Origin of the sequence: Pleomorphomonas carboxyditropha, assembly GCF_002770725.1 — a bacterium.
In the GTDB taxonomy this organism is placed as follows: Bacteria; Pseudomonadota; Alphaproteobacteria; order Rhizobiales; family Pleomorphomonadaceae; genus Pleomorphomonas; species Pleomorphomonas carboxyditropha.
The window spans coordinates 1-56808 of record NZ_NQVN01000028.1; the positions used below are offsets into that span (position 1 = coordinate 1).

Below are 56808 nucleotides of genomic sequence, written 5' to 3' on the forward strand. Positions count from 1 at the left end.
ACGACGATCTAACCGTTGCCTGGACGGTTCTCTCCGGCCACAATGGCCGCTGCCGACCGGTTGCCTCGACGGCCGCCCAAGGGAGACGCCAGGATGGACACGCCGACGCCGGCCGCCCCGGCTGTGAACAGGGAGCACGCGCCGGCGGAATTCGGCCCTGTCTGGCGGAATGGTCTCGTCAGCTTCCGCCTGTGGGCGCCCGACCAGGCGACTGTCATTCTGGCGATCGACGGACGCGAGTCGCTGCCGATGGCGCGCGAGGCCGGCGGCTGGTTCACGGCGGCCACCGCGGTGCCGGCCGGCGTCCGCTACCGCTTCCTGCTGCCGGACGGCAGCGCCGTGCCCGATCCGGCCAGCCGCTTCCAGCCGGAGGACGTGCACGGGCCGAGCGAGCTCGTGGCGCCCGGCGCCTTTCGCTGGACCGATGCCGGCTGGCGCGGCCTGCCGTGGCACGAAGCGGTGATCTACGAGCTGCACATCGGCACGTTCACGCCGGAAGGCACCTTCGCCGCCGCCGCCGCGCGGCTTCCCTACCTGAAGTCGCTCGGCGTCACGGTGATCGAGGTGATGCCGGTCGGCGACTTTCCCGGCCGCTGGAGCTGGGGCTACGACGGGGTTCTGCTGTTTGCCCCGGACAGCCGCTACGGCCGGCCCGACGATCTCAAGGCTTTCGTCGACCGGGCGCACGCGCTCGGCATGGCGGTGCTGCTCGACGTCGTCTACAACCATTTCGGTCCGGAGGGGAACTATCTGCCGCTATTGGCGCCGGCCCACACCGATCTTCACGTGACGCCGTGGGGCGACGCCGTCGACTACGGTCGCCGCGAGGCGACGTCGATGCGCGACCTGGTGATCGCCAATGTCCGCATGTGGATCGGCGAATTCCACCTCGACGGCCTGCGCATCGATGCCGCCCACGAGATCCGCGACAGGGAGCCGGATCACATCCTCGCCGCCATGGCCGAGGCGGCGCGCGGCGCCGGCGGTAGCCGGAAGATCCATCTCGTTCTCGAAAGCGCCCGGCTGGAAGCCGGCCGGGTGTCGGCGGCCGGCGGGTTCGACGGTCAGTGGAACGACGATCTCCACCACGCCCTCCATGCCGCCATCACCGGCGAGGCCGACAAGGACTATGTCGATTACGCGGGACGGCCGGATGTTCTGGCGCAGGCGCTGGCCGAGGGCTTCCGGGGCGGCGGCGACGCGGATCGGGCGACCGTCACCCTGCCGCCGACGGCCTTCGTGTCGTTCCTGCAGAACCACGATCAGGTCGGAAACCGGGCGCGCGGCGAGCGCATCGGCATGCTGGCGACGCCGGCTGCCTGCCGGACGGCGGCCGCCGCCTATTTGCTGGCGCCGCAGATACCGATGCTGTTCCAGGGCGAGGAATGGGCGGCTCGATCGCCCTTTCCCTTTTTCTCCGATCTGGCGCCGACCTTCGCGACGGCGGTGCGCGACGGGCGGATCGCCACCTTTGCGACCGATCCGGACGACCTGCTCGATCCGTTCGATCCCGCTACCTTCGCCGCCGCCCGGCTCGACTGGAGCGAACATCGCCAGTCGCGCCATGCCCGCATGCTCGACTGGTATCGCGCCATCCTGCGCGTCCGCCGGCGGGAGGTGGCGCCGCTGTGCGCCGGCATCCGGACGGGCGGCGACTGGCGCGTCGACGACGGCGTGATCCGCATCACCTGGGCGGGAGCCAAGAAGGACCTGATGCTGACGCTCAACCTGTCGCCGCGCCCGGCGCCGCTGCCGGCGCCTTTGAAGGGCAGGGCGATCTGGCGGGAGGGGCGGATTGCCGACGGGCGCTGCCCGCCGTGGTTCGTCGCCTGGTCGGTGCGGCGGCGGGAGCGCTGACTCCCGCCGCCGGAACGTCAGCGAGCGAGACGCAGGATGTCGGCGATGGCGCGGCTGTCCAGCCTGACGAACTGGCCGAGCGTGCGGCTGTCGTCGTTGGTGCCCTTCTGCGCCATCTCGTCGATGCGGTCGTCGTGGATGCCGAGCGAGGCGAGTGTCGTGCCGAGGCCGATCCTGTGGAAGAAGGCTTCGAGGCGGGCGATGCCCTCGCGGGCCGTCGCCTCCTTGTCGAACACGTCGAGATCGACGTTCCAGACGCGCACCGCCCACTGCACGAAGCGGTCGATGTCGTGGTGGAGGACGTATTTCATCCAGGCCGGGAAGACGACGGCGAGGCCGGCGCCGTGGGCGACGTCGTAGATGCCCGACACCTCGTGCTCGATATCGTGCGAGGCCCAGTCGCCGATGCGGCCGGTGTTGAGGAGGTTGTTGTGGGCGATGGTGCCGGCCCACATCAATTCCGACCAGGCATCGTAGTCGTCCGGGTTGGTCAGCACCTTGGGCGCCTGAGCGGCGACGGTCTTCATGGTCGCCTCGATCAGCCGGTCGGTGAAGGCGACGTTCGTCACGTTGGTGAAATAGCGCTCCATCAGGTGCGCCATGATGTCGGCGGCGCCGCAGGCCACCTGGAAGGGCGGCAGGGTGACGCAGAGGGCGGGGTTGAGGATCGAGAAGCGCGGGTAGAGGAACGGACCGCCGACGGCGCGTTTCAGCCAGCCGTCCTCGTTGGTGATCACCGAACCGTCGCTCGATTCCGAGCCGGCGGCCGGAATGGTCAGCACGGTGCCGATCGGCAGCGCGTCGGCGGGGGCGCCGCGGCCAACGTAGAAATCCCAGACGTCGCCGTCGATGACGGCGCCCATGGCGATCGCCTTCGCCGAGTCGATGGCGCTGCCGCCGCCCACCGCCAGGATGAAGCCGAGCCCGTGCTGCTTGCAGAGGCGGACGCCCTCCTGGACGAGGGAGAGGCGCGGGTTGGGCTTGACGCCGCCGAGTTCGACCCACTCGACGCCGGCCGCCTTCAGCGAGGCGCAGACGCGATCGTAGAGGCCGGAGGCCTTGATGGAGCCGCCACCGTAGTGGAGCAGGATTTTCTTGCTGTAGCGCGCGGTTTCGGCACCGGCCGACGCTTCGGTATCCCGGCCGAAGATGATCTTCGTCGGGTTGAGGAAGGTGAAGTTTTCCATGGCGTTTCTCCCCGGATCCGGTTTCTGGAGCATCGGACCGAAAAGTGGAATTCGGTTTTCGGAAAATCCGATGCGGTAACAAAGAGCTGGATCGCCGTGCGTCATAGCGGACGCACGGCGATCCAGCGGGCGACCGGAATCGGGCGGAGCCTATGTCGGCCGGCGGCGGCGCACAACCTTCATTCATCCGGCCCGGGGCGGCAGCCGGCCGTCAGCGCGTGCGCGCCGGGTCCAGCCTGTCGACGATCTGGCCGTAGACCCGGATCGGCGCCGGCCGGCCGACGATATAGCCCTGAATTTCCGGACAGTGCTCCTGCGCCAGGAAGCTCCGCTGCTCCTCGGTCTCGACGCCCTCGGCGATGACGGGGATGCCCAGCCCCCGGCAGAGGCCGATGACGGCGCGGATGATGGTCATCGCCTGTTCGGTGCGGCCGATCGACTGGATGAAGCTCTTGTCGATCTTGATCTTGTCGAAGGGGAAGGCCTGCAAATAGGACAGCGAGGAATAGCCGGTGCCGAAATCGTCCATGGCAATGCGGACGCCCATCGCCTTGATCCGCCTCAGCATGCTGACGATATGCGCGAAGTCGCCGAGCAGGACGCTCTCGGTGATCTCCAGTTCGAGGCGCGATGGCCGAAGGCCGGTGTCGACGAGCGTCTGCCGGATGAGCCGCGGCAACTCGCTATGCTGGAACTGGATCGGCGACAGGTTGACGGCGACGGTGAGCGGCTGCGTCCAGCTCGCGGCGGTGCGGCAGGCCTCGGTCAATATCCAGGCCGACATGTCGAGGATGAGGTTGGATTCCTCGGCCAGCGGAATGAAGTCGTCCGGCGAGATGGGGCCGCGTGTCGGATGCGTCCAGCGCATCAGGGCCTCGAAGCCGAATATACGGCCGTTTATCTCCGCCTGCGGCTGGAAGTGCAGGGAGAGTTCCCCGTTGCGCAATGCGTGGCCGAGGTCGGCCTGCAATGCCCAGCGGTCATGGATGAGCTGATCGGTTTTCGATTCGTAGACCCGTACATGACCGCGCGCCTCGGACTTGACGTGGTAGAGCGCGGCGCCCGCGTTGGCGAGCAGCAGGGAACCGCTGTCGCCGTCGGCCGGATAGGTGGCGATGCCGATGCTGATCCCGACCCGGATGGCTTTGCCATCGACCACGATGTCGTCGGAAAAAGCGTCCTGGGCCAGCGCCGCCAGCCGCCTCGAGGCGTCCGGCTGGTCGGGATCGTTGGAAATGACGACAAACTCGTCGCCGCCCGGCCGGAACACCAGTCCGTCGCCGGCGATATCGACAAGGCGTCTGGCCGCTTCCTTCAGCACCCGGTCGGCGACCGCGTGACCGTAGAGGTCGTTGAGCGTCTTGAACCGGTCGATGTCGATGCTGAGAAGGCCGAAGCGCGCCTGCGTCGCCGTGGCGGCAAAGATGCCGTCGGCAAGGCGGACCATCATCGCCTCCCGATTGGGCAGGCCGGTCAGCGCGTCGTGCTGCGAAAGATAGGCGATCCGCTCCTCGGCCCGCCGCTTTTCGGTGACGTCCATCGTGACGCCGACGATGAAGCGGGGCGAGCCGTCGGCCTTGCGGACCACCATGCGGGTCACCGTGACGAGCCGGGCGCCATTGGGGGTCGAGATCGTCTCGGAGGTGGTCAACTGCGGCGCGCCCTCCGAGAGAAGCTCGTCCTCGCTCGCCTCGGCGGCCGCGGCGACGCGTTCGCCGAAGATCTGCCGGGCGTTCCTGCCGACAAAGGCGTCGCGCGGATGGCCGAAGAGCAATTCGCCCGCCTGGTTCAGCAGGATGTATTTGCGGCTGACCGGATCCTTGGCGAATACCGCCGCCGGCACATTCTCGACGATGGTGTCGAGGAATTCGCGCGTCGCCTCCAGCTCGTCGGCGGCGCGCTTGCGCTCGGTGACGTCGATGGCCGTCACCAGAACCGCCTGCCTGCCGTTGTGGATCTGCTGCCGGATGAAGACCTCGACGTCGATCTCGGCGCCGTCGGCCTTCAGGTGCCGAAAGAGGCGATCGCCGCTCTGGGTATCGATCCAGTTTCGAATGGCCTTCAGTGCCTCCTTGCGACACCGCTCCGGGCGGATCTCCAGGACGCTCATGGTCATGAACTGATGGACGGTGTAGCCGTAATGCGCGACGGCGGCGCGGTTGACCGCCAGGAACCTCAGGGTTTCGAAGTCGAACAGGTACATGGGAACCGGGCTGTCCTCGAACAGCAGCCGCGAGGCGGCCTCCCGCCGCTTGAACTCGCTGATGTCGACGCGGATGCCGACCCAACCGCCGTCCGCCAGGCGGCTCTCTTCCACCCGGATCCAGCGTCCGTCGGCCCGGCGCTGCTCTTCGCTGTTGCTCGGCAGGGCGTGCCGCTCGATGCGGGCCTTGAGCCATGCCTCCTCCCGGCCGAGGGCATCGACATAAGCGCCGCGATCGAGCCCGCGACGCAGTATCGTCTCGAAGTCACGGCCCTCGGCAAGGAAACCGTCGAGCTCGGGATAGAGCTCGACATAACGGCGGTTCCACAGGACGATCCTGTTGTCGGCGTCAAAAACGGCAATGCCTTCCGACGCGGCGTCGAGCGCGGCGCTCATGCGGGCGCCGTTGCCGGTAAGGCCGGCGCGCAAGGGACCGGTCGCGGCGGCAGCCTCATCGAGCGCCGTTTCCAGGTTTTCGTAGGTCGATCCGACGGCTTTCAGCAGGGCCGTGACGTCGATCCCGCCATCGGGGCGCGTCGCCGCGGCAAGCTGGCGGGCCAACAGGTCCCGCGTTCGGTCGGCTCCACCCAATGAGATGTTTCCGGCATCCGAGCCTCGGCGGGCGTCAATCTCCCGATCAAATGTCAAGATCGAATGCTCCGTCAGGGACAACGGGCTATCCGCCGATTTTGTCCGAAGCGTAGTAAAGCTATTTCGATTTCCGGAATACAATCAGTCCATCATTCATTGTGGAAATGCAAGCTCTCAAGTCGGATGACTTGTGTAGACTCGCAAAATATGTTGCGGTCTGCATATATTAACGCTTGAAAAACTTTCGACATTTGGTCTCTACGGAATTCTTTTCAAGGAAAACGACCGTGGCCTGGAGCATTCGCCCGGAAAGAGGGCTTGCGTGGAACGGACGGTGATCGCGCCGGCCAATGCGGGCACGGACATTTGCCCGGGAGATGGGGAGGACGCCGAAGCGTTCCCATTCCGGCTCTCCTGGAATGTCGCCGGCCACTCCCGGAGGCTCTTTGAAAAGACACTCCGGCAATCGGCCCGGCCGGAGATGGAAATTGCCCTTCTGGCCGGCGCAAAGAAATTCCAGAACTGTCATCACCACCCGGCGCGTGCTGGAATGGGTTTCGGCAGCAGGGCAGGGGACGAAAAATCGTTCTCGGCGCTGTCCTGGGCGCCATGGCGAGCGCCGGATGATCAAGCTGGGAGTCCTTTTATGAGCAAGTCGCTGCATCCCGAGACCCTTGCGCTTCACGGCGGCAGTTTCCGCGCCGATCCGAGCACCGGCTCCGTCGCGGTGCCGATCCATCAGACCACCTCCTATCAGTTCCAGGATGCCGGCCATGCCGCCCGCCTGTTCGGCCTCGAGGAGCTCGGTTTCATCTACACGCGCATCGGCAATCCGACGCAGGATGCGCTTGAGACGCGCATCGCCGAGATCGAGGGCGGCGCCGCGGCCGTCGCCGTGTCGTCCGGCCAGGCGGCTTCGACCTTTGCCATCCTGAACGTCGCTTCGGCCGGCGACAACGTCGTCTCGTCGACCGACCTCTATGGCGGTACCTGGGCGCTGTTCGCCGATACGCTGAGCCAGTTCGGCGTCGAGGTCCGCTTCGTCGATCCGGCCGACCCTGAGAATTTCCGCAAGGCCACCGACGAGCGCACCCGCGCCTACTATGCCGAGCTGCTGCCCAATCCGAAGCTCAACGTCTTCCCGGTGAAGGAAGTCGCCGACATCGGCCGGCCGCTCGGCATTCCGCTGATCATCGACAACACGGCGGCGCCGATCCTGTCCAAGCCGTTCAAGCACGGCGCGGCGGTGGTGGTCTATTCGGCCACCAAGTATATCGGCGGCCACGGCACGACGATCGGCGGCCTGATCGTCGACGGCGGCAATTTCGACTGGGAGAGTTTCCCGGAGCGCCAGCCGCTGTTCAACACGCCCGACCCGGCCTATCATGGCGCCGTCTGGTCGCAGGCGGCCAAGCCGCTCGGCCCGATCGCCTATGCGTTGCGCGCCCGCGTCAAGCTGTTGCGCGACGTCGGCGCGGCGCTGTCGCCGTTCAACGCCTTCCAGCTCATCCAGGGCATCGAAACGCTGCCGCTCAGGATCCGCCAGCATGTGGCGAATGCCGAGAAGGTGGCCGATTACCTGACCAAGCACAAGGACGTGACGCGCGTCATCTATCCGAAGCTGCAGGAGGGCGAGTTCCGCCGCCGCGCCGACACCTACCTCGAAGGCGGCTACGGCGCGCTGCTCGGCTTCGAGCTGAAGGGCGGCGTCGAGGCCGGCAAGAAGTTCATCGACGCGCTGAAGCTGTTCTATCACGTCGCCAATATCGGCGATGCGCGGTCGCTGGCCATCCATCCGGCCTCGACGACGCATTCGCAGCTGACGCCCGAGGAGCAGCTCAAGACCGGCGTCACGCCCGGCTACGTGCGCCTTTCCATCGGCATCGAGCACCCCGACGACATCATCGCCGATCTCGACCAGGCGCTTGCCGCCGCGTCGGCGCCGGTTGCCGTCGCCGCCGAGTGATGCTGATCGCGTAAGCGATGGGGCCGGCGCCGTTCGCTGAATGGCGCCGGCCGCTTTTTGCACTACACGAAATAGTGGCTTTTCATTCCGATCGGCTCATTCGAGAATGCCTCCAAAGTGCGGCGCGGAAATGCGCTGCCGGGAGGACCGCCGATATGCCCGCCTATCGCCCGCCCGTCATTGCCGCGTCCGAGATCACGCCGCGCTCGGTCTACCTGCGGCGGCGCGAGTTCATGGGGCTGATGGCCGGGGCAGGGCTGGCGCTCGGCGCCGGCCGTGCGCGCGCCGCGGCGCCGGCGACCATGCCGCTCAAGACGGTGCCGAGCCGCTACAAGGTGGACGAGCCGCTGACATCGCGCGAGGACGTCACCACCTACAACAACTTCTACGAGTTCGGCGCCGACAAGGCCGATCCGTCGCAGAATTCCGGGAAATTCAAGCCGCGGCCCTGGACGATCACCGTCGACGGGCTGGTCGGCAAGCCGCAGACCTTCGACGTCGACAAGCTGATCGCCGACATCCCGATCGAGGAGCGCATCTATCGCATGCGCTGCGTCGAGGCCTGGTCGATGGTGATCCCGTGGAACGGCTTCCCGCTGAAGGCGCTGCTCGACAAGGTGGAGCCGCTCGGCTCGGCGAAATACGTCGCCTTCGAAACGGTGGTGCGGCCCGAGGAAATGCCGGGCCAGTCGGGCTATTTCCAGCCGATGCCGTGGCCCTATGTGGAGGGGCTGCGCCTCGACGAGGCGATGCACCCGCTGACCATCCTGGCCGTCGGCCTTTATGGCGAGACGCTGCCCAACCAGAACGGCGCGCCGATCCGCCTCGTCGTGCCCTGGAAATACGGCTTCAAGGGCATCAAGTCGATCGTCCGCGTCTCGCTCGTCGAGACCCAGCCTCCCAATTCGTGGAACTCGCTGCAGGGCAGCGAATACGGCTTCTACGCCAACGTCAACCCGGAGGTCGATCATCCGCGCTGGAGCCAGGCGACCGAGCGGCGCATCGGCGAGAGCGGCTTCTTCGGCTCCGGCCGCCGGCCGACGCTGATGTTCAACGGCTATGCCGACGAGGTGGCGAGCCTCTACGCCGGCATGGATCTCAGGGCCAACTACTGATGGCCGCCGCCCGGTCGGCTCTCGTCGACGGCCTGACCGGCTGGGGCATCTATGTCGTCGGCTTTGTTCCGGCGGTCGCGAGCTTCTGGCTCGGCGCGACCGGCGGCCTCGGCGCCGATCCGGTGCGCGCCTTCGAGCAGACGCTCGGCCTGTGGGCGCTGCGCTTCCTGATCTTGACGCTGGCCATCACGCCGCTCCGCCAGTTGGCCGGCATCAATCTCTTGCGCTTCCGCCGGGCGCTCGGCCTCCTCGCCTTCTGGTACGCGGCGATGCATTTCACCGTCTACCTGACGCTGGATCGCGGTCTCCTCTGGGACACCATCCTTCCCGACATCGCACGGCGGCCGTTCATCACGCTGGGCTTCTCGGCCTTCGTGCTGCTCATACCGCTGGCGGTCACCTCCAACCGGCTGTCGATCCGCCGCCTGGGGAAGAACTGGCGGCGGCTGCACTGGTTGATCTACGTCGCCGTCGCGCTGGCCGCCGTTCACTACCTCCTGGCGACCAAGGTGGTCGATCCGGGGCAGGCGGCGCATGTCGGCCTGATCGTCCTGCTCCTCGGCTACAGGCTGATGCGGCCGCTCTTGCCGCGTCGCCGCCCGGCCTGATCCGCCGCGCCGATCGCCAAAGGATTTTTCCCGACGATTTGACCCAGATCAAAGGCACGATCCGGTTGCTGATTAGATTGATTCTAACCGGATACATTCGCCGGTGATGGGAGAGATCGGAAGAAAATGAAATTCGTGCTGCCTGCCGCCATCGCCGCCGCCCTGGCGTTCACCCTCACGGCCGCCAATGCCGCCGACGTCGAAGTCAAGATGCTGAACAAGGGCGCCAAGGGCGTCATGGTGTTCGAGCCCGACCTCATCAAGATCCAGCCGGGCGACAGCGTCACTTTCGTTTCGACGGATCCCGGTCACGACGCCATGAGCATTCCCAGCATGCTGCCCGAAGATGCCCAACCCTTCGAAGGCAAGCTCGGCAAGGACGTTACGGTGACCTTCACCCAGCCGGGCGTCTACGGCGTCAAGTGCAAGCCGCACTATGTCATGGGCATGGTGGCCGTCGTCGTGGTCGGCGATGCCGCCCCCAACCTCGAAGCGGCCAAGACGGCGAAAAATCCCGGCAAGGCCGGCAAGGTGTTCGCCGAACTGCTGGGCGGCCTCTGAATTTGGAAACAAGAAGGGCGTCCGGATGGGAGATCCGGACGCCCTTATCTCCTCCCGGCCGGCCGCCTATCGGGAGAACGGCGGCCACGCCCTTTCAGCAGACCGAATGGCCTGCCTCAAGCTCGGAAATCATGCCGACGCGGCGCGCATGCCGGCCGCCCTCGAACTCGGCGTCGAGGAATTCGTCGACGATCATCAGCGCCAGATCCTGGCCGACCACGCGGGCGCCGAAGGCCAGCATGTTGGCGTTGTTGTGCTGGCGCGACAGCTTGGCGGTATAGGGCTCCGAACAGACGACGCAGCGGATGCCCTTCAGCTTGTTGGCGGCGAGCGAGATGCCGAAGCCGGTGCCGCAGATGGCGATGCCGAGCTGCGCCCCGCCGGCCAATACCACCCGCGCCGCCTTCTCGCCCCACTTGGGATAGTCGGTGCTCTCGGGGGATGTCGGGCCGACATCCTCGACCGCGTAGCCGCGCGCCTCGAGGTGAGCCACGACAGCCTTCCTGAGGTCGATGCCGGTGTGGTCGGAGGTGATGACGATCTTGGTCTTGTCGCTCATGGCTTGGCGCCCATGCTGTTGTCGAACTGTCCGGCGCCGCGAAACGCCGGAGAAAGCCAGTTTCCCCTAACACTTATGTATGACAAATTCCAGCATCCAGGCCGCGAGCGGCGTCTTCGTGCCAATACGCATGACGGGAAAACGCTCGATCGGGCGCCCGCGTCACAGGAGCGCTTCACCGTCGCTTGCTAGGATGCGGACGGCGAGGGCGGTCCCCGCCTCGTCGACCTCAAGCCGCACTTCGCTCTCCTGCCGGCACTCGATCAGTTCGCCCGTCCCGGCGCGGACCGTCGCGCCGCCGGTGGTGGCCACGACGCCGCCGCGCGCCGCGAAGACATAGGCGAGCGGGGCGGCCATGACGCCATTCCGGGCCGTCTCGACCTCGGCCGCGATCCTGCCGCGCGCCGTCATGACGTTGAAGTCGCGCGACGCACCGTGGACGGCGACGGCGGCCGTCGGCCAGTCGCCGGAAAAGGCCAGCGGCTCGAACGGCCGGAGCGGCACCGGCGGCCGCGCCCCGCCGAAATCGAGGTCGAATCCGGCGCCGTCGATCAGCGTGATCACCCGGTCGATGCCGGGCAGCGGCGAGAAGGGGCCGGGCTCGACGACGTCGGCGACCGACAGGCGCCAGAGCAGGGCGCCGGCCGCGTCGTCGCGCCGGACGAGCTCCAGCGTCGTGCCGCGACCGTTCTGCCAGGGCAGGCGGCGGAAATCGGCGGCCGTGAGAAGCCGCAGGCTCATTTCCCCAGCATCGGCAGGTCGAGTTCCTTGTCGCGGGCGCACTCGACGGCGATGTCGTAGCCGGCGTCGGCGTGGCGCATGACGCCGGTCGCCGGATCGTTGTGCAGGACGCGGGCGATGCGGCGGTCGGCGTCCTCGCTGCCGTCGCAGACGATCACCATGCCGGCGTGCTGCGAGAAGCCCATGCCGACGCCGCCGCCGTGGTGGATCGACACCCAGGTGGCGCCGGAGGCGGTGTTGAGCAGGGCGTTGAGCAGCGGCCAGTCGGAGACGGCGTCCGAGCCGTCGCGCATCGCCTCCGTCTCGCGGTTGGGCGAGGCGACCGAGCCCGAGTCGAGGTGGTCGCGGCCGATGACGATCGGCGCCTTGACGATGCCCTGCCGGACCAGCTCGTTGAAGGCGAGGCCGAGCCGGGCGCGGGCGCCGAGACCGACCCAGCAGATGCGGGCCGGCAGGCCCTGGAAGGCGATGCGCTCGGCGGCCATGTCCAGCCAGTTGTGGAGATGGGGATTGTCGGGCAGCAGCTCCTTCACCTTGGCGTCGGTCGCCGCGATATCGGCCGGATCGCCCGACAGCGCCGCCCAGCGGAACGGGCCGATGCCGCGGCAGAACAGCGGCCGGATATAGGCCGGGACGAAGCCGGGGAAGGCGAAGGCATTCTGCTCGCCGGCGTCGAAGGCGCGCTGGCGGATGTTGTTGCCGTAGTCGAACACCGGCACGCCCAGCGTCTGGAAGTCGAGCATGGCGCGGACGTGCTGCCGCATCGACGCGGTGGCGGCGGCGATCACCACCTCGGGCTCCACCTTGGCGCGGGCGCGATACTCCTCCCAGGTCCAGCCGGACGGCAGATAGCCGTTGAGCGGATCGTGGGCGGAGGTCTGGTCGGTGACGAGATCGGGCCGCACGCCGCGCCGCACCAGCTCCGGCAACACGTCGGCGGCATTGCCGAGCAGGGCGATGGAGACGGCCTCGCCCCTGCCGGTGTGGTCGGCGATGAGCCGCAGCGCGTCGTCGAGATCCCGGGCCTGCGTATCGACGTAGCGGGTGCGCAGGCGGAAATCGATGCGCGACTGCTGGCACTCGACGACCAGCGCGCAGGCGCCGGCCATGACGGCGGCGAGCGGCTGGGCGCCGCCCATGCCGCCGAGGCCTGATGTCAGCACCCAGCGCCCCTTGAGGTCGCCGTCATAGTGCTGGCGCCCGGCTTCCACGAAGGTCTCGTAGGTGCCCTGCACGATGCCCTGGGCGCCGATGTAGATCCACGAGCCGGCCGTCATCTGGCCGTACATCATCAACCCCTCGGCATCGAGCTTGTTGAAATGCTGCCAGTTCGCCCAGTTGGGCACCAGGTTGGAATTGGCGATCAGCACGCGCGGCGCGTCCTTGTGCGTCCGGAAGACGCCGACCGGCTTGCCCGACTGGACGAGCAGCGTCTCGTCCTCCTCGAGGCGTTCGAGCGTGCGGACGATCGTATCGAAGCACTCCCAGTCGCGGGCGGCGCGGCCGATACCGCCATAGACAACCAGTTCCTTGGGATTCTCGGCGACGTCCGGGTCGAGGTTGTTCATCAGCATGCGGAGCGGCGCCTCGGTCAGCCAGCTCTTGGCCCGAAGCGTCGTGCCCCGGGGGGCGCGGATTTCGACGTCACGATAGCGCGTGTTGCTCGGCATGATGATCCCCTATCTTGTCTATACAAGGTAGAAAGCACCGGACGGATAGCGAGTCAATGATAAAGGACGAGGATTCCTTCCATCGATACGTCCCCTCCGAACGGGAGATCCGGCGCTGCCGTCACGTCATGCTGGCGCCCTGCCGGCTCTCGATGCGGCTGCGTCCGCCGGGCATCAGCAGCCGGACCGCGGTGACGACCCGTTCGCCGGCAAAGGTGCGGCGGCGGATCAGGAGGCAGGGGTCGCTGCGGGCGATGGCCAGCAGCTTGGCTTCCCAGGGGGCCGGCAGGACCGCCTCGACGGTATGCTCGACCGTCGTCCACGGCGCCACGGCGCTGAGGTAGCTGTTGGGCGTGCGGGCGGAAAAATCCTGGGTGAGATAGTCCGGCGCCAGGGCCGGGTTGACGTGCCGGTCCTCGAGCTGGACCGGGATGTCGTTTTCGAGGTGGATCACCAGCGAGTGGAACACCGGCGCGCCGAGCTCGACGCCCAGCTCGTCGGCGAGTTCCGGCGTCGCCTTCACCTCGTCCTTCATCACCGTCTGCGCCGCGTGGGCGTGGCCGCGCTCGCGGATCTCGTCGGCGATGTTGCGCACCTTGAACACCGAGGTCTGGCTCTTGCCCTCGGCGACGAAGGTCCCAAGACCCTGGATGCGCAGCAGCACGCCGTCCGCCGCCAGCTCGCGCAGCGCCCTGTTGATGGTCATGCGGCTGAGGCCGAGCGAGGCGACCAACTCGTTCTCCGAGGGAATGCGATGGCGGGCCGGCCATTCGCCGCTGCCGATGCGGGCGAGAATCATCTGCTTGACCATCGCGTAATGCGGGGGAGTCCCGGCGTGACGCGCGCTGACGTCGCTCATTTACTAGGCACTCCCCAAAAATAGTCAGAGGCGGATGAATTCGGCTTGCGGCCTAAGAATTTTCCTCTACAGTGCTTGTATGTACAAGCGTGAGGTTTCGCGGACAAGATGGTAACAGATAACCATCAATTGCTTTTTGCCGAAAGGGCCTTGCTGGCCGACGGCTGGGCCGACGACGTCGTGCTCGCCATCGGCGCCGACGGCCGGATCGCCGCTTTGAAACAAGGGGCGTCGGCGGCCGGCGCCAGGCGCCTCGGCGGGCCGGTCGTTCCGGCGATCGCCGACCTGCATTCCCACGCCTTCCAGCGCGCCATGGCCGGTCTGACGGAGGTTGCCGGGCAGGGCGACGACAGCTTCTGGACCTGGCGGGAGGAAATGTACCGGCTGGTGTCGCTGCTGACGCCCGACGATGTGGCGGCGATAGCGGCCAAGCTGCAAATCGAGCTGATGAAGGGCGGCTTCGGGCGCGTCGCCGAATTCCATTATCTCCATCACGGCGCCGACGGCCGTCCCTATGGCGAGCCGGCCGAGATGTCGCTGGCCATCGTGCGGGCGGCCGAGCTGTCCGGCATCGGCCTGACGCTGCTGCCGGTGTTCTACGCCCATTCGGATTTCGGCGGCGTCGCGCCGACCGCCGGCCAGCGCCGGTTCATCCATGACGTCGACGGCTTCCTGACGCTGCTGCACGGCCTCGTCGCGCCCTGCCGGTCGGCGGGCGCCCGGCTCGGACTGGCGTTTCACTCGCTGCGGGCGGTGACCGGCGACGAGATCGCCGCCATCATGGAGGCGGTGCCCGAGCATGCGCCGATCCATATCCACGTAGCCGAGCAGGAGCGCGAGGTGGAAGCCTCGATCGCCCATTCCGGCCGCCGGCCGGTCGAGCGGCTCTATGACATCGCCGAGGTCGACGAGCGCTGGTGCCTCATCCACGCCACCCATGCCACCGAGGCCGAGGTGGCGATGATCGCCGGCTCGGGCGCCGTGGCCGGTCTCTGCCCGACGACCGAGGCCGATCTCGGGGACGGCATCTTCCCGGCGGCCGATTTTCTCGCCGCGGACGGGCGCTTCGGCATCGGGACCGACAGCCACGTCGCCACCTCCGTCGCCGACGAACTGCGCCTTCTCGAATATGGCCAGCGGCTGCGCGATCGCCGGCGGAACCGGCTGGCCGGCCGGCCGGGAGCGTCGGTCGGCCGCACGCTGTTCGACCGCGCGCTTGCCGGCGGCGCCCAGGCGGCGGGCGCGGGCGGATCGGGCCTTTCCGTCGGCGCGCCGGCCGATCTCGTGGTGCTGGACGGCCGTTCGCCGTATCTCGCCTCGGTGGAGGGGGACGCGATTCTCGATCGCTGGATATTCGGCGGCGTCGGGCCGGCGGTTCGCGACGTGATGGTCGGCGGCCGCTGGCTGATCGAGGATGGGCGCCACGCCAGGGACGAAGAGGTCGACCGGGCGTTTGCCGCTGCCCTTCAGCGCCTCAAGGCGTGATATGTCTTTGACCTGACCGCTTGCCGTTGCGGAAAGAAATCAACAAGAAGCCGGAGCGCTTCGAAAAACCAGAGGAGAACACCATGAACATCCGTAGTCTCGTTGCGGCGTCCGCCTTGTTTGCCGCGCTGGCCGCGCCGGCGTCGGCCAAGGAGTGGAAGGAAGTCACCATCGCGCTCGAAGGCGCCTATGCGCCGTGGAACCTCACCGACGCCAACGGCAAGATCGTCGGCTTCGAGCCGGACCTCACCGAATATCTCTGCGCCCACGCCAAGCTGAAGTGCACGCTGATCTCGCAGGACTGGGACGGCATGATCACCGCCCTCAACGCCGGCAAGTTCGACGTGATCATGGACGCGCTGTCGATCACCCCGGAGCGCAAGGAAGTGATCGACTTCACCGTTCCCTATGCCGCGACGCCGGCCGTCTTCGCCGCGCCCAAGGATGGCGATCTCGCCAACCTCGCCGGCACCGGCTCGGTGATCAAGCTCGCCACCACCAAGGACGGCGCCGACGCCATCGCCCCGCTCAAGACGGCGCTGACCGGCAAGACCATCGGCATCCAGGCGTCGACCGTCTACGCCGGCTTCATCTACGACAACTTCAAGGACGTCGCCGAGATCAAGGAATACAAGACCTCGGCCGAACGCGACCTCGACCTGTCGGCCGGCCGCATCGACGCCGGCTTCGACGACGCCACCTATTTCCTCGGCGCCTTCGAGAGCGCCGACAATGCCGATCTCGCCTTCACCGGCCCGGAAATCGCCGGCCAGATCTGGGGCGAGGGCGAAGGCCTCGGCATCCGCAAGTCCGATCCGGAGCTGAAGGCGCTGTTCGACGAGGCGATCAAGGCCGCCGTCGCCGACGGCACGGTGAAGACGCTGTCGGAGAAGTGGCTCAAGGTCGACGTCACCCCGTGATGCGCGACAGGAAGCTCCCGGATCTAGCGGTGTCCGACACGATCCGCTAAAGGGTCCGGGAGCGCCCGACGGAGAGCCTTGATGTCCTGGATTGACCTGATCGGCTTCGGCGAACAAGGCCGGGGCGGTATCCTCCTGTGGGCGATGGGCATAACGCTGGCCGTTACCGCCGCGTCGCTGTGCGTCGGCGCGGTGCTCGGCGCCATCATCGCGGCGGCCAAGCTGTCGGCGTCGCGGCCGGCCCGTTGGCTCGGGGATGCCTATACGACGGTGTTTCGCGGCGCGCCCGAGCTTCTGGTCATCTATCTCGTTTATTTCGGCGGCTCGCAGGCGGTGACCGCCATTGGAAAGTGGCTCAACTACGAGGGCTTTCTCGGGCTGCCGTCCTTCCTGGCCGGCGCCTTTGCCGTCGGGCTGATTTCCGGTGCCTATCAGGCGGAAGTCTACCGCGGCGCCTATCATGCCGTCTCCCGCGGCGAGATCGATGCCGCCCGTTCGATCGGCATGGGAACGATGCTGCGCTTCCGCCGCATCCTGGTGCCGCAGATCCTGCGGTTCTCCCTGCCGGGCCTCGGCAATGTCTGGCAGCTCAGCCTGAAGGACTCGACGCTGATATCGGTGACGGGGCTTGCCGAGCTGATGCGGACGTCGCAGATCGCCGCCGGCTCGACCAAGCAGTATTTCCTGTTCTTCATCGTCGGCGGCGCGCTCTACCTCGTGCTGACGACGCTGTCCGACCGCATCTTCAGTTTCGCCGAGCGGCGGGTGGCGCGAAGCTTCCGCCACAGCCTCGGCCGGCGCTAGGAAAGGAGGACGCCATGGATTTCGATGTCGCCTTCCTGGTCTCGACCTTTGTCAAGCTGGTCGACGCCGTGCCGATGACGCTGGCGCTGTTCGCCGCCTCGGTCAGCCTCGGCGCGCTGTTCGCGCTCGGCATCACCTATTGCCGGGTGTCCGGCGGCTTGCTGCTGTCGACCTTTGCCCGCGCCTACGTCTTCGTGTTCCGCGGCTCGCCGCTGCTCATCCAGATGTTCCTGATCTACTACGGCCTCGGCCAGTTTCCGGCCGTCCGCCACAGCCTGTTCTGGCCGGTGCTGCGCGACCCCTTCTCCTGCGCCGTGCTGGCGCTCGCCCTCTGCACCGCCGGCTATCAGGCGGAGATCATGCGTGGCGGCTTGCAGGCGGTTCCCGCCCGCGAGATCGAGGCGGGCCGGGCGGCCGGCATGTCCGGCCTCCTGCTGTTCCGGCGCATCATCGCGCCGATCGCCATCCGGCAGGCGCTGCCGGCCTATTCGACCGAGGTCATCCTGATGGTGAAATCGACGGCGCTCGCCAGCCTCGTCACCGTCTGGGAAGTGACCGGCACGGCGCAGCGGCTGATTTCGCAGACCTATCGCACCATGGAGGTATTCCTGGTGGCGACGCTGATCTATCTTCTGATCAATTTCATCATTGTCCGCCTGATGGCCTTTGCCGAATACCGGCTGTCGCCGCACCTCAGGGAGCGGCCGGATCCGGCAAGCGGCGGCGGACGCCAGGGAGAGGTTCATGGCTGACGCCCCGGTGCCGGCAATTTCGGTCCGCAACATCCACAAGTCCTTCGGCCAGCACGAGGTTCTGCGCGGCATCTCGCTCGATGCCCACGACGGCGACGTGATCTCCATCCTCGGCGCTTCCGGTTCCGGCAAGAGCACCTTCCTGCGCTGCATCAACCTTCTGGAGACGCCGGACGAGGGCGAGATCACGGTGGCCGGCGAGGCCATCGCCATGAAGCGGAACCGGGCGGGGTCGCTGGTGCCGGCCGACCGCAAGCAGGTCGACCGTATCCGTTCCGAGCTGGCCATGGTGTTCCAGAGCTTCAACCTCTGGTCCCACATGACGGTGCTGCAGAACCTGATCGAGGGGCCGGTGCACGTCCTGAAGCGTCCGAAGGCGGAGTGCGTCGCGGAGGCGGAAGCGCTGCTCGAAAAGGTCGGCCTCGCCGAGCGGCGCAATTACTATCCCGCCCATCTGTCCGGCGGCCAGCAGCAGCGCGCCGCCATCGCCCGGGCGCTGGCCATGCAGCCGAAGGCACTATTGTTCGACGAGCCGACCTCGGCGCTCGATCCGGAACTGGTGGGCGAGGTGCTGAAGGTGATGCGATCGCTGGCCGAGGAGGGGCGGACCATGCTGGTGGTCACCCACGAGATGGCGTTCGCCCGCAACGTCTCGGACCGGGTGATGTTCCTGCACGAGGGCGTCGTCGAGGCCGACGGCGCGCCGGAGGACATTTTCACCAATTCCGAGTCCGAGCGCTTCCGCCAGTTCATCGGCGGCTTCCAGGCCTGAGGACATCATGACCGATATCGTCGTCGATACCCATCTCGGCTGGCGCGACGTCGCCGCCGTTGCCGAGGGCGCGCGTCTTCGTCTTTCGGAGGCGGCCAAGCAGCGCATCAACAACGCCCGGGCGGTGGTCGAGGCGATCGTCGATCGCGGCATGCGCGCCTATGGCGTCAATACCGGCGTCGGCGCCCTCTGCGACGTGGTGGTGGACCGGCCGCTGCAACGACAGCTGTCGCACAACATCCTGATGAGCCATGCCACCGGCATCGGCGCGCCGCTCGGCGCCGTCGAGACGCGGGCGATCATGGCGACGGCGATCGGCAACTACGCGCTCGGCCATTCCGGCGTCAGGCTGGAGGTGGTCGAGGCGCTGGCTGAGCTGCTCAATGCGGATGTGACGCCGCTGGTGCCGGCCAAGGGATCGGTCGGCTATCTCAGCCACATGGCGCATATCGCCCTGGTGCTGATCGGCGCCGGCCGGGCGCGGGTGGAAGAGAAGATCGTCGCTGGCGCCGAGGCGCTCGCCGCGGCCGGCCTCGTTCCGCTGGAATTGGGCGCCAAGGAAGGGCTGTCGCTGGTCAACGGCATTCCCTGCGCCAGCGGGCTGGCGTCGCTGGCCCTGAAGCGGGCCGAGCGGGCGCTCGACTGGGCCGACGCCATCGCCGCGCTGACCATCGAGGCGCTGATGGGCAATCCGGCGGCCTTCGACGCGGCGGCGCTGTCGCTTCGGGCCTCGCCCTCCCTTCAGGCCGTCGGTGCCGGATTGCGCGACCGGCTTGCCGGCAGCGGCATCATCGCCGCCGGTGCCGGCCGCAAGACGCAGGACGCCCTGTCGCTGCGCGCCGTGCCGCACGTGCACGGGGCGGCGCGCGACGCCTTTGCCGCCGCCGCCGACGTGGTGTCGCGGGAGCTGTCGTCGGTGTCGGACAATCCGGCCATCGTCGGCACGCCGGAGGCGCCCGGCGTTCATTCGGAAGCGCACGCGGTCGGCGCCGCCATGGGCCTTGCCCTCGACCAGTTGGCGGTCGCCGTCGCCGAGGTGGCGGCGATGGCCGAGCGGCGCCTCGATCGCCTGGTCAACCCGCTGGTCAGCGGCTTGCCGGCTTTCCTCGCCGCCGACAGCGGCGTCAATTCCGGCTTCATGATCGCCCAGTACGCGGCGGTGTCGCTGGTCAACGAAAACCGGCGGCTGTCGCTACCGGCGAGCCTCGACGGCGGCATCACCTCGGCGCTGCAGGAGGACCACCTCAGCCATGCGACGCCGGCGTCGCTGAAGGCGCTGACGGTGATCGAAAACGCCGAGGCCGTCCTCGGCATCGAGCTTCTGGCCGCGGCGCAGGCGCATGAATTCCGCCGCGAGGGCCGGGCGGCCGGCACGGATCGTCTTTATCGCCAATTGCGCACCGTCGTTCCGTCCTATGCCGACGACCGTCCGCTTGCCGACGACATGGCCCTGGCGGCCGACCTCATCCGGGCCACAGCGCCGGCCTGAATTGTCCGCTCCACGGATTTCGCAACATGGGTCATCGATGAGCCAGGATAATGTTTTAAGTGAAGAAAATACATTAATATATTGAAATATATCTATTTATTTCATCTATTAAAGTGTTGAATCCACTGCCGCTGCTCGCTTCTTCGCGCAGTGATTCAAGATGGTCCGCAATGTGCTTCATGTTGTGAATCAGGTCGTTCCTCGCGGTGGGGTTGACTACGCAAATCTGCGAATGACTCGCAAAAACACTGATAGTGCTATTGACAGGCGCGCTTTAAATGTTGAAAGCAAGTGTCACCTTATTGATCGGCAGGAGGCCGAGGTGCTTGCGCCATTTCTCATCATGCTGCGCGAGGGCATAGAGGCCGCGCTGGTGACCGGGATCATCGCGAGCTACCTCAAGCAGACGGGGCGAGGCGCTTTCCTGCCGGTGGTCTGGGTCGGCGTGTTTCTCGCCGTGGCGCTGTCGCTGTTTGCCGGCGCCGCCCTGCAATTGATGACCGCCGAGTTTCCCCAGAAGGCGCAGGAGCTGTTCGAGGCGATCGTCGGCTTCGTGGCGGTGGTCGTGCTGGTCAGCATGGTGTTCTGGATGCGGCGCGCCGCCCGCTCGATCAAGGGCGAGTTGCACGGGGCGATCGACGCCGCCATGCAGGCGCCGAAGGGCGCCACCTGGGCGCTGATCGGCATGACCTTCTTCGCCGTCGGGCGCGAGGGACTCGAGTCGGTCTTTTTCCTGCTGGCGATTTTCCAGCAGAGCCCCGGCGCCGGCGCGCCGCTTGGCGCTCTCCTCGGCCTGCTGGTGGCGGTGGCGCTGGGCTACGCGCTCTATCGCGGCGGCATCCGCCTCGATCTCCGGCGCTTCTTCCGCTGGACGGGCGTCTTCATTCTGGTGGTCGCCGCCGGGCTCGCCGCGGCCAGCCTGCGCAGCCTGCATGAAGCGGGCGTCTGGAACCTCCTGCAGGCGCGCGTCTACGATCTGTCCGACACGCTGCCGGTGTCGAGCGTCCTCGGCACCGTTCTGTCCGGCGTGTTCAACTATCAGGAGGCGCCGACGCTGGGCGAGGCGGTGCTCTATGTCGTCTTCCTCGCGGTGACGCTGACGCTGTTCCTGAAACCCGAGCGGCCGGTGTCGTTCCGGCCGGCCGCCGCCGGGACCGAGAAGGGGTAAGGATGTCTTCGCCTGATCCGCAACGCGCCGGCGTGCCGTCGTCGCGACTGATGACCGTTGCCCTCGTCGGGGCGGCCGTGCTGGCGCTTGCCGGCGGCGGCGCCTTCTACTTCGCCTCGCAGAAGGCCGCCCGGCCGGTCGAGGCCGGCGCCATCGCCGTCCGCGTCGGCGCCAAGAGTTGCGAGCCGATGGACCTGACGGTGCCGGCCGGCCGCAACGTGTTCGAGATCGAGAACGCGTCCGACCGGCCGATCGAATGGGAGATTCTCGACGGCGTCATGGTGGTGGAGGAGCGCGAGAACATCGCCCCCGGCTTCAAATCGCAGCTCACCGCGCGCCTCAAGCCCGGCACCTACGACATCACCTGCGGCCTCTTGTCCAACCCGCGCGGCAAGCTGACGGTGACCGCCTCGGCGCATTCGGAGGCGGAGAGGGCGAAGCCGCCGCTCAAGGCCTTCATCGGCCCGCTGTCCGAGTACAAGGTCTATCTCGCCCTGCAATCGGGCCAGATGAGCCAGGCGACCCAGGCGCTCGCGACGGCGGTGGATTCCGGCGACCTCGCGGCGGCCAGGACCGCCTATGCCGCCGCCCGGATCGCCTACCGGCACGTGGAAGCGGTGAGCGGCCGCATCGCCGACATCGAGAACGCCATCGATCCGATCGCCGCCTATCTCGCCGGCCGCGAGCAGGATCCGGCCTTCACCGGCTTCCACCGCATCGAATTCGGCCTGTGGCACGAGAACTCGGCGGCCGGCCTCAAGCCGGTCGCCGACAAGCTGGCCGCCGACGCGGCGGCGCTGCGCGACCGGCTCAAGGCGTTGAAATTCGAGCCGGCCGACCTCGCCGGCAATGCGTCGCGCGAGGCGCGGCGGCTGGCCGAGGGGCCGATCGTGTCCGGCGACAGCCTCTATGCCGGCGACGACCTTAGTGAATTCGCCGCCGCCGTCGACGGGCTCGAAAAGCCGGTGTCGCTGCTGCTGCCGCTGGCCGGCGAGGCATCGCCCGACACGGCCAAGGCGGTGACCGACGCCTTCGCGGCGACGAGGGCCGAAATCGGCAAGCTCGGCGGGCCGGGCTCCGCGCCCGTCGCCTATTCCGAAGTGCCGCCGGATGCCCGCAAGGCCCTCGCCGCCGCTTTCGTCGCGCTCGCCGATGCCGTCGACCGGATCAATCCGGCGCTCGGCCTGGAGTGAACACCATGCTCGACCCGAAAGATCTCCGGCGCTCCTCGCCCTCTCTCGACCGCCGCCGGCTGCTCAAGGGGCTCGGCGTCACGGCGTTCGGCGGCTCGTTCGCCGGCGTCGCCCGTGCCGAGACCGAGCATCATTCGGTCGCCGATGCGCCGGTCGCCAACGCGGCAAGTCCGCTCGACAGCGTTCCCTACCTCGGCATCCATCAGGCCGGCATCGTCAACGCGCGCCCGGCCAACGGCATGGTGGCGAGCTTCGACGTGCTGGCCAAGGATGCGGGCGAGCTCGAGACGCTGTTCCGCCTGCTGACGGCGCGCATCGCCTTCCTGACCGTCGGCGGCCCGGTGCCGGTGCTCGATCCAAAGCTGCCGCCGGCCGATTCCGGCCTGCTGGGGCCGACGGTGCGGCCCGACAACCTGACGATCACCATATCGCTCGGCGCCTCGCTGTTCGACGACCGGCCGTGGCTTGCGCCGCTGAAGCCGAAGCATCTTCAGCGGATGACGCGCTTTCCCAACGACGCGCTCGACGCCGACATCTGCCACGGCGATCTCACCATACAGATCTGCGCCAATACGCAGGATACGACGATCCATGCGCTCCGCGACATCATCAAGGCATCGAGCAGCCAGATGATCCTGAAGTGGAAGCAGGAAGGCAACGTGCCGGTGATCACGCCGGGGTCGGACGGCCGCGCCGAAAGCGCCCGCAACTTCCTCGGCTTCCGCGACGGCTCGGCCAATCCGAACTCCTCGGACGGCGCGGAAATGGACCGCGTGGTCTGGGTGGGGCCGGAGGACGGCGAGCCGGCCTGGGCGGTCGGCGGCAGCTATCAGGCGGTGCGCATCATCCGCAATTTCGTCGAACGCTGGGACCGCACGCCGTTCGGCGAGCAGGAGCGGATCATCGGCCGCACCAAGATTTCCGGCGCGCCGCTCGACCGGCGGGACGGCAGCGAGTTCGACGTGCCCGACTATGCCGGCGATCCCGAGGGCAAGGCGACGCCCCACGACGCCCATATCCGCCTCGCCAACGCCCGCGACGCGGCGGCGAGCACCAATACCATCCTGCGGCGGCCGTTCAACTACTCGAACGGCGTCACCCGCTCCGGCCAGCTCGACCAGGGCCTGTTGTTCATCTGCTACCAGGCCGACCTCGAACGGGGCTTCCTCACCGTGCAGCAAAAGCTCAACGGCGAGCCGCTGGAGGAATACATCAAGCCGGTCGGCGGCGGCTATTTCTACACGCTTCCCGGAATTCGCGACGCCGCCGACTATGTCGGCAGCCCGCTGATCGCCGCTGTCCGCGGTGCCTGATCCCGCATTCATTTTCATGAAGGGAGACTGAAAACATGCGTATTTCCAGCTTCGCCAGCGCTTCGGCGCTGGCGCTCATCCTTTCGTCCGGCGCCTTCGCCCAGGAGGCCAGCCTCGACCTCGTCGAGCCGATCGCCGACTACAAGATCTACGTTTCGGAAAACGTCGCCAAGCTGGTAGAGGACACCACCGCGTTTGTCGCCGCCGTCAAGGCCGGCGAGGTGGACAAGGCCAAGGAGCTGTTCGCGCCGACCCGCATCTCCTACGAGGCGATCGAGCCGATCGCCGAGCTGTTCTCCGACCTCGACGTCGCCATCGACTCGCGCGCCGATGACTACGAGAAGGCCGAGGCCGATCCGGAATTCCCCGGCTTCCACCGCATCGAATACGGCCTGTGGGAGAAGAACTCCACCGAGGGTCTCGAACCGGTGGCCGACAAGCTGCTCGCCGACGTCAAGGAACTCGAGGGCCGCATCGCCTCGCTGACCTTCCCGCCGGAGAAGGTGGTGGGCGGCGCCGCCGTGCTGATGGAAGAAGTGGCGGCCACCAAGATTTCCGGCGAGGAAGACCGCTACAGCCACACCGACCTCTGGGACTTCCGCGGCAACTTCGACGGCGCCCGCAAGATCGTCGAGCTGGTGCGGCCGCTGATCGCCGACAAGGAAGCCGACTTCCTGAAGACGGTGGACGCCAATTTCGACACCGTCGACACGACGCTGGCCAAGTACAAGGACGGCGACGGCTACGTCACCTACGACAAGCTCACCGAGGACGATCGCAAGGTGCTGGCGGCGGCGGTCAACACGCTCGCCGAGGACCTGTCGACTTTGCGCGGCAAGCTCGGCCTTGACTGAGGCTTTAATTCGAAGACCGACGAAGGCGGCGGTCCGCAAGGGCCGCCGCCTTCGTTTTGGGTAATTATCCGGCGTTGATCTTCGCGATCGTCGCCAGCGCCTCGACGCAGGCGGCGGCGGCTTCGCGACCCTTGTTGGCGGCGTCGTCGCGGCTGCGGACGAGCGCCTGCTCGTCGGTGTAGGTGGTCAGGATGCCGAAGGTGACCGGCACGCCGGTGGCGAGCGTCGCCTGCATCAGCCCGGTGGCGGCGCCGAGGCTGATGAACTCGAAATGCGCCGTGTCGCCCTTGATGACGCAGCCGAGGCAGATCACGCCGGCGTAGCGGCCGCTCCTGGCCAGCGTCTGGGCGAGCAGCGGGATCTCGAAGGCGCCGGGCGCCGAGAAGACGTCGGCATCGACAAGCGGCACGCCGCGTTCGTCGAGCTCACGGCGGGCGCCGGCGAGCAGGCCGCCCGTCACCTCCGGGTTGAACTGGCTGACGACGACGGCAAGGCGCGGCGGGGTGGGGGAAGCTGTCATTGTCTCCTCAGGAGTCGTGCTGGCAAAGGCTGTGGCCGAAGCGCTCGCCCTTGGTGGCGAGGTAGCGGCGGTTGAAGGGATTGGGCGGGATGACCAGCGGCACCCGTCCGGCCACGTCGAGGCCGTAGCCGGCGAGCGCGTCGGCCTTGGCCGGGTTGTTGGAGAGCAGGCGCAGGCGATCGATGCCGAGCGCCTTCAGGATCTGCGCGGCGATGCCGTAATGGCGGGCGTCGGCCGGCAGGCCGAGGGCAGTGTTGGCGTCGAGCGTGTCGAGGCCGCCGTCCTGCAGCGCGTAGGCGCGGATCTTGTTGGCAAGGCCGATGCCGCGTCCCTCCTGGCCGCGCAGGTAGATCACCACGCCGCCCTCGGGATCCTCGGAGATCAGCCGCTGCGCCTCGTGGAGCTGCGGCCCGCAGTCGCAGCGGAGCGAGCCGAGCGCATCGCCGGTCAGGCATTCGGAATGGACGCGGACGAGCGGCGTCTTGCCGAAGGGGCGGCGCACGATGGCGAGATGCTCGCCGCCGTCGATCAGGCTGCGGAAGGCGTGGACGCGCAGCACACCGTCGGCATAGGCCGTCGGCAGGTCGGCGCTCGCCACCTCCTCGACCAGCCGCTCGGTCGCCCAGCGGTATTCGATCAATTCGGCGATGGTCAGCACGGGGATGTCGTGCTCTTTCGCGAAGCGGTCGAGTTCCGGCCGGCGGGCCATATGGCCGCTGTCGCCCATCACCTCGCAGATGACGGCGGCCGGCTTGAGCCCGGCAAGACGGACGAGGTCGATCGCCCCCTCGGTATGGCCGTTGCGGGCGAGCACGCCGCCCTCGGCCGCCCGAAGCGGGAAGACGTGGCCGGGCGAGACGATGGCGCCGGGCGCCACCGCGGGATCGGCGGCGACGGAAATGGTGCGCGCCCGGTCATAGGCCGATATGCCGGTGGTGATGCCCTCGCGCGCCTCGATGGAGACGGTGAAGGCGGTGGAGCGGCGGGCGCGGTTCATCGCCACCATCGGGCTGAGGCCGAGCCGGTCGATCTGTTCGCCGGTCAGCGTCAGGCAGATCAGGCCGCAGGCCTTCCTGGCCATGAAGGCGATGGCCTCGGGGGTGGCGAACTCGGCGGCGACCACCAGGTCGCCCTCGTTCTCCCGGTCCTCGTCATCGACGAGCAGGACCATGCCGCCGGCCTTCAGGCGGTTCAGAGCGCGGGATAGGGCTTGCATAGGGCCTCCACATATTTGGCGATGACGTCGACCTCGACATTGATCTCGTCGCCGAGCGCGGCGGCCGACAGGTTGGTGTTGTCCCAGGTGTGCGGGATGATGGTGATGCCGATGCGGGCGCCGTCCGGTCCCGGCTCGATGCTGTTGATGGTCAGGCTGATGCCGTTGAGCGAGATCGAGCCCTTCTCGACGCAGTAGCGGGCGAGCGCGGTGGGCAGGTCGAATTCGAGGCGGCGGGCGTCGCTGTCGGGCGTCACGGCGACCAGCGCCGCCTTGCCGTCGACATGGCCCTGCACCATGTGGCCGGACAGGCGATCGGCGAGCGCCACCGAGCGTTCGAGGTTGACCACCGAGCCGGTTATCAGCCGGCCGAGGTTGGAGCGGGCCAGCGTTTCCGGCGACAGGAAGAAGCGGGCGGTGCCGGCTTCGTCCATCTCGGTCACGGTGAGGCAGACGCCGTTGACGGCGATGCTTTCGCCGAGTTCGAGATCGAACCAGCCGGTGGGGATGGTCACCACCAGCGAGCCGCCGGTGGCCTCGGCCGTCCGGACCGCGACGGTCCGGGCAATGATGCCGGAAAACATGGGATTTTCAGCCTTTCCTGTCATGGTTTCTTGAAATGGTGATGTGGTCGGCGACGCCGTCTCCGACCTTCTTGATGACGATGTGCTCGTCCCAGAGGTCGGTGGCGAGGATGGCGGCGGCCAGCGTCGGCCCCGCCTCGACCAGCACCTCGTGGACGTCCTGTTCGCCGAGGCGGGCGAGCGCCTCGCCGATATCGACGAACAGCATCGGCCGCAGGCCGCGCCGCGCCGCCTCGGTGAGATAGTCGGACGGCACGCGGCCCTCGCGGTCGAGGATGGCGAGGATGCGGCTCTTGCCCGGATGATCGGGGAGACGGCGGACGGTGAATTCCGGGTTGTCGGCCAGGATGGTGCCGGTGCCGGTGAGGATGGCGTCGGCGCGGCGGCGCAGGCGGTGGGCGAGCGTCAGGGAGGTTTCCGAGGTGAAGGTGCGCTGGCCGGCCGGCGGGATCATCGAGCCGGTTTCGTCGAGCGCCTGCTTGATGGTGACGAAGGGCAGACCGGTCGTCACCCACTTGACGAAGGGCGCGACGAGGCGCTCGGCGTCGGCGGCGAGGCGGGCGGCATCCGGATGGTCGAGCTCGGCAAGGAAACGGACCGAGAGGCCGGCCGCCGTGAGGCGGGCCGCGCCGCCGCCCTCGACGCGCGGATTGGGATCGGTCTCGGCGATCCACACCTCGCGGGCCGGCGTCGACAGGATCGCCTCGGCGCAGGGCGGCGTGCGGCCGTGGTGGTTGCAGGGCTCCAGCGTGACGACGACGGTGTGGATGCGATCGACGGTGCCGGCCGCCCGGCAGGCGGCGATGGCGCGCGCCTCGGCGTGGAGGTCGCCGGCCTTGCGATGCGCCTCGACGGCGAGCGTCTCGCCGGACGCATCGAGGAGAGCACAGCCGACCGGCGGATTGGGCGAGGTGGCGCCGGCATGGTCGGCCGCGGCGGCGATGGCGCGCGCAAAGGCATCGGCGATGACGCCAGCGGGCAGGGGAGTTCTGTCGTATGGTGCGCCCATGCGGTCCTCTCGATCCATCGATCGAACGCATCGGGGCGCAAGCAGACGCAAAGCTGCACGCCTCCGGACAGGAGGACGCGCGCGTGGCGTCGGCCGTTCTCTACCATCCGGACTATACCGTCGGCCCCGGAATCACACCGGGTCTGCTGACCCCGCTCCCGAAAGGGAACGAGCGCTCGCGGGCTGACGCGCTTTCGCGCGATTACCGCCGGTGGGGAATTTCACCCCGCCCCGAGAACGTTCACCGCCATCAAAGGCGGCACCGAGAACAATAGGCAGGACGATCGGGTCCTGCAAGATCGGATCATCTACGAAGCGCGCCGCGCACGCGATCGTGTTCGGCGCGCTCCGCCGGCATCACTTCGCCGCAAAGGCGACGGGCGCGACGAGATCCTTGCGGATGTCGATCGCCCGGTCCTTCGGCAGCATGCCGTTGTCGATCATGAAGGTCTGGTCGGCTTGGAGATTGGCGATGTCGGCGTCGGTCAGCGTCGGCGTGAAGTCGTAGAGCGGCAACTGCGCCTTGGCATCGTCGATCGAGATCTTCTGCTCGTCGGCGGCGATCTTCAGCGCCTCGTCGGGCCTTTCCGCCATGAAGTCGAGCGACGTGCGGTGGGCGGCGAGATAGGCGTCGACGAGATCGGGATGCGCGTCGATGAACGTGCCGGATGCGGCGATCACCGTGGTCGGATGGATGAGGCCGTCGCCGGTGACGAGCGTCTTGCCGCCGGCCTTCTCGACGGCGATGGCGTTGTTGCCGGCCAGCGTCGCCACGTCGATGTCGCCGGAGATGAGCGCGGCGCGGGCGGCCGGCAGATCCATGTTGATGTAGTCGACATCATTGATGGTGAGGCCGGTGGACGCGAGGGCGGCAGCCAGGAGCTGGTGCAGCGTCGTACCCTTGGGGCCGGCGATTTTCTTGCCCTTGAGATCGGCGAGCGTCGCCGGGCCATCCGCACGGGTCATCAGCGCGAAGGCCTTGGGCGAGCGCGAGTAGACGGCGATGATGCGGACGTCGACGCCGTTGGCCTTGGCGAGGATGGCCGAGGCGCCGCCCAGCACCGAGGCGACGTCGATGGCGCCGGCGGCGATGGCCTCGGTCTGCTTGGCACCGGAGGTGATTTCCGGGCGTTCGATCTTGATGCCCCTGGCGCCGAAGTCGGCTTCGAGAATGCCCTCGTGCTTCTCGACGATCGACGGCACGTTGAACGGCGCCGTGACGTAGGTGACGCGCAGCGTCTCGGGATCGGCAGCGAGAGCGGACGACAGGGTGCCGGCGACGAATGCGGCGGCGAGCGCGAGGCGGGTGAACGATTTCATGGTTTCCTCCTTGAACAGACCTGTGGATTGAACGGATCGGCACCGCCGACGAGGCGGGCGAGAATGCGGCGGCGGAGGTCGACCACGGCCGGGTCGGTGGCTTCGCGCGGAAACGGCAGGTCGACAGCAACGCGCCCGACGACGCGGCCGGCTTCCATCTCGACGACGCTCTCGCCGAGCAGCACGGCCTCTTCGACGTCATGGGTGACCAGCACCACGGTGGAGCGGCGGCGACGCCAGATATCGACGAGGACGCGTTGCAGGCTGCGGCGGGTGAAGGCGTCGAGGGCCGAGAAGGGCTCGTCGAGAAGCAGGATGTCGGGTCGCTGGGCCAGGGCGCGGGCGATGGCGACGCGTTGGGCCATGCCGCCGGAAAGCTGGGCGGGCAGGGCGCGCCGCGCGTCGGTGAGGCCGACCAGCGTCAGCGCCTCGTCGACGCGGGCGGCGATCTCGGCGCGGCCAAGCCGGCCCTTCAGCGGAAAGGCGACGTTGGCGGCGGCGTCGAGCCAGGGCATCAGCCGCGCTTCCTGGAAGACGACGCCGATGCTGCGGGCGGCGTCGCGCCGCACCTCGCCCGAGCTCGGATCGGTGAGACCGGCGAGGAGACGGAGGAGGGTGGTCTTGCCGCAGCCGGAGCGGCCGACGACGGTGGTGATCGAACCGGCGGGAAAGCGCTCGCTCACGCCGTCGAGGGCGCGGACGGCGCGGCCGGCGACGTCGTACTGGCGGCTCGCGTCGATCAGCTCAAGCACGGGCGGCCTCCAGGTCGGCTGAGAGCCAGGGGAAGGCGCGGGTGACGGCGAGGCGGAGCACGAGGTCGGACAGAAGGCCGATGGCGCCGATCACCAGGATGCCGGCGAGCACGATGTCGGTGCGGGCGAGGTTCTCGGCGTCGATGATCATGTAGCCGAGGCCGGCCGACGAGGCGATCAGCTCGGCGCCGACCAGCGCCCGCCAACTGTAGCCGAGACTGATGCGGAGCCCGACCACCAGTTCCGGCAGCGCCGACGGCAGGACGATGCGTGTCAGGATGTCGCGGCGCGTCAGGCCGGCGACGCGGCCGACCTCGATCAGCTTCGGGTCGACGCCGGCAATGCCGCCGCGAAAGCCGAGGAATACCGGGAAGAAGGAGGCGAGCACGATGATGCCGAGCTTCTGCGCCTCGCCGATGCCGAGCCAGAGGATCAGCAGCGGGATCAGGGCCAGCGGCGGCACCTGGCGGACGAATTCGAGCAGCGGGTCGAGCACGACGCGGGCCGGCCGGCTCGCCGACAGCAGCACGGCGAGCGGCAGCGCCAGCGCCACCGACAGCGCAAAGCCGAGAAGCACGCGCTGGAGGCTGATCAGCGTATGCTTCAGAAGGGCGCCGGAGGCCGCGAGATCGGACAGCGCGGCGGCGACCGTCGACGGCGCCGGCAGCAGATAGGCATTGGTCCATCCCGCCCGGCCGGCCAGCCACCAGATCAGGGCGACGCTGGCGAAGACGGCGGTGGGAGCGAGGAGGCGGCGGGCTGGCATGGCTGCTGTTATACGTCCGAAGTCGACGCTGTCGAGCGTTATGGGGAAATGTTGAGAATGCAAATCATAAATGGTTTCAACTGCTTGCGCTACGCGTTATACCGTATCCGTCCTTCTCTGTTATGGTGCGCGGCCGAAGGAGCCGATAGGGACGTTTGATGATCGTCACCGCCTTCGATTGTCCGGATCCGATGGCCATTGCCGGGCGTTTTCGCCCGCTGCCGCGCTTTGTTTTTCTCGACAGTGCGCTGGTCGACGCGTCACTGGGCCGCCATGCCTTTCTCGCGGCCGATCCTTTCGGCACCCTCCGCGTTGCCGGCGGGCGAACGTTCTGGAACGGCGAGGAGATCGTTCCGCAACCGGATGACCCTCGGTCGCCGGGGCGGCGGGCGCTGGCCGAGCTTACGCGCCGGCTGGCGCTCTACCGGCAGGAGCCGGTGGCCGGGCTGCCGCCGTTGCAGGCCGGCGCCATCGGCCATGTCGCCTACGAATTCGGCCGTCTTCTGGAGCGCCTGCCGTCGGCGCCGGCCCCGACCGACGGCATCGCCGAACTGGAGATGCATTTCTACGACGTGGTCGTCGCCTGCGATCTTGCCGCCGGCCGCGCCTTTCTCGTCTCCAGCGGCTGGCCGGAACCGCAGGCGGACAAGCGGCAGAAGCGGGCGCGGCAGCGGGCCGAGCAGTTCATGGCGCTGATCGAAGGGCCGGCGCCGGCCGAGGAACCGTTCGCCGGCCTCGGCGACCCGGCGTTCAGGGCCAGTCTCGACCGGGCCGGCTACGAGGCGGCGGTGGCGCGAGCCCGCGACTACATCCTGGCCGGCGACATCTTCCAGGCCAACATCGCCCGCCGCTTGGAGATCGGCCTGCCGGCCGGCTTCGACGCCTGGGGCTATTACCGGGCGCTGCGCGCCGCCAATCCGGCCCCCTTCGCCGCTTTCCTCGACCATGGCGGCGTGCAGATCGCCTCGTCGTCGCCGGAGCGGCTGATCGACGTGCGCGGCCGCAATGTCGAAACGCGGCCGATCAAGGGCACGGCGCCGCGCGCCGCCGATCCCGTCGAGGACGCCGCCCGGGCAGCGGCGCTCGCCGCCTCGGAAAAGGACCGGGCGGAGAACGTGATGATCGTCGATCTCCTGCGTTCCGATCTCTCCGCCGTCTGCAAGCCGCACACGGTGAAGGTGTCCAGCCTCTGCGCCGTCGAGACCTATGCCTCTCTGCACCACCTGGTGTCGACGGTGGCCGGCGAGCTTGCCGACGGCCTGACGGCGGTCGACGCGCTCGCCGCCGTGTTTCCCGGCGGATCGATCACCGGCGCGCCGAAAATCCGCGCCATGGAGATCATCGCCGAGCTGGAGAAGGTGCCGCGCGATATTTATTGCGGAACGATCGGCTATCTCGGCTTCGACGGCTCGGCCGACTTCAACATCGCCATCCGCACGACGACGTTTGCCGGCGGCCGGGCGTCGCTCGGCGCCGGCGGCGGCATCACCCTGTTGTCCGATCCGGCGGCCGAGTTCGACGAGGCCGAGTTGAAGGCGCGGCGGCTCATCGATGCTTTCCGGAGGCCGGCATGATCGTCGTGCTCGACAACTACGACAGCTTCGTCGGCAACGTCGCCCGCTACCTTGCCGAACTCGGCGAGGAGGTGACGGTGCTGCGCAACGACGCGGTCGATGTGGCGGGCCTTGCGGCGCTCGGCGCCGAGGCGCTGGTCATCAGCCCCGGCCCCTGCGGCCCCGGCGAGGCGGGCGTTTCCACCGAGGCGATCAGGGCGTTTTCCGGCCGGCTGCCGATCCTCGGCATCTGCCTCGGCCACCAGTGCATCGGCGCCGCCTTCGAGGCGCGGATCGCCAGGGCGCGCGAACCGATGCACGGCCGGTCATCGCCGGTCGTCCACGGCGGAACCGGCCTGTTCGCCGGACTGCCGAGCCCGCTCCGCGTCGGGCGCTATCACTCGCTGGCCGTCGACGAGACGGAGGGCGTGCCGCTCCGCGTCACGGCGCGGGCCGAGAGCGGCGACGTCATGGCCATCGCGCATGTGGAACATCCGACCTTCGGCGTGCAGTTCCACCCGGAAAGCGTGCTCACCGAAGGCGGCTATCGGCTGTTCGCCAATTTTTTGAGTAACCTGCCTGGACGAGAAGGTCGGTTCGCCGCTGCCCCTCTCAGCCCTTTGTGATAGCAATTCGCGAAGATGCTGACGCATCCGCTCATTGAAGCCATTGCCGATTTCTCATCTGCATCATGGGCATGAGAAATCGGCAAGAGGAATACCAACAGGCATTTTCAATGCCTCTCGATATGATCACTCCATGGTCGGCATGATGAAGTCGGCGCCGGCGCGGATGCCGGCCGGCCAGCGGCTCGTCACCGTCTTGAGGCGGGTGTAGAAGCGCACGCCTTCCGAGCCGTGCATGTGATGGTCGCCGAACAGCGACGCCTTCCAGCCGCCGAAGGAATGGAAGGCCATCGGCACGGGGATCGGCACGTTGACGCCCACCATGCCGGCCTGGATGCGGGTGGTGAACTCGCGCGCGCTGTCGCCGTCGCGGGTGAAGATGGCGGCGCCGTTGCCGAACTCGTGCTCGTTGATCAGGCGGACGGCGGCGTCGAAATCGTCGACGCGGACGATGCCGAGCACCGGCCCGAAGATCTCCTCGCGATAGATCTTCATGTCCGGCGTCACGTTGTCGAACAGCGTGGCGCCGATGAAATAGCCGTTTTCGCCGCCGGGGCTGACGAAGCTGCGACCGTCGAGCACCAGCGAGGCGCCCTCGGCGACGCCGCTGTCGACGTAGCCGCGCACCTTTTCGAGATGCGGCTTCGACACCAGCGGCCCCATCTCCGACGCCTTGTCGGTGCCGGCGCCGATGACCAGCTTTTCGGCCCGTTCGGTGAGCTTTTGCACCAGGGCATCGGCGGTGGCCTTGCCGATCGGCAGGGCGATGGAAATGGCCATGCAGCGCTCGCCGGCCGAGCCGTAGGCGGCGCCCATCAGGGCATCGGCCGCCTGGTCGAGGTCGGCGTCGGGCATGATCACCATGTGGTTCTTGGCGCCGCCGAGCGCCTGGCAGCGCTTGCCGTTCTTGGTCGCCGTTTCATAGATATAGCGGGCGACCGGCGTCGAGCCGACGAAGCTGACGGCGGCGACGTCGCGGTCGTGGAGCAGGGCGTCGACGGCGACCTTGTCGCCGTGCACCACCTGGAAGACGCCCTTGGGAAGACCCGCCTCGGTCAGCCAGTCGGCGATCAGCAGCGAAGCGCCGGGGCAGCGCTCCGACGGCTTCAGGATGAAGGCGTTGCCGCAGGCGAGCGCCACCGGGAACATCCACATCGGCACCATGACCGGGAAGTTGAACGGCGTGATGCCGGCGACGACGCCGAGCGGCTGGCGCAGCGAGTGACTGTCGACGCCGGTGCCGACGTTTTCCGAGAACTCGCCCTTCAGGAGTTCCGGCGCGGCGATGGCGAATTCCACCACCTCGATGCCGCGCTGGATCTCGCCGCGCGCGTCGCTCAGCACCTTGCCGTGCTCGGCGGTGATGACGGCGGCGAGTTCGCCGGCGCGCTGTTCGAGAATGCCGAGGAAGCGGTTGAGAATGCGGGCGCGACGCAGCGGCGTGGTTGCCGCCCAGCTCGGCTGGGCCGCCTTGGCGATCTCGACGGCCGCCCGCACTTCCGCCTCGCTGGCCAGCGCGACGCGTCCCGTCTCGGCGCCGGTGGCCGGGTTGAACACCGGGGCCGAGCGGCCCGAGCTCGACGAAACCTGCCGGCCGTCGATGAAGTGTCCAATGGTTGTCGTCATTTCACTTATTTCCTTATGGTTGAGTCCGCGTGTCGTGCGCGCTTGAGGCGATAAAATACCGGATGGCCGTTGCGCGGCAATATGCTGGCGAGGAAAACTGTTGTGCATTAATGTGCAGGCATGGACTGGGACCACTTTCGCGTATTCCTTGCCGTGGCGCGCGACGGCCAGCTATCGGCCGCCGCCCGCCGGCTCGGCGTCAATCACACGACGGTGGCGCGCCGTCTCGACGCGTTGGAAGCCCAGCTCGGCGCGGCGCTGTTCGAGCGGCGGCCGACCGGCTGCGTGCTGACCGAGGCCGGGGAACGGCTGATCCCGCTGGCCGAGCGCATCGAGATCGAGACGCGCGCCGCGGCGGCAGCGGTCTCCTCGGGGGAGGCGGAGATTTCCGGCACGGTGCGCGTCGGCGCGCCCGACGGGCTCGGCAACAGCTTTCTCGCCCGCGAACTGGGGGTGTTCGCCGAGCAATATCCGGGCATCACGGTGGAGCTGGTGCCGCTGCCGGTGAAGTTCTCGGTGTCGCGGCGCGAGGCCGATCTCGTCGTCGAGCTGTCGCGGCCGACCACCGGCCGCCTCGTCGCCACCCGGCTGGTCGACTATACGCTCGGCGTCTACGCGGCGGAGAGCTATCTCGCCAACCATGGCCGGCCGCTCGGCCTCGACGACCTCGCCGGCCATCGTCTCGTCACTGGCATCGACGACTACACCTTCTCGTCGGCGCTCGATTATGCGGCGACGTTGCAGGCCTATTCGAAACGCCTCTATCGCTGCGCCGGCGCCACCAGCCAGTTCGAGGCGATCTGCGCCGGGGCCGGCATCGGCGTGCTGCACGACTTCATGGCGCTCGACACGGCCGGCCTTGTTCGCGTCCTGCCGGAGGTGAGCTTTTCCCGCACCTACTGGCTGGTCGGCCACCCGGGCGCCACGTCGATCGCCGCCATCGCCGCCTGCCGCCGCTTCCTGGTGGAGACGTTCCGGCGGCAGCGCCGGCATTTCCAGCCGGCGGCCTAGAGTGGCGGGGGCCCGGATATATTCCGGGCTGCACTCCGAAAACCGGCGTCCGCTTTTCGGCCCGATGCTCCAGGCCAAGGCATCATCGTCTCCCGGAAATGCCGGAGCCGGAAGAGATTTCCAATAAAATCGACGGTTATGGAACAAACTTCCAATCTTCGCCGTCAGGTCACACGCTCGTGCTTTGGCGAAGCTGCGACTTTCGTATAAAATTCCGTCGGTTGGTCAAGTTATCTGCCTGCGGGTGAGGACGAATGGACAGCGCGCCGAGACTGCGGATGGGCGAGGTTGCAAGCGGCCGTTCGGCGGCGATCGACCTCTATTGGCATCGTCTCAGGGGCGAAGCCGAAGCCGCCATGACCCGCGAGCCGGCGCTTACCTCGCTTCTCGTCTCCACCATTCTCGAGCAGCCCGACCTTGCGACGGCCCTCGCCGGCCGTCTCGGCCAGCGGCTGGCCGGCGACGAGCTTCCCCCGGAGATGATCGCCCGGACGGTGCTGAAGGTGATCGACGCCGAGCCGGCCATCCTCGATGCCGTGCACGCCGACCTCAAGGCGGTGGTCGAGCGCGATCCGGCTTCGGGCCGGCTGATGGAGCCGTTCCTGTTCTTCAAGGGCTTCTCGGCCATCGAGACGCACCGCATCGCCTACCACCTGTGGCAGGCCGGCCGGCGCGACATGGCGCTGGTGCTGCAAAGCCGGTCGTCGTCGGTGTTCCAGACCGACATCCACCCGGGCGCCACCATCGGGCAGGGCATCTTCATCGACCACGCCACCGGCGTGGTGATCGGCGAGACGGCCGAAATCGACGACGAGGTGTCGATCCTGCAGGACGTGACGCTCGGCGGCACCGGCACCCACACCGGCAAGCGCCATCCGACCATCCGCACCGGCGTGATGATCGGCGCCGGCGCCCAGATCTTCGGGCCGGTGGAGATCGGCGCCTATTCCAAGATCGCCGCCGGCTCGCTGGTGACGACCACGGTGCCGGCCCATTCGACGGCCGTCGGCACGCCGGCCCGCATCATCCTCGGCGACGCGCCGGCCAACCCGGCCCGCAACATGGACCAGATGCTGACCGAGCGCGACTATTCCGCCTTCACCTGGGTGATCTGAAGGTATCCTTTGCAGCTCTTCTCATGGCGCCCGCGTATAGCAGACCGCCTGCGGTTGAATGTCCGAGCCACTTCCGATGCCATCGAAGGGGCGACGCTTCGTCCGTCCTTGCCGGATCGGGCGAAAAGGGGCGAATTCATCATCCTATTTGCTAATGGAAACATCGCACGTTAACCGTTTCTTCGCCTTGTCGCGAAGGACGGGATACAATACTCCAGTCATGTTCGCATCGTTACAGTGAAGCGGAAGGTTGCCTGGGGAGCGGGCGCCGCCATTGTTCCGCACGGTTCGGAATCCTGGGGAGGAGGAGGACCGGCGGGGCGGCGGCGAACGTGGTGGGGTTTGAGGCGAAATCGAACCGTTTGGCGCCCGGCATATCGTGCCGGAGCAATGGTTTGGCTTACCTGCCACGCGTCTTCCCTCGGCCGGATTTTCGTCGGGAGGATAAAGATGTCAACAGTCGCCAAGATGCCCCGTTCGCCGGGCGAGTGGCTCGTCTGGATACTGATCGCCGTCGTCGGCGCCGTCGCCCTCGGCGTCGTGGCCCTCAGCCGGGGCGAGACGATCAACGCATTGTGGCTGGTGGTGGCGGCCGTCGCCACCTATCTCGTCGCGTTCCGCTTCTACGCGCTCTACATCGTCAATCGCGTTCTCGGTGCGGACCCCGCCCGCCGGACGCCGGCCGTGCGTCACAACGACGGCCTCGACTATGTTCCGACCGATAAATACGTGCTGTTCGGGCACCATTTCGCCGCCATCGCCGGTGCCGGCCCGCTGGTCGGTCCGGTGCTCGCCGCGCAGATGGGCTACCTTCCCGGCACCATGTGGCTGATCGCCGGCGTGATCTTCGCCGGCGCCGTCCAGGATCTCATGATCCTGTTCGCCTCGACCCGCCGCGACGGCCGGTCGCTCGGCGACATGATCAAGACCGAGCTCGGTCCGGTGCCCGGCATCGTCGCCTCGATCGGCATCCTGATGATCATGATCATCCTGCTCGCCGTGCTCGCCCTCATCGTCGTCAAGGCGCTGGCCGGCAGCCCGTGGGGCACGTTCACGGTGTTCGCCACCATTCCGATCGCCATCCTGATGGGCCTCTACAGCCGGTTTTTCCGGCCCGGCCGCATCGGCGAGATGAGCCTCATCGGCGTCGTGCTGCTGCTCGCCGCCATCTTCTTCGGCCGCACGGTGGCCGAGAGCGAGGCGCTGGCGCCGCTGTTCACCTACAAGGGCGAGACGCTGGCCCTCATCCTGATCGGTTACGGCTTCGTCGCCTCGGTGCTGCCGGTGTGGTTCCTGCTCGCCCCGCGCGACTACCTGTCGACCTTCCTGAAGATCGGCACCATCATGGCGCTGGCCATCGGCATCGTGTTCGTGATGCCGGAGATGAAGATGCCGGCGGTCACCAAGTTCGTCGACGGCACGGGGCCGGTGTTCTCCGGCAACCTGTTCCCGTTCCTGTTCATCACCATCGCCTGCGGCGCCATCTCGGGCTTCCATTCGCTGATCGCCTCGGGCACTACGCCCAAGATGATCGAGAGCGAGAGCCAGTTCCGCTTCATCGGCTACGGCGCGATGCTGATGGAAAGCTTCGTCGGCATCATGGCGCTGATCGCCGCCTCGGTGATCGAGCCGGGCGTCTACTTCGCCATGAACACGGCGCCCGGCGTCATCGGCACCACCGCCGACCAGGCGGCGCAGGTGATCTCCGGCTGGGATCCGCTGTTCACCGTCTCGCCGGACATGCTGACGGACATGGCGAAGAACGTCGGCGAGGCGACCATCCTGTCGCGGGCCGGCGGCGCGCCGACGCTCGCCGTCGGCATGGCGCACATCCTGTCCGGCGTGATCGGCGGCGTGGCGCTGATGCCGTTCTGGTATCACTTCGCCATCCTGTTCGAGGCGCTGTTCATCCTGACGACGGTCGACGCCGGCACGCGCGTCGCCCGCTTCATGATCCAGGACCTGCTCGGCACGGCGGTTCCGACGTTCCGCCAGACCCATAGCTGGACGGCCAACCTGGTCGCCACGGCGCTGGCCGTCGCCGCCTGGGGCTACTTCCTCTACCAGGGCGTGGTCGATCCGCTCGGCGGCATCAACACGCTGTGGCCGCTGTTCGGCATCGCCAACCAGATGCTGGCGGCCATCGCGCTGGCCTTCGCCACGGTGATGCTGTTCAAGATGAAGCGGCAGGCCTATGCCTGGGTGGCGCTGGTGCCGCTCGCCTGGCTGGCCGTCTGCACGCTGACCGCCGGCTGGCAGAAGCTGTTCGACGGCCGTCCGGCGGTGGGCTTCATCGCCCAGGCCAACCGCTTCTCCAAGGCGATCGCCGACGGCACCATCCTGGCGCCGGCCAAGACCGTCGAGGAGATGCAGCGCATCGTCTTCAACCAGTGGGTCGACGCGGCGCTGACCGCCGTGTTCATGATCATCGTCGTGGGCATGCTGGTGTTCGGCGTGCAGGCGATGCTGAAGGCGCTGCGCGAGCAGAAGCCGACCGCGAGCGAGGTGGGCGATGACCTGTCAGGTGTGCGGCCTCAGGCTACCTGATCCGCGTAAGGTGGGCCAAAGGCTCGCCCAGACGGCGCGCCTGATGGTCGGCGTTCCCGATTACGACACCTATGTCGCCCATCGGGCCGCCAACCATCCGGACCAGCCGGTGATGACGAAGGAAGAGTTCTTCCGCAACAGCCAGGAGCGCCGCTACGGCGGCGGCTCCACCGGCGGCGTGTTTCGCTGCTGCTGACGGGAACTTTCCCGCAAGGCGCCGGCTTCTTCCCGAGCGGAGAAGCCGGCGTCGTCATTTCGTCGGTCGTTTCCGCGCCTGTCCCATGGCTCCCCGTGTTTCGGGGAAGGAGAAAAAGACGATGCGTCTCGCCGCTTTGGCGTTTCTCGGTGGTTTCGTACCGGCCCTCGTCGGAGCCGCGCTGGCCGGCGAGGCCTTCAGCTTCGACCAGGTGCGGGCGGGATTGAATTCCAACCGCATCCATCTCGTCGATGTCCGCGAGGCCGACGAGTTCGCGGCCGGCCACGTGCCGGGCGCGGTCAACCTGCCGCTGTCGACCTTCAAGGTCGAGCAACTGCCGCCGCCCTCGGAAATCCCGGTGGTGCTGATGTGCCGCTCCGGCCGGCGGGCCGGCGAGGCGTTGGCGATCGCCGAGGCCGCCGGCCGCGCCGACGTCGGCGTCTACCCCGGCAGCATGATCGAGTGGACGGAGAAGAACGGCCCGGTGGTCACCGAGCCGTAGTCCACGCCGGCTCAGTGCCGGCGGCAGCGGTGGACGCGCGCCTCCCAGCCGGCAAGGCGCCCGGCCTGCGACGGCACGGCCAGGTTGCCGAGCAACAGCTCCCCGGCCTCGATGCCGGCCGGCAGCTCGACGTCGATCGTCTCGCGCGAGAAATTGAGGAGGACGAGCAGGGCTTCGTCGCCGAGCCGGCGCGTATAGGCGAAAAGCCGGGGGTGCGCCGGCGCCAGGTCGGCGAAGTCGCCGTAGACGAGGGGCGGATGCGCCCGCCTGAGGCCGGCGAGCCTGGCGTAGTGGTGATAGATCGAGCCGGGATCGGCGAGCGCCGCTTCGGCGTTGATCTCGGGGTAGTTGGGGTTGACGGCGAGCCAGGCCTTGCCGGCGGTGGTGAAGCCGCCGTTGGGCGCGGCGCTCCACTGCATCGGCGTGCGGCTGTGATCGCGGCTGGTGCGCGCCATGCCGGCGAGGAAATCGGCGGCCGCTACGCGGCCGGTCAGCACGTCCGCCTTCCAGGCGTTCCTGACGGCGATGTCGTCGTATTGCTCGACCGAGGTGAAGGGATAGTTGGTCATGCCGAGCTCGTCGCCCTGGTAGATGAACGGCGTGCCGTGCAGCGTCATCAGCATGGTGGCCAGGAGCTTGGCCGACGGCACGCGCCAGGGGCCGGCGTCGTCGCCGAAGCTGCTGACGAGGCGGGCGTTGTCGTGGTTGGACAGGAACACGGTGTTCCAGCCGCGGGGGCCGGTGCCTTCCTCGAGGCGCGTGTAGATGGCCTTCAGTTCCGGCAGCGTCCAGGGCCGGTAGCGGTGCCCGTCGTTGTAGAGGCGGACGGCGTCGAAGTTGAAGATCATGTTCAGCTCGCCGCGCCGCTCGTCGACAAGGTCGAGCGTCTGCTCGGGCGTGACGCCGAAGGCTTCGCCCACCGTCATCACGTCGTATTTCGACAGCACCTCGCGGTTCATCTCCTGGAGGAACTCGTGCAGGCGCGGGCCGACGGCGTGGTAATATTCGGTGCGCTGGCGATGCTCAGGCGGATAGTCGGGGAAGGCCTGGTCCTTGGAGATCATCGGGATGACGTCCATGCGGAAGCCGTCGACGCCCTTGTCGAGCCAGAAGCGCATCAGGTCGTAGACCTCGGCGCGCAGCTTGTCGTTCTCCCAGTTGAGATCGGGCTGCTTGTCGGCGAACAGGTGCAGATAGTATTCGCCGGTCGCCGGATCGAGCGTCCAGGCCGAGCCGGAGAAGTAGGAGCGCCAGTCGTTGGGCGGGCCGTCGCCGCGGCCGGGGCGCCAGATGTAGTAGTCGCGATAGGGATTGTCCTTCGACTTGCGGCTCTCGACGAACCAGGCATGCTCGTCCGACGAATGATTGACCACCAGGTCGACGATGAGGCGCATGCCGCGCGCCTTGAGGCCGGCAAGCAGGGCGTCGAAGTCGGCCATGCCGCCGAACTCGGCCATCACCTTGCGGTAGTCGCGGATATCGTAGCCGTTGTCGGCGTTGGGCGAATCGTAGTGCGGGCTCAGCCAGACGACGTCGACGCCGAGCCCCTTCAGATAGTCGAGGCGCGACACGATGCCGGGGATGTCGCCGATGCCGTCGCCGTTCGAATCCTGGAAGGAGCGCGGATAGATCTGGTAGACGACCGCTTCCTTCCACCAGCGGTGGCGGACGGTCCCTTCGTGTTCCGACATGGCTTTCTCCCTTGGCACGCCTCCTGGGGCGCCTGATCACGAGCGTAGCAAAAACGATTCATCGCCACGAGACGGAATTGCCTCGTCCGGCCTTCCCGCAGACGGGAAAAGCCGGGAACGTGACATCCAAAGCGCATTGGAGAGCGTTTTGTTTCGATCGTCCCGATCAATCTTATCTCGACAATCCATTTGACGGATCAAAGTGGCGGCGATTGACTGTCGGCTCGCAAAGACAGACGGGATGCCGACGATCGGTTCGTCGGCCTTCGCCAGGGAGGAAATCGCCATGCAATACGCCCGATTCGGAAAGTCCGGTCTCGAGGTCAGCCGCATCTGCTTCGGCTGCATGTCCTTCGGCAGGGTGATGGAAGAGCGCCCCTGGGTGCTCGGTCTCGACGAGGCGCGGCCGCTGTTCCGCCGGGCCTGGGAGGCCGGCATCAACTTCTTCGACACCGCCAACGTCTACGCGGCCGGCTCCAGCGAGGAGATCACCGGCGCCATCCTGAAGGAGCTGGCGCCGCGCGAGGAGATCGTGCTGGCCACCAAGGTGTTCTTTCCGATGCGGCAGGGGCCGAACGGCCGTGGTCTGTCGCGCAAGGCGATCCTCGGCGAGATCGACAACAGCCTGAAGCGGCTCGGCACCGATTACGTCGACCTCTACCAGATCCACCGCTTCGACCCGTTCACGCCGGTCGAGGAAACCATGGAAGCGCTGCACGACGTGGTGAAGGCCGGCAAGGCCCGCTACATCGGCGCCTCCTCGATGTTCGCCTGGCAGTTCGCCAAGATGCAGCACGCCGCCGAGCTCAACGGCTGGACCAGGTTCTCATCGATGCAGAACCAGGTGAGCCTCGTCTATCGCGAGGAGGAGCGCGAGATGCTGCCGCTCTGCCGCGACCAGGGCGTCGCCGTCATGCCGTGGAGCCCGCTCGGAGGCGGCAAGCTCACCCGCCCCTGGGGCACCGAGACCAAGCGCAACACCACCGACCGCCACAACAAGGGCATGTACGACCGGACGGAGGGCAACGCGCCGGAGGTGGTGGCCGCCGTCGAGACGGTGGCGAAGGCGCGCGGCCGGTCGATGGCCGAGGTGGCGCTCGCCTGGGTGCTGCAGGTCGCCGGCGTGACGTCGCCGATCGTCGGCGTCAGCAGGATGGGCCATCTCGACGATGCCATCGCCGCCGTCGACCTCGAGCTCACCGCCGAGGAGGTCGCCGCGCTGGAAGCGCCGTATCAGACCTTCATGGTCAAAGGCCTCTGAGCCGGCATAACTGCCCATGGACAGCGGCGACCGGACGGGCTTTGCTGGTCCGTCGCCGGCAGCCTGACCGTCCGGCGACCCGTGCGACGAAGGAGGCCCCTATGACCAAGCCGCTCAGCATTCCCGATCTCGCCGGCAAGGCCGTGCTCATCACCGGCGCCTCGTCCGGCATCGGCGCCGCGCTGGCGCGCGCCTTCGCCGGGCAGGGCGCGTCGGTGGGCGTCCACTACAATTCCTCGGCCGCCGCGGCCGAGGCGCTCTGCGCCGACATCCGCGAGGCCGGCGGCAGGGCGACGGCCGTGCACGGCGACGTCACCAAACCGGCGGAGATCGCCCGGATCGTCGAGGAGACGGCCATGGCCTTCGGCCGGCTCGACGGCCTCGTCAACAACGCCGGCGGCATGGTGGCGCGCATGCCCTACGCCGCCTTCGACGAGGCGGTGTTCGAGGAAATCGTCGGCCTCAACGTCCGCTCGGTGCTGGTGGCCTCGCATGCGGCGCTGCCTTTCCTCAAGGCGCAGCAGGGCTTCGTCATCAACACCACGTCGATCGCCGCCCGTACCGGCGCCAGCCTCGGCGCCGGTCCCTATGGCTCGGCCAAGGCGTTCATCGAGAACGTGACGCGCGGCATGGCCAAGGAGTTCGCGCCGTTCGGCGTCCGCGTCAACGCGGTGGCGCCGGGCATCGTCGAGACGCCGTTCCACGAGCGCTACTCCGATCAGGCCTATCTCGACGCCATGCGCGTCACCATTCCGCTGCAACGCCTCGCCAAGCCGGAGGACATGGTCGGTCCCTACCTGTTCCTCGCCTCGCAAGCCCTGTCGGGCTACATGATCGGGCAGGTGCTCGAGGTGAACGGCGGCCAGCTCATGACCTGATCCCGCGTCGACGGCGGAAAGTTTTCGGAGAGAAGAATGGGAAGCAAGATCGTCTTCACCGGCGGCTCGGGCAAGGCCGGCCGTCACGTCGTTCCCTACCTGAAGGCCAAGGGGCACGATATCTTCAACCTCGACCTCAAGCCGCTCGACTGCCCCGGCGTGACGACGCTTGACTGCGACCTCACCGACGGTGGGCAGGTCTACAGCGCGCTCTCCATGCATTTCGATTTCGACAGCCTGGCCAGTGGCTCGCGGCCGGTGCTGCCGGACGCCGTGGTGCATTTCGCGGCCGTGCCGCGCATCCTGCTGACGCCGGACAACAGCACCTTCGCAACCAACGTGATGTCGACCTACAACGTCATCGAGGCGGCGATGAAGCTCGGCATCCGCAAGGTGATCGTCGCGTCGAGCGAGACCACCTACGGCGTCTGTTTTGCCGAGGGCGACAAGGATTTTCATCGGTTCCCGCTGACCGAGGACTACGACACCGATCCGATGGACAGCTACGGCCTGTCCAAGGTGGTGAACGAGAAGACGGCGCGCGCCTTTGCCATGCGCTACGGCGCCGACATCTACGCGCTCCGGATCGGCAACGTCATCGAGCCGCACGAATACGCCAACTTCCCCGGCTTCATGGAGGATCCGCTGATGCGCAAGCGCAACGCCTGGAGCTACATCGACGCCCGCGACCTCGGCGAGATCGTCCATCTCGCCGTCGGCAAGGACGGGCTCGGCTTCCAGGTGTTCAACGCCGTCAACGACACGATCACCGCCCGCGAGCCGACCGAAGCCTTCCTCGGGAAAGTCTGCCCGAACACGCCGCACAGCCGGCCGCTCGTCGGCTACGAGGCGCCGATCTCCAACGAGAAGATCCGCACCGTGCTGGGCTTCAGGGAACAGCACGACTGGCGGAAATACGTGAGCTAGGAACGGGCGTAGGGCACGAAGGTTGCCTCAGGCGGCGGCCTCTTCCTCCTCGTCGACGCCGCGGGCGGCGATCAGCAGGTCCATGAAGGCCTTCGGCGCGCCGTCGAGGATGATCTCGTCGCCGCCGCCGGCGAGCGTGGCGACGGCCAGCTCCCAGCACATCTGCGGCTCGGCGAGGCGGACGACGCCGAGCGTCGCGGCTTCCGCCTCGGCGATCGCCTCGGGCACCAGCGCCACGCCGAGGCCGCGCGACACCAGTTCGATCAGCGTGCCGAGGTCGTTGACCTCGAAGGCGACGCGCCGCTCGACGCCGGCATGGCGAAAGCCGGTGTCGACGAGCTGGCGCGTACCCCAGGCCTGCTCGAAGTCGACGAAGGGCTCGTCGCGGAAGGCCGACAGCGGCACGTCGGTGCGGCCGGCCAGCGGATGATCCTTCGCCGAGATGGCGACGAGGTATTCGCAGGCGATCATCCTGGTGGCGATGCCGCGCGGCGCCTCGATCAGCGGCACGATGGCGAGGTCGATGGCGCCGGAGCGGATCTTGTCGACGAGGTGATCGGCATTGCCCTGGCAGAGGCGCACCTCGATGCCGGGATAGAGCTCGTGGAACGAGGCGAGCAGGGCCGGCAGGTCGACGAAGGCCGGCAGGCTCTGCACCGTGCCGATGGCGAGGCGGCCGCGCGTCAGGCCCTGCACGGCGGCAACGGCGTCGCGCGCCTCGCGCACCGCTTCGATGGCGAGTCGCGCCTTGTCGAGAAAGACGCGGCCGGCGGCGGTGAGCTGCACCTGGCGCGTATTGCGCATGAACAGCTTGGCGGCGAGTTCTTCCTCGAGGGCGCGGATCGACGTCGACAGCGCCGACTGCACGATGTTGACGCGACGGGCCGCGCGGGTGAAGTGCATCTCCTCGGCGACGGCGACGAAATGCTGAAGCTGGCGAAGTTCCATCTAAATCCGCTTTATTGTGCTTTTGGCGAGATCAATATAGCCCGCCCGTTCGGGATGGAAGATTAAAAGTCGGGCAGTCCGGCTTGTCAAATAAGCGCCCGGCGGCTGGACCCGCCGGGGTGCGCGGTGTATGCAAAACCGCTTCAAAAAACGATGCCGCGCCCGGAGTTGTTCGCCGATGTTTTCACGTGCCCTGCTGTTCGACATGGATGGAACGCTGACCAACAGCGATCCCTTCCATCACGAGGCTTTCGTGGAATTCGGCAAGGCCTATGGCGTCGACATCGACGAGCCGACCTTTCTCAAATATGTGTCGGGGCAGGCCAATTCCCTGATTTTCAAGAATCTTTTCTCGCATGTCGCGACAGAGGAGCATCCGCGCCTGGCCGACGAGAAGGAGGCCCTGTTCCGGCGGCTGATCGTCGGCCGGCTCAAGCCGATCGACGGCCTGGTCGACCTTCTCAACTGGGCCGTCGAACGCAAGGTGGGGCTGGCCGTCGTCTCCAACGCGCCGCGCCCCAACGTGATCGACATGCTGGCCCAGCTCGGCATCGCCGAGTACTTCCACACCATCGTCCTCGGCAGCGAGCTCGCGCGCGGCAAGCCCGATCCGCTGCCTTACCTGACCGGCCTGGAGCGCCTCGGCGTTGCAGCCGACCGGGCGATCGCTTTCGAGGATGCGCCTCCGGGGCTTCGCGCCGCGCACGCGGCGAAGATCGCCACGGTGGGGCTGACCACCACGCTGGACGAGGCGACGGTGAAGCAGAACGGCGCCGACATTGCCGTGCCCGACTACCGGGCGCCGGGCCTGTGGGAGCTGATCGGCCGCGTGATCGGGTAGAGGAGGGCGGCTTGGCCGCCCCTCGCGTCATTCGGCGATCAATAGCTCGTCGTCGTCGAGTGTCTGGCCGCGGACGCGGCGGAACATGTCGATCAGGTCTTCGACGTCCAGATTGCGGCGGTTGTTGCCCTCGACGTCCAGCACGATCTCGCCGCCGTGCAGCATGATGGTGCGATCGCCGTAGTCGAGCGCCTGCCGCATCGAATGCGTCACCATCAGCGTCGTCAGCTTCTTGGCGCCGACGATCTTCTCGGTGAGCTTCATGACGAATTCAGCCATGCCGGGATCGAGGGCGGCGGTGTGCTCGTCGAGCAGCAGCACGTCGCAGCCGGCCATCATCGCCATGACCAGCGATACGGCCTGCCGCTGGCCGCCCGACAGCATGGCCATGCGGTCGGTCATGCGGTTCTCGAGGCCGAGGTCGAGCTCGGCGATCCGCTCGCGGAACAGCTTGCGGCGGCTATGGCCGAGCGCCAGCTTGAGGCCGCGCCGCCCGCCGCGCTTGTGGGCGAGCGCCAGGTTCTCCTCGATGGACAGCGCGCCGCAGGAGCCGGCCAGCGGGTCCTGGAAGACGCGGGCGACCCGGCCGGCGCGGGCGGCGGTCGGCAGTCTGGTGACGTCGGCGTCGCCGATGCGGACGCTGCCCTCGGTGGGAATGACGTCTCCCGCCAGCACGCCGAGCAGCGTCGACTTGCCGGCGCCGTTGGAGCCGATGACGGTGGTGAAGGCGCCTTCCTTGATGGTCAGCGAGACGCCCGACAGCGCCTTCTTCTCGAGCGGCGTGCCGCGTCCGAATACGACGTGGATGTTGTCGAGGGCGATCATGACGAGAGCACTCCCCGCTTGAGGCGCGGCAGCACCAGCGCGAAGGTGACGAGCACGGCGGTGACGAGGTTGAGGTCGGACGCCTGCAGGCCGAGCGAGTCGGAGGACAGCGCCAACTGGATGGCGATGCGGTAGAGAATGGAGCCGACGACGCAGCCGATCAGGGCGATCAGGATGCGGCGGGTGCCGAACAGCGTCTCGCCGATGATCACCGCCGCCAGGCCGACGACGATGGTGCCGACGCCGGAGGTGACATCGGCAAATCCGTTGGTCTGGGCGAACAGCGCGCCGCCGAGCGCCACCAGCGCGTTGGACAGCGCGATGCCGAGATAGATCTGCCGGTCGGTATTGATGCCCTGGGCGCGGGCCATGCGGGCGTTGGCGCCGGTGGCGCGCATGGCGAGGCCGGCGTCGCTTTCGAGATAGCGCCAGACGACGACGAGCGCCACGATGGCCAGCACGAAAAGGAACATCGGCCGCACCATGAAGTCGCGAAGGCCGTGGCCGTAGAAGGGCGTCAGCATGGTGTCGACGGACAGCAGCGCCACGTTCGGCCGGCCCATCACCCGGAGGTTGACCGAGAACAGGGCGATCATGGTGAGGATCGACGCGAGCAGGTTCAGAATCTTGAAGCGGACGTTGAGCGTCGCCGTGACGAGACCGGCCAGCGCGCCGGCCAGCATGGCGACGGCGGCGGCGAGCCAGGGATTGGCGCCGGCCATGATCAGCACGGCGGTCACGGCGGCGCCGAGCGGGAAGGTGCCGTCGACGGTGAGGTCGGGAAAGTCGAGGACGCGGAAGGCGAGATAAACGCCGAGCGCGACGAAGGCATAGACGAGGCCGAGTTCGACGGCCCCCCAGAGGGCGATTTGGCTCACACGCAGCGATCCTTGTGCTGGATATCCCGAACCGGCAGGCATTGCGGAGCGGGATATCCCGGCCGGCGGCGGCCGGCCTTTTGCTGGAGACGCGCCCCGCACCGCGGAGAGGCGGGGCGCGACGCCCTGGTTATTCGATCACCTTGGTGGCGCGGGCGACCAGGGCGTCGGGCAGCGTCACGCCCATCTTGGCGGCCGCCGTCTTGTTGACCACGAGGTCGGTGCCCTTGGCGACGGTGGCGGGAATATCGCCGACCGTTTCGCCCTTCAGGACGCGGACGACGATGTCGCCGGTCTGCTTACCGACGTCATAGTAGTTGAAGCCGAGGGCGGCGATGGCGCCGCGCGACACGCTGTCGGTGTCGGCGGTGAACAGCGGCAGCTTCGCCTCCTCGGCGACGCCGACGGCCGATTCCAGGGCGGAAATGATCGTGTTGTCGGTCGGCACGTAGACGGCGTCGGCCTTGTCGACCAGCGCCCGCGTGGCGCCCTGCACCTCGGCCGTCTTGGTGGCGGCGGATTCGATCACCTCGATGCCGGCCTTGTCGGCCTCGGCCTTGAGGGCGGCGAGCAGCGACACCGAGTTGGCCTCGCCGGAATTGTAGAGGAAGCCCAGCTTCTTGACGTTCGGCAGGATTTCCTTGATCAGGGCGATGTGCTCGGCCACCGGCGACATGTCGGAGAGGCCGGTGATGTTGCCGCCGGGCTTGTCCATGTTCTTGACGAGCTGGGCGCCCACCGGATCGGACACCGCCGAGAAGACGATCGGGATATCGCGCGTGGCGGCGGCGACGGCCTGGGCCGACGGGGTCGAGATCGGCACGATCACCGTCGGGTCCTCGCCGGCGAACTGGCGGGCGATCTGGGCGGCGGTGGCGGCGTTGCCCTGCGCCGACTTGTAGACGAAGGTGAGGTTGTCGCCCTCTTTATATCCGGCGGCTGCCAGCGCGTCCTTGACGCCGTCGCGGACGGCATCGAGCGCCGGATGCTCGACGATGGCGGTCACGTCCACCGTGACGTTCTCGGCATGGACCGGCAGGGCCGCCGCGACGCTGGCGGCGAGAGCAAACAACAAGGCACGCATCAAACTTCCTCCGTCACGGGGCTTCGGCCGGATTTCAGGCCTGGGTTTTGCACGGTCTTAGGTAATCCCGGTGAGTGAATCAAGCGCGGGAAATGCCGAGTGTGCACGAATTGATCGTCTCGTGCCGCCTTTGCGACGAAAAGCGCCACGCGCTGCCCTATTGGTGGGCGATTTGCCGCCAATTCCGGCATAACTCGAGGCAATTGAGAAATATTGCGTGCAGATGAAGTGTTTTGAAGAAAGCTGCGATAGGTCGAATTGACGCTTTCGGGGCGCCGACATATGGTCGCGGCATGCTGAAGGAAGAGCGCTTCAACCTGATCCTGAAGGCCGTCGAAGGGCGCGATGCCGTTTCCTACGAGGAGCTTCTCACCATGGTCGACGCGTCGGGCGCCACGCTGCGGCGCGACGTCGACCAGCTCTGCGAGGCCGGGCGCATCCGCAAGGTGCGGGGCGGCGTGGCGCCGCTGATGGCGGCCGGCCGGCCGCTCGCCTCCTATTTCTTCGGCGTGCAGGCGCAGCGCGCCGCGGCGGCCAAGGAGGCGATCGCCCGCCGCGCCGCCGGGCTCGTCTCAGCGCCCGACACGCTGATCCTCTACGGCGGCTCCACCGTGGCGCGGTTTGCCGAAATGCTGCCGGCCGCCGGCCTGACCGTGCTGACGGACTCGCTGCCGGTGGCCAATCACCTCGCCTTCAAGACCGACAACCGCGTCTTCCTGACGGGAGGCGAGGTGTTGGCGCAGCAGGGCATCGTGCTGAGCCCGTTCGACGATCCCCAGGCCTTCCACGTTGCCGCCAGCACCTTCTTCATCGGCTGCCACGCCGTCGGCCCGGCCGGCATCATGGAGGACGATCCGCTGCCGCTGCGGGCGGCGCGGGCGCTGCGCCGGCAGGCGGCGCGGCTCGTCGTGCTGGCCGACAGCAGCAAGTTCGGCGAGGCGCGCAGCCTCGTGGTGTTCCCGCTTGCCGAGGTCGACGTGTTCGTGACCGACGAAGGAATTTCCGACGGCGACCGGCGCATGCTGGAGGACGCCGGCGTCGAGGTGCTGATCGCGCCGCTCGATCGAGAAGACCGGGGCGAAGCTCCGGCGGAAAGGACGGCCGATCCGTCCGCGCCCCAGGAGGCGACCGGCAAATGACTGATCATCTGGATCTCCGCAAGGAGATCATCGCCACCTGTCTCAGGATGAACGCGGCCGGTCTCAACAACGGTTCGGCCGGCAACCTCAGCGTCCGGGTCGACGGCGGTCTTCTGATCACGCCGTCGGGCATCGCCTACGAAGATCTGACGCCGGAGATGATCGTCGAGATGGATTGGGATGGCCGCTATTACGGCTCGCTGATCCCGACGTCGGAATGGCGCTTCCACTACGAGATCCTGAAGGCGCGGCCGGACATCGACGTGGTGCTGCACAGCCATGCGCTGCACTGCGCGATCCTCGCCTGCTGCCGGCTCGACATTCCGCCTGTTCACTACATGATCGGCGTCTCCGGCGGCGACGTGATCAAGTGCTCGGGCTACGCGCCGTTCGGCACGCCCGAGCTGTCGGCTCTGGCGCTCGAGGCGCTGGGGCCGCGCAGCGTCTGCCTGCTGGGCAACCACGGCGTCATCGCCACCGGCAAGACCATCGACAAGGCCTTCGGGGTGCTGGAGGAGGTGGAGAACCTCGCCAGGATCTACATCGGCACGCGCATGCTGGGCGGCGGGGTGATCCTCGGCAAGCCGGAGATGGACGTCGTGCTGGAGCGCTTCAAGAGCTACGGCAAGCAGCCGTCGGAGGTCGACCAGAGCCTGAAGAACAAGGTCGAGCCGCCGCCCTACGGCGGTCTTCGCCGGCAATGAACTGCCGCCGGGCCGGCGCTTGAGGACGCGCCGGCGCCGGACGATCGGGAGGAAAGGGAGAGAGAGATGAACGGCGCCTTCAACAACCTGCCGAAGCTCGGCATCCGTCCGGCCATCGACGGCCGGCGCAACGGCGTGCGCGAGAGCCTGGAAGATCAGACGATGGGCATGGCGAAAGCGGTGGCCGAACTGGTCACCGCGACGCTGCGCCACCCGACCGGCGAGCCGGTGGAGTGCGTGATCGCCGACACCACCATCGGCGGCGTCGCCGAGGCGGCGGCCTGCGCCGAAAAGTTCGCACGGGAGAACGTCGGCGTGTCGCTGACGGTGACGCCCTGCTGGTGCTACGGCTCCGAGACCATGGACATGGATCCCCTGGTGCCCAAGGCCGTCTGGGGCTTCAACGGCACCGAGCGTCCCGGCGCGGTCTATCTCGCCGCCGTGTTGGCCGCCCATAACCAGAAGGGCCTGCCGGCCTTCGGCATCTACGGCTCGGAAGTGCAGGACGGCACGGACCGGACGATCCCCGACGACGTGCGCGACAAGCTCCTGCGCTTCGTGCGCGCCGGCATCGCGGTGGCCACCATGCGCGGCCGCAGCTACCTCTCCATGGGCGGGGTGTCGATGGGCATCGCCGGCTCGATCGTCGATGCCGGCTTCTTCCAGCGCTATTTCGGCATGCGCACCGAATATATCGACATGAGCGAGTTCCAGCGCCGGCTGCAGCTCGAGATCTACGATCCGGTCGAGTACGAGACGGCGCTGGCCTGGACGCTCGAGCATTGCAAGGAAGGCTTCGATCCCAACGGCGACACGACGTCGGACGCGGCGCGCAAGCGCTGGGAGTGGGAGACGTCGGTCAAGATGTGCCTGATCGCCCGCGACCTGATGGTGGGCAATCCGCGGCTGGCCGAGCTCGGCTATATCGAGGAATCCTGCGGCCACCACGCCATCGCCGCCGGCTTCCAGGGCCAGCGGCAGTGGACCGACTTCATGCCGAACGGCGACTTCATGGAGACCATGCTGAACACGTCGTTCGACTGGAACGGTCCGCGTCAGCCGCTGATCCTGGCCACCGAGAACGACTGCCTCAACGGCGTCGGCATGTTGTTCGGCAACCTCCTGACGGCGCGGGCGCAGATCTTCTCGGACGTGCGCACCTACTGGAGCCCGGAGGCGATCAAGCGCGTCTCCGGCCACACGGTCGAGGGGGCGGCGGCGGGCGGTCTCATCCACCTGATCAACTCGGGCGCCACCTGCCTCGACGGGGCCGGCGAGATGACCATCGACAACCGGCCGGGCATCAAGCCGTTCTGGGAGGTGACCGAGGACGACCAACGGCGTTCGCTGGAGGCGACGCGCTTCTGCCAGGGCAACCACGGCTACTTCCGGGGCGGCGGCTGGTCGACCGACTTTGCGACGCGCGGCGGCATGCCGGTGACCATGACGCGGCTGAGCCTGGTGGCCGGCATCGGCCCGGTGCTGCAGATCGCCGAGGGCGAGACGGTGGCGCTGCCCGACAAGGTGCACGACATTCTGGACAAGCGCACCGATCCGACCTGGCCGACCACCTGGTTCGCGCCGCGGCTCACCGGCGAGGGTCCGTTCAAGTCGGTCTACAAGGTGATGGCCGCCTGGGGCGCCAACCACGGCGCCATCTCCTACGGCCACATCGGCGCCGATCTGATCGCGCTGGCCGCCATGCTGCGCATCCCCGTCGCCATGCACAACGTCGACGAGGAGGCGATCTTCCGGCCCAGCACCTGGGCGATGTTCGGCATGGATCCCGAAGGCGCCGACTTCCGCGCCTGTGAGACTTTCGGACCGCTCTATCGTTGAGGCGAGGCGACCGGATGAGCCGTGGCGGGCATGCCCGCCACGGCGTTGGTTTCGGCGCGGCGCCAGCCGGAATCTTCGAGAAGACGCGGCGAATCGCCGTCGTCTGTGCCGAGGCCGGCGCCGAGATGCCGGCAGCGGCGGCATTTCCCGCTTGCCCATCCGGCGGTCAAGGCAGGTGCCGGCATGAGCCGGCCCGGGGCCGCCAGTCGGACCTCCGACCGGTGTCGGACGGCGGTTCCCGTCGTCCTTTGGGAGCGGCCCGGGGCGGAAGGACTGCTTCCGGCCGGTGCGCCAACGCCCTGAGTCCTATCCGCTATCGCTTCGCCGACGCCACGGGGCGCGCCGGGATGACCATTCGTCGATGTGGGCCGCATTGTCTCTTGCCAAGCTGGGACGATGAGTATAATTTGAGGGTCGAATTTTACCGGCGGTGCGGAGGATGCCGGGAAACGCGTGTCGGGGACCGGAGGGAACGTCCTTGATGAAATCACATCAAATTTGACGGCTATCCAACAGGAGAAGCGCGTCCGGGTTTGGCTGTGCCTGTGCCGGGAAAAGGCTTGGATGCAGCCATATGGAGGGGAACCTCATGACGGAGATCGGAAATTTCTTCGTCAAATGGATGATGGTCACAACGCATCTACGCAATCAAAATGAGTTGCGTCCATCATCGCTTTGAGGCATCTATCCTCGCGTGAGGTATATCCCGAGCCAACGACGATGCCTATGACGGGCGTTGCCGGGGGAAGTGACCGGAGGATCAACCATCCGGTCGTGGTTCGGGTGCAAGGAGGCCGCCGGGAGGCGGCTAGGCCCGTGGGGGCCTTCAGGAGGAGTGACAATGAAACTTTCTACCATTCTTTCGAGCACGATCCTGGCTGCCGCCGTTGCGCTGCCCATGGCCGCCCAGGCGTCCGCCGACAAGCCGGTGCTCGGCTTCTCGATCGACGACCTGCGCGTCGAGCGCTGGGCTCGCGACCGCGAGTATTTCATTGCCGCCGCCAAGGAACTGGGTGCCGAGGTGGTGGTGACGTCGGCCGACGCCAACGAGCAGAAGCAGGTCAATCAGGTCGAAGGCCTGATCGCCCAGAAGGTCGATGCCATCGCCATCGTTCCCTTCAACTCGCAGGTGTTCGGCGAAGTCATCGACGAGGCCCACAAGGCCGGCATCAAGATCCTGTCGTATGACCGGCTGATCCTGAACGCCGACGAAGACGCCTACATCTCCTTCGACAACGAGCGCGTCGGCTTCCTGCAGGCCGAGGCCGTCCTCAAGGCCGTACCGGAAGGCAACTACTACCTGCTCGGCGGCGCGCCGACCGACAACAACGCCAAGCTGCTGCGCGCCGGTCAGGAGAAGGCCATCCAGGCCGCCGTCGACGCCGGCAAGGTCAAGGTGATCGGCTCGCAGTGGGTCAAGGAGTGGAGCCCGACCGAAGCGCTGTCGATCATGGAGAACGCGCTGACCGCCGCCAACAACAAGATCGACGCCGTCATCGCGTCGAACGACGGCACGGCCGGCGGCGCCATCCAGGCTCTCGCCGCCCAGGGTCTCGCCGGCAAGGTGGCCATCTCCGGCCAGGACGCCGATCTCGCCGCCATCAAGCGGGTGATCGACGGCACGCAGACGGTCACCGTCTACAAGCCGCTGCAGCTGATCGCCTCGGAAGCGGCCAAGCTGTCGGTCAAGCTGGTCAAGGGCGAAACCGTCGAGTTCAACGCCAAGCTCGACAACGGCCAGAAGGAAGTCGACTCCCTTCTGCTGACGCCGATCCCGCTGACCAAGGACAACGTGATGAAGGTCGTCGAGGACGGTTTCTACACGAAGGAACAGGTCGAGGCTAAGTGATCCTCTGAAAGAAAAACCGGGGCGGGCCGACACCCGCCCCGGCATGCTGTTTGCCGATGGAATCGGGAAAATCCGTCGGATCAACTCGCCGAATGGCGACTGGCCCTATCAGCCGTTTCGGTGAATGACCGGAGGCGCTTGCGGGCGTCGCCCGGGCGTGGCGGGCGAGACGGCTGCCGGCCGAGGCCGACAGGCTCGGTCTTCACGAAAGACAGCAGCGGAATGTCGCGGCCCCCGACCGAGGTGCCGCGCCGGTCTGGCAAGCCGCGGGGGCGGCGCCGGGCCTTGTTCGGCGAAATGCCGGTTTGGGAAGCAACGGGCCTTCATCGGCCTTTGATCCGATCGGAGAAGGATGGCGCGCGAGGCCGGCCCGAGGCCGTTCGCGCCGTCGAAGGGAGTGCGGTCCATGTCAGACTATCTCTTGGAGATGCACGACATCACCAAGGACTTTAATGGCGTCAAGGCGATCGATGGAATTCATCTCCAGGTTCGCCGCGGCGAGTGCGTGGGGCTCTGCGGCGAAAACGGCGCCGGCAAGTCGACGCTGATGAAGGTTCTGTCGGCGGTCTATCCTTACGGCACCTGGTCGGGAGAAATCCTCTGGGAAGGCAAGGAACTCAAGGCGCGCAATATCCGCGAGACCGAGGAAGCGGGCATCGTCATCATTCATCAGGAGCTGATGATGGTGCCGCACCTGACGGTGGCCGAGAACATCTTCCTTGGCACCGAGCCGCGGACCAGCGCCGGCTTCATCGACTACGACAGGATGAATGCCGAGGCCGAGAGGCTGATGGCCCGCCTCAAGATGAGCGACATCAACGTCGCCGTGCCGGTCTACAACTATTCGGGCGGCAAGCAGCAGCTCGTGGAGATCGCCAAGGCGCTCAACAAGAACGCCAAGCTCTTGATCCTCGACGAGCCGACGTCGGCCCTGACGACCGCCGAAACCAGGACGCTGCTCAACCTCGTCAAGGAATTCAAGGCCAACGGCATGGCCTGCGTCTACATCTCGCACAAGCTCGACGAGGTGGCCGAGATCGCCGACACCGTCACCGTCATCCGCGACGGTACCCATATCGGCACGCTGCCGATGGCCGAGCTCGACACCAACAAGATCATCACCATGATGGTCGGCCGCGAGATGAAGAACCTGTTCCCGCGCGAGGCGCACACCATCGGCGACGTGGTTTTCGAGGCGAAGGACATCTCCTGCTGGGACGTCACCAACCGCGAGCGCAAGGTGGTGGACAGCGTCTCCTTCGAGATCCGCAAGGGCGAGATCCTCGGCCTGGCCGGCCTGGTCGGCGCCGGGCGGACGGAGCTCGCCTGCAAGCTGTTCGGCTGCTGGCGGGGCGACCACGAGGGCAAGGTGTTCCTCGAGGGCAAGCAAATCAACGTTCGCGAGCCGCGCGACGCCGTCAAGCTCGGCATCTGCATGGTGCCGGAAGACCGCAAGCGGCACGGCATCATTCCGTTGATGGGGGTGGGCTACAACATCACCATGTCGGTGTTGCGCCGCTATACCAGCGGCGGCTTCATCCAGTCCGAGGCCGAGCTGGCCGAGATCCAGAACCAGATCATCCGCATGAAGGTCAAGACGGCGGAGCCGCTCCTGCCGATCGCCTCGCTGTCGGGCGGCAACCAGCAGAAGGCGGTAGTGGCCAAGATGCTGCTGCCCGAGCCGAAGGTGCTGATCCTCGACGAGCCGACGCGCGGCATCGACGTCGGCGCCAAGTACGAGATCTACAAGCTGATCTTCGAACTCGCCAAGCAGGGCGTCGCGGTGCTGATGATCTCCTCGGAAATGCCCGAGGTGCTCGGCATCAGCGACCGCGTCCTGGTGATGGGCGAGGGCAAGCTGCGCGGCAACTTCGTCAACGAAGGGCTGACGCAGGAGAAGGTTCTCGCCGCCGCCATCGGCCAATCGATCACGG

At 67.4% G+C, this 56808-nt stretch carries 50 protein-coding genes and 1 riboswitch (1 of these 51 only partly in view); of the genes, 31 read left to right on the forward strand and 19 right to left on the reverse strand.

Features of this window, described 5'->3' with window-relative positions:
• The first annotated feature begins 93 nt into the window (after positions 1-93).
• A complete protein-coding gene (gene treZ / locus CJ014_RS24175; protein ID WP_100083072.1) occupies positions 94-1857 on the forward strand; it encodes a malto-oligosyltrehalose trehalohydrolase in 1764 nt (587 codons plus the stop codon).
• A gap of 17 nt (positions 1858-1874) precedes the next feature.
• Here the strand turns inward: treZ and CJ014_RS24180 are convergent, their stop codons facing one another.
• Both CJ014_RS24180 and CJ014_RS24185 read right to left on the reverse strand, forming a co-directional pair.
• The gene (locus tag CJ014_RS24180; RefSeq protein ID WP_100083073.1) at positions 1875-3044 is read right to left on the reverse strand and encodes an iron-containing alcohol dehydrogenase; all 1170 of its coding nucleotides are present in this window, start codon (positions 3042-3044) and stop codon (positions 1875-1877) included.
• 211 nt (positions 3045-3255) lie between these two features.
• The gene (locus tag CJ014_RS24185) at positions 3256-5838 is read right to left on the reverse strand and encodes an EAL domain-containing protein (protein WP_100083074.1); all 2583 of its coding nucleotides are present in this window, start codon (positions 5836-5838) and stop codon (positions 3256-3258) included.
• Positions 5839-6484: 646 nt separating this feature from the next.
• Between CJ014_RS24185 and CJ014_RS24190 the strand changes: the two genes are divergently transcribed.
• From CJ014_RS24190 to CJ014_RS24205, 4 genes are all read left to right on the forward strand, one after another.
• On the forward strand, positions 6485-7804 hold the full coding sequence (locus tag CJ014_RS24190) for an O-acetylhomoserine aminocarboxypropyltransferase/cysteine synthase family protein (protein WP_100083075.1): 1320 nt from the start codon (positions 6485-6487) through the stop codon (positions 7802-7804).
• A 155-nt stretch (positions 7805-7959) separates the two neighbouring features.
• On the forward strand, positions 7960-8919 hold the full coding sequence (gene msrP, locus CJ014_RS24195) for a protein-methionine-sulfoxide reductase catalytic subunit MsrP (protein WP_100083076.1): 960 nt from the start codon (positions 7960-7962) through the stop codon (positions 8917-8919).
• Positions 8919-9527 carry a protein-methionine-sulfoxide reductase heme-binding subunit MsrQ gene (gene msrQ, locus CJ014_RS24200; RefSeq protein ID WP_100083077.1) on the forward strand — a complete coding sequence of 203 codons (609 nt, stop codon included), beginning with the start codon at positions 8919-8921 and terminating at the stop codon, positions 9525-9527. Before msrP ends, msrQ begins: the two co-directional genes overlap by 1 nt.
• 126 nt (positions 9528-9653) lie before the next feature.
• Positions 9654-10088: a pseudoazurin gene (locus CJ014_RS24205; protein WP_100083078.1), complete on the forward strand. Its 435-nt coding sequence runs from the start codon at positions 9654-9656 to the stop codon at positions 10086-10088.
• A 94-nt stretch (positions 10089-10182) separates the two neighbouring features.
• Here the strand turns inward: CJ014_RS24205 and rpiB are convergent, their stop codons facing one another.
• The 4 genes from rpiB to hutC all read right to left on the reverse strand — a co-directional run bounded on the left by rpiB (position 10183) and on the right by hutC (position 13917).
• On the reverse strand, positions 10183-10647 hold the full coding sequence (rpiB, locus tag CJ014_RS24210; protein ID WP_100083079.1) for a ribose 5-phosphate isomerase B: 465 nt from the start codon (positions 10645-10647) through the stop codon (positions 10183-10185).
• 162 nt (positions 10648-10809) lie between these two features.
• Positions 10810-11388, reverse strand: coding sequence for a HutD/Ves family protein (locus tag CJ014_RS24215; RefSeq protein ID WP_100083080.1), 579 nt, complete (start codon positions 11386-11388; stop codon positions 10810-10812).
• On the reverse strand, positions 11385-13058 hold the full coding sequence (gene hutU, locus CJ014_RS24220) for a urocanate hydratase (RefSeq protein WP_100083081.1): 1674 nt from the start codon (positions 13056-13058) through the stop codon (positions 11385-11387). Before hutU ends, CJ014_RS24215 begins: the two co-directional genes overlap by 4 nt.
• A gap of 121 nt (positions 13059-13179) precedes the next feature.
• Complete coding sequence (gene hutC, locus CJ014_RS24225) at positions 13180-13917, reverse strand: histidine utilization transcriptional repressor HutC (RefSeq protein WP_100083082.1); 738 nt, start codon at positions 13915-13917, stop codon at positions 13180-13182.
• A gap of 108 nt (positions 13918-14025) precedes the next feature.
• Between hutC and hutF the strand changes: the two genes are divergently transcribed.
• The 10 genes from hutF (at position 14026) to efeO (CJ014_RS24275) (ending at position 24667) form a co-directional block, all read left to right on the forward strand.
• A complete protein-coding gene (gene hutF, locus CJ014_RS24230) occupies positions 14026-15402 on the forward strand; it encodes a formimidoylglutamate deiminase (protein WP_100083083.1) in 1377 nt (458 codons plus the stop codon).
• Between the two features lie 83 nt (positions 15403-15485).
• Complete coding sequence (locus CJ014_RS24235; protein ID WP_100083084.1) at positions 15486-16322, forward strand: transporter substrate-binding domain-containing protein; 837 nt, start codon at positions 15486-15488, stop codon at positions 16320-16322.
• Between the two features lie 81 nt (positions 16323-16403).
• Complete coding sequence (locus CJ014_RS24240; protein ID WP_100083085.1) at positions 16404-17126, forward strand: ABC transporter permease; 723 nt, start codon at positions 16404-16406, stop codon at positions 17124-17126.
• A 14-nt stretch (positions 17127-17140) separates the two neighbouring features.
• The gene (locus CJ014_RS24245) at positions 17141-17878 is read left to right on the forward strand and encodes an ABC transporter permease (RefSeq protein ID WP_100083086.1); all 738 of its coding nucleotides are present in this window, start codon (positions 17141-17143) and stop codon (positions 17876-17878) included.
• A complete protein-coding gene (locus CJ014_RS24250) occupies positions 17871-18650 on the forward strand; it encodes an ABC transporter ATP-binding protein (RefSeq protein WP_100083087.1) in 780 nt (259 codons plus the stop codon). The genes CJ014_RS24245 and CJ014_RS24250 overlap by 8 nt, the downstream gene beginning before the upstream one ends.
• Positions 18651-18657: 7 nt before the next feature.
• Positions 18658-20139 (forward strand): HAL/PAL/TAL family ammonia-lyase, encoded by a 1482-nt coding sequence (locus tag CJ014_RS24255; protein WP_100083088.1) that lies wholly within the window; start codon positions 18658-18660, stop codon positions 20137-20139.
• A gap of 322 nt (positions 20140-20461) precedes the next feature.
• Positions 20462-21307: an iron uptake transporter permease EfeU gene (efeU, locus tag CJ014_RS24260; protein WP_100083089.1), complete on the forward strand. Its 846-nt coding sequence runs from the start codon at positions 20462-20464 to the stop codon at positions 21305-21307.
• Positions 21308-21309: 2 nt separating this feature from the next.
• The gene (gene efeO, locus CJ014_RS24265; protein WP_100083090.1) at positions 21310-22500 is read left to right on the forward strand and encodes an iron uptake system protein EfeO; all 1191 of its coding nucleotides are present in this window, start codon (positions 21310-21312) and stop codon (positions 22498-22500) included.
• A 5-nt stretch (positions 22501-22505) separates the two neighbouring features.
• Positions 22506-23813, forward strand: coding sequence for an iron uptake transporter deferrochelatase/peroxidase subunit (gene efeB / locus CJ014_RS24270; protein ID WP_100083091.1), 1308 nt, complete (start codon positions 22506-22508; stop codon positions 23811-23813).
• Between the two features lie 35 nt (positions 23814-23848).
• Complete coding sequence (gene efeO, locus CJ014_RS24275) at positions 23849-24667, forward strand: iron uptake system protein EfeO (RefSeq protein WP_100083092.1); 819 nt, start codon at positions 23849-23851, stop codon at positions 24665-24667.
• Positions 24668-24731: 64 nt separating this feature from the next.
• Here efeO (CJ014_RS24275) and ribH read toward each other — a convergent pair whose 3' ends face one another.
• The 7 genes from ribH to CJ014_RS24310 form a co-directional block, all read right to left on the reverse strand.
• Positions 24732-25187, reverse strand: coding sequence for a 6,7-dimethyl-8-ribityllumazine synthase (gene ribH, locus CJ014_RS24280; RefSeq protein ID WP_100083093.1), 456 nt, complete (start codon positions 25185-25187; stop codon positions 24732-24734).
• Between the two features lie 7 nt (positions 25188-25194).
• A complete protein-coding gene (gene ribB, locus CJ014_RS24285; protein ID WP_100083094.1) occupies positions 25195-26403 on the reverse strand; it encodes a 3,4-dihydroxy-2-butanone-4-phosphate synthase in 1209 nt (402 codons plus the stop codon).
• Positions 26379-26987 (reverse strand): riboflavin synthase, encoded by a 609-nt coding sequence (locus tag CJ014_RS24290; RefSeq protein ID WP_100083095.1) that lies wholly within the window; start codon positions 26985-26987, stop codon positions 26379-26381. Before CJ014_RS24290 ends, ribB begins: the two co-directional genes overlap by 25 nt.
• Before the next feature lie 7 nt (positions 26988-26994).
• Positions 26995-27996, reverse strand: coding sequence for a bifunctional diaminohydroxyphosphoribosylaminopyrimidine deaminase/5-amino-6-(5-phosphoribosylamino)uracil reductase RibD (ribD, locus tag CJ014_RS24295; protein WP_100083096.1), 1002 nt, complete (start codon positions 27994-27996; stop codon positions 26995-26997).
• Between the two features lie 91 nt (positions 27997-28087).
• A riboswitch (FMN riboswitch) is annotated at positions 28088-28239 on the reverse strand.
• A gap of 114 nt (positions 28240-28353) precedes the next feature.
• Positions 28354-29316: an ABC transporter substrate-binding protein gene (locus tag CJ014_RS24300; RefSeq protein ID WP_100083097.1), complete on the reverse strand. Its 963-nt coding sequence runs from the start codon at positions 29314-29316 to the stop codon at positions 28354-28356.
• Complete coding sequence (locus tag CJ014_RS24305; RefSeq protein ID WP_100083098.1) at positions 29313-30068, reverse strand: ABC transporter ATP-binding protein; 756 nt, start codon at positions 30066-30068, stop codon at positions 29313-29315. The genes CJ014_RS24300 and CJ014_RS24305 overlap by 4 nt, the downstream gene beginning before the upstream one ends.
• Positions 30061-30834, reverse strand: a complete 774-nt coding sequence (locus CJ014_RS24310; protein ID WP_100083099.1) for an ABC transporter permease — start codon at positions 30832-30834, stop codon at positions 30061-30063. Before CJ014_RS24310 ends, CJ014_RS24305 begins: the two co-directional genes overlap by 8 nt.
• Before the next feature lie 158 nt (positions 30835-30992).
• Here CJ014_RS24310 and pabB point away from each other — a divergent pair, with 158 nt between their 5' ends.
• Together pabB and CJ014_RS24320 are read left to right on the forward strand one after the other, a co-directional pair.
• Entirely contained in the window at positions 30993-32408 is a 1416-nt protein-coding gene (gene pabB / locus CJ014_RS24315) for an aminodeoxychorismate synthase component I (RefSeq protein ID WP_100083100.1), read from the forward strand.
• On the forward strand, positions 32405-33013 hold the full coding sequence (locus CJ014_RS24320; RefSeq protein WP_100083101.1) for an anthranilate synthase component II: 609 nt from the start codon (positions 32405-32407) through the stop codon (positions 33011-33013). The genes pabB and CJ014_RS24320 overlap by 4 nt, the downstream gene beginning before the upstream one ends.
• A 126-nt stretch (positions 33014-33139) precedes the next feature.
• Here the strand turns inward: CJ014_RS24320 and CJ014_RS24325 are convergent, their stop codons facing one another.
• A complete protein-coding gene (locus CJ014_RS24325) occupies positions 33140-34639 on the reverse strand; it encodes a CoA-acylating methylmalonate-semialdehyde dehydrogenase (protein ID WP_100083102.1) in 1500 nt (499 codons plus the stop codon).
• Positions 34640-34759: 120 nt separating this feature from the next.
• On the opposite strand from CJ014_RS24325, the gene CJ014_RS24330 reads away from it, so the two are divergent.
• The 5 genes from CJ014_RS24330 to CJ014_RS24350 all read left to right on the forward strand — a co-directional run bounded on the left by CJ014_RS24330 (position 34760) and on the right by CJ014_RS24350 (position 40010).
• Positions 34760-35650: a LysR family transcriptional regulator gene (locus CJ014_RS24330; RefSeq protein WP_100083103.1), complete on the forward strand. Its 891-nt coding sequence runs from the start codon at positions 34760-34762 to the stop codon at positions 35648-35650.
• 278 nt (positions 35651-35928) lie between these two features.
• Positions 35929-36765 carry a serine O-acetyltransferase gene (cysE, locus tag CJ014_RS24335; protein ID WP_245427617.1) on the forward strand — a complete coding sequence of 279 codons (837 nt, stop codon included), beginning with the start codon at positions 35929-35931 and terminating at the stop codon, positions 36763-36765.
• Positions 36766-37215: 450 nt separating this feature from the next.
• Positions 37216-39312, forward strand: coding sequence for a carbon starvation CstA family protein (locus tag CJ014_RS24340; protein ID WP_100083105.1), 2097 nt, complete (start codon positions 37216-37218; stop codon positions 39310-39312).
• Positions 39278-39508 carry a YbdD/YjiX family protein gene (locus CJ014_RS24345; protein WP_100083106.1) on the forward strand — a complete coding sequence of 77 codons (231 nt, stop codon included), beginning with the start codon at positions 39278-39280 and terminating at the stop codon, positions 39506-39508. Before CJ014_RS24340 ends, CJ014_RS24345 begins: the two co-directional genes overlap by 35 nt.
• A gap of 121 nt (positions 39509-39629) precedes the next feature.
• Positions 39630-40010 carry a rhodanese-like domain-containing protein gene (locus CJ014_RS24350; protein WP_100083107.1) on the forward strand — a complete coding sequence of 127 codons (381 nt, stop codon included), beginning with the start codon at positions 39630-39632 and terminating at the stop codon, positions 40008-40010.
• Positions 40011-40021: 11 nt separating this feature from the next.
• Here CJ014_RS24350 and CJ014_RS24355 read toward each other — a convergent pair whose 3' ends face one another.
• Positions 40022-41701, reverse strand: coding sequence for an alpha-glucosidase (locus tag CJ014_RS24355; protein ID WP_100083108.1), 1680 nt, complete (start codon positions 41699-41701; stop codon positions 40022-40024).
• Between the two features lie 286 nt (positions 41702-41987).
• On the opposite strand from CJ014_RS24355, the gene CJ014_RS24360 reads away from it, so the two are divergent.
• From CJ014_RS24360 to CJ014_RS24370, 3 genes are all read left to right on the forward strand, one after another.
• Entirely contained in the window at positions 41988-42962 is a 975-nt protein-coding gene (locus tag CJ014_RS24360) for an aldo/keto reductase (RefSeq protein WP_100083122.1), read from the forward strand.
• 101 nt (positions 42963-43063) lie between these two features.
• Entirely contained in the window at positions 43064-43840 is a 777-nt protein-coding gene (locus CJ014_RS24365) for an SDR family NAD(P)-dependent oxidoreductase (protein WP_100083109.1), read from the forward strand.
• Positions 43841-43876: 36 nt separating this feature from the next.
• The gene (locus tag CJ014_RS24370; protein WP_100083110.1) at positions 43877-44767 is read left to right on the forward strand and encodes an NAD-dependent epimerase/dehydratase family protein; all 891 of its coding nucleotides are present in this window, start codon (positions 43877-43879) and stop codon (positions 44765-44767) included.
• Positions 44768-44794: 27 nt separating this feature from the next.
• Here CJ014_RS24370 and CJ014_RS24375 read toward each other — a convergent pair whose 3' ends face one another.
• Positions 44795-45715: a LysR family transcriptional regulator gene (locus CJ014_RS24375; protein ID WP_100083111.1), complete on the reverse strand. Its 921-nt coding sequence runs from the start codon at positions 45713-45715 to the stop codon at positions 44795-44797.
• Between the two features lie 178 nt (positions 45716-45893).
• On the opposite strand from CJ014_RS24375, the gene CJ014_RS24380 reads away from it, so the two are divergent.
• On the forward strand, positions 45894-46556 hold the full coding sequence (locus tag CJ014_RS24380; RefSeq protein WP_165790976.1) for an HAD family hydrolase: 663 nt from the start codon (positions 45894-45896) through the stop codon (positions 46554-46556).
• 27 nt (positions 46557-46583) lie between these two features.
• On the opposite strand, the gene CJ014_RS24385 is transcribed toward CJ014_RS24380, so the two are convergent.
• The 3 genes from CJ014_RS24385 to CJ014_RS24395 all read right to left on the reverse strand — a co-directional run bounded on the left by CJ014_RS24385 (position 46584) and on the right by CJ014_RS24395 (position 49343).
• Positions 46584-47381 (reverse strand): ABC transporter ATP-binding protein, encoded by a 798-nt coding sequence (locus CJ014_RS24385; RefSeq protein WP_100083113.1) that lies wholly within the window; start codon positions 47379-47381, stop codon positions 46584-46586.
• Positions 47378-48259 carry an ABC transporter permease gene (locus tag CJ014_RS24390; protein WP_100083114.1) on the reverse strand — a complete coding sequence of 294 codons (882 nt, stop codon included), beginning with the start codon at positions 48257-48259 and terminating at the stop codon, positions 47378-47380. The genes CJ014_RS24385 and CJ014_RS24390 overlap by 4 nt, the downstream gene beginning before the upstream one ends.
• Before the next feature lie 130 nt (positions 48260-48389).
• Positions 48390-49343: an ABC transporter substrate-binding protein gene (locus CJ014_RS24395; protein ID WP_100083115.1), complete on the reverse strand. Its 954-nt coding sequence runs from the start codon at positions 49341-49343 to the stop codon at positions 48390-48392.
• 293 nt (positions 49344-49636) lie between these two features.
• Here CJ014_RS24395 and CJ014_RS24400 point away from each other — a divergent pair, with 293 nt between their 5' ends.
• From CJ014_RS24400 to CJ014_RS24425, 5 genes are all read left to right on the forward strand, one after another.
• On the forward strand, positions 49637-50482 hold the full coding sequence (locus CJ014_RS24400) for a DeoR/GlpR family DNA-binding transcription regulator (protein WP_100083116.1): 846 nt from the start codon (positions 49637-49639) through the stop codon (positions 50480-50482).
• Entirely contained in the window at positions 50479-51186 is a 708-nt protein-coding gene (locus CJ014_RS24405) for a class II aldolase/adducin family protein (protein ID WP_100083117.1), read from the forward strand. The genes CJ014_RS24400 and CJ014_RS24405 overlap by 4 nt, the downstream gene beginning before the upstream one ends.
• A 66-nt stretch (positions 51187-51252) precedes the next feature.
• The gene (locus CJ014_RS24410) at positions 51253-53025 is read left to right on the forward strand and encodes an L-fucose isomerase (protein WP_100083118.1); all 1773 of its coding nucleotides are present in this window, start codon (positions 51253-51255) and stop codon (positions 53023-53025) included.
• 841 nt (positions 53026-53866) lie between these two features.
• Positions 53867-54874 (forward strand): D-xylose ABC transporter substrate-binding protein, encoded by a 1008-nt coding sequence (gene xylF / locus CJ014_RS24420; protein ID WP_100083120.1) that lies wholly within the window; start codon positions 53867-53869, stop codon positions 54872-54874.
• 406 nt (positions 54875-55280) lie between these two features.
• Positions 55281-56808: the 5' portion of a xylose ABC transporter ATP-binding protein gene (locus tag CJ014_RS24425; RefSeq protein WP_100083123.1), read on the forward strand. It continues 11 nt past the right edge of the window; the window shows 1528 of its 1539 coding nt (coding positions 1-1528); its start codon is at positions 55281-55283; the stop codon falls past the right edge of the window.

Bases quoted from the DNA above. Each gene is read 5' to 3' on its own strand.
- treZ (WP_100083072.1), top strand. From the start codon at position 94: ATGGACACGCCGACGCCGGCCGCCCCGGCTGTGAACAGGGAGCACGCG.
- CJ014_RS24180 (WP_100083073.1), bottom strand. From the start codon at position 3,044: ATGGAAAACTTCACCTTCCTCAACCCGACGAAGATCATCTTCGGCCGG.
- CJ014_RS24190 (WP_100083075.1), top strand. From the start codon at position 6,485: ATGAGCAAGTCGCTGCATCCCGAGACCCTTGCGCTTCACGGCGGCAGT.
- msrP (WP_100083076.1), top strand. From the start codon at position 7,960: ATGCCCGCCTATCGCCCGCCCGTCATTGCCGCGTCCGAGATCACGCCG.
- msrQ (WP_100083077.1), top strand. From the start codon at position 8,919: ATGGCCGCCGCCCGGTCGGCTCTCGTCGACGGCCTGACCGGCTGGGGC.
- CJ014_RS24205 (WP_100083078.1), top strand. From the start codon at position 9,654: ATGAAATTCGTGCTGCCTGCCGCCATCGCCGCCGCCCTGGCGTTCACC.
- rpiB (WP_100083079.1), bottom strand. From the start codon at position 10,647: ATGAGCGACAAGACCAAGATCGTCATCACCTCCGACCACACCGGCATC.
- CJ014_RS24215 (WP_100083080.1), bottom strand. From the start codon at position 11,388: ATGAGCCTGCGGCTTCTCACGGCCGCCGATTTCCGCCGCCTGCCCTGG.
- hutU (WP_100083081.1), bottom strand. From the start codon at position 13,058: ATGCCGAGCAACACGCGCTATCGTGACGTCGAAATCCGCGCCCCCCGG.
- hutC (WP_100083082.1), bottom strand. From the start codon at position 13,917: ATGAGCGACGTCAGCGCGCGTCACGCCGGGACTCCCCCGCATTACGCG.
- hutF (WP_100083083.1), top strand. From the start codon at position 14,026: ATGGTAACAGATAACCATCAATTGCTTTTTGCCGAAAGGGCCTTGCTG.
- CJ014_RS24235 (WP_100083084.1), top strand. From the start codon at position 15,486: ATGAACATCCGTAGTCTCGTTGCGGCGTCCGCCTTGTTTGCCGCGCTG.
- CJ014_RS24240 (WP_100083085.1), top strand. From the start codon at position 16,404: ATGTCCTGGATTGACCTGATCGGCTTCGGCGAACAAGGCCGGGGCGGT.
- CJ014_RS24245 (WP_100083086.1), top strand. From the start codon at position 17,141: ATGGATTTCGATGTCGCCTTCCTGGTCTCGACCTTTGTCAAGCTGGTC.
- CJ014_RS24250 (WP_100083087.1), top strand. From the start codon at position 17,871: ATGGCTGACGCCCCGGTGCCGGCAATTTCGGTCCGCAACATCCACAAG.
- CJ014_RS24255 (WP_100083088.1), top strand. From the start codon at position 18,658: ATGACCGATATCGTCGTCGATACCCATCTCGGCTGGCGCGACGTCGCC.
- efeO (WP_100083090.1), top strand. From the start codon at position 21,310: ATGTCTTCGCCTGATCCGCAACGCGCCGGCGTGCCGTCGTCGCGACTG.
- efeB (WP_100083091.1), top strand. From the start codon at position 22,506: ATGCTCGACCCGAAAGATCTCCGGCGCTCCTCGCCCTCTCTCGACCGC.
- efeO (WP_100083092.1), top strand. From the start codon at position 23,849: ATGCGTATTTCCAGCTTCGCCAGCGCTTCGGCGCTGGCGCTCATCCTT.
- ribH (WP_100083093.1), bottom strand. From the start codon at position 25,187: ATGACAGCTTCCCCCACCCCGCCGCGCCTTGCCGTCGTCGTCAGCCAG.
- ribB (WP_100083094.1), bottom strand. From the start codon at position 26,403: ATGCAAGCCCTATCCCGCGCTCTGAACCGCCTGAAGGCCGGCGGCATG.
- CJ014_RS24290 (WP_100083095.1), bottom strand. From the start codon at position 26,987: ATGTTTTCCGGCATCATTGCCCGGACCGTCGCGGTCCGGACGGCCGAG.
- ribD (WP_100083096.1), bottom strand. From the start codon at position 27,996: ATGGGCGCACCATACGACAGAACTCCCCTGCCCGCTGGCGTCATCGCC.
- CJ014_RS24300 (WP_100083097.1), bottom strand. From the start codon at position 29,316: ATGAAATCGTTCACCCGCCTCGCGCTCGCCGCCGCATTCGTCGCCGGC.
- CJ014_RS24310 (WP_100083099.1), bottom strand. From the start codon at position 30,834: ATGCCAGCCCGCCGCCTCCTCGCTCCCACCGCCGTCTTCGCCAGCGTC.
- pabB (WP_100083100.1), top strand. From the start codon at position 30,993: ATGATCGTCACCGCCTTCGATTGTCCGGATCCGATGGCCATTGCCGGG.
- CJ014_RS24320 (WP_100083101.1), top strand. From the start codon at position 32,405: ATGATCGTCGTGCTCGACAACTACGACAGCTTCGTCGGCAACGTCGCC.
- CJ014_RS24325 (WP_100083102.1), bottom strand. From the start codon at position 34,639: ATGACGACAACCATTGGACACTTCATCGACGGCCGGCAGGTTTCGTCG.
- CJ014_RS24330 (WP_100083103.1), top strand. From the start codon at position 34,760: ATGGACTGGGACCACTTTCGCGTATTCCTTGCCGTGGCGCGCGACGGC.
- cysE (WP_245427617.1), top strand. From the start codon at position 35,929: ATGGGCGAGGTTGCAAGCGGCCGTTCGGCGGCGATCGACCTCTATTGG.
- CJ014_RS24340 (WP_100083105.1), top strand. From the start codon at position 37,216: ATGTCAACAGTCGCCAAGATGCCCCGTTCGCCGGGCGAGTGGCTCGTC.
- CJ014_RS24345 (WP_100083106.1), top strand. From the start codon at position 39,278: ATGACCTGTCAGGTGTGCGGCCTCAGGCTACCTGATCCGCGTAAGGTG.
- CJ014_RS24350 (WP_100083107.1), top strand. From the start codon at position 39,630: ATGCGTCTCGCCGCTTTGGCGTTTCTCGGTGGTTTCGTACCGGCCCTC.
- CJ014_RS24355 (WP_100083108.1), bottom strand. From the start codon at position 41,701: ATGTCGGAACACGAAGGGACCGTCCGCCACCGCTGGTGGAAGGAAGCG.
- CJ014_RS24360 (WP_100083122.1), top strand. From the start codon at position 41,988: ATGCAATACGCCCGATTCGGAAAGTCCGGTCTCGAGGTCAGCCGCATC.
- CJ014_RS24365 (WP_100083109.1), top strand. From the start codon at position 43,064: ATGACCAAGCCGCTCAGCATTCCCGATCTCGCCGGCAAGGCCGTGCTC.
- CJ014_RS24370 (WP_100083110.1), top strand. From the start codon at position 43,877: ATGGGAAGCAAGATCGTCTTCACCGGCGGCTCGGGCAAGGCCGGCCGT.
- CJ014_RS24375 (WP_100083111.1), bottom strand. From the start codon at position 45,715: ATGGAACTTCGCCAGCTTCAGCATTTCGTCGCCGTCGCCGAGGAGATG.
- CJ014_RS24380 (WP_165790976.1), top strand. From the start codon at position 45,894: ATGTTTTCACGTGCCCTGCTGTTCGACATGGATGGAACGCTGACCAAC.
- CJ014_RS24385 (WP_100083113.1), bottom strand. From the start codon at position 47,381: ATGATCGCCCTCGACAACATCCACGTCGTATTCGGACGCGGCACGCCG.
- CJ014_RS24395 (WP_100083115.1), bottom strand. From the start codon at position 49,343: ATGCGTGCCTTGTTGTTTGCTCTCGCCGCCAGCGTCGCGGCGGCCCTG.
- CJ014_RS24400 (WP_100083116.1), top strand. From the start codon at position 49,637: ATGCTGAAGGAAGAGCGCTTCAACCTGATCCTGAAGGCCGTCGAAGGG.
- CJ014_RS24405 (WP_100083117.1), top strand. From the start codon at position 50,479: ATGACTGATCATCTGGATCTCCGCAAGGAGATCATCGCCACCTGTCTC.
- CJ014_RS24410 (WP_100083118.1), top strand. From the start codon at position 51,253: ATGAACGGCGCCTTCAACAACCTGCCGAAGCTCGGCATCCGTCCGGCC.
- xylF (WP_100083120.1), top strand. From the start codon at position 53,867: ATGAAACTTTCTACCATTCTTTCGAGCACGATCCTGGCTGCCGCCGTT.